At 71.8% G+C, this 55,606-nt stretch carries 58 protein-coding genes and 1 pseudogene (1 of these 59 only partly in view); 42 read left to right on the top strand and 17 right to left on the bottom strand.

What is annotated here, in order from left to right; all coding sequences use genetic code 11:
• The 10 genes from AB3M83_RS01350 to AB3M83_RS01305 form a co-directional block, all read left to right on the top strand.
• On the top strand, positions 1-612 hold the 3' portion of the coding sequence (locus AB3M83_RS01350) for an ROK family protein (protein ID WP_412944573.1). Its footprint begins 360 nt before the window's first position; only the last 612 of its 972 coding nucleotides appear in the window; the start codon falls outside the window, past its left edge; its stop codon occupies positions 610-612.
• A gap of 41 nt (positions 613-653) precedes the next feature.
• Entirely contained in the window at positions 654-1,913 is a 1,260-nt protein-coding gene (locus AB3M83_RS01345) for a D-arabinono-1,4-lactone oxidase (protein ID WP_412944572.1), read from the top strand.
• Between the two features lies 1 nt (position 1,914).
• Positions 1,915-2,280 carry a bleomycin resistance protein gene (locus AB3M83_RS01340; protein ID WP_412944570.1) on the top strand — a complete coding sequence of 122 codons (366 nt, stop codon included), beginning with the start codon at positions 1,915-1,917 and terminating at the stop codon, positions 2,278-2,280.
• Between the two features lie 40 nt (positions 2,281-2,320).
• Positions 2,321-3,103: a thioesterase family protein gene (locus AB3M83_RS01335; protein ID WP_412944569.1), complete on the top strand. Its 783-nt coding sequence runs from the start codon at positions 2,321-2,323 to the stop codon at positions 3,101-3,103.
• A 402-nt stretch (positions 3,104-3,505) separates the two neighbouring features.
• Complete coding sequence (locus AB3M83_RS01330) at positions 3,506-5,158, top strand: FAD-binding dehydrogenase (RefSeq protein WP_412944567.1); 1,653 nt, start codon at positions 3,506-3,508, stop codon at positions 5,156-5,158.
• A 303-nt stretch (positions 5,159-5,461) separates the two neighbouring features.
• Complete coding sequence (locus AB3M83_RS01325) at positions 5,462-5,797, top strand: PadR family transcriptional regulator (protein WP_412944565.1); 336 nt, start codon at positions 5,462-5,464, stop codon at positions 5,795-5,797.
• On the top strand, positions 5,794-6,165 hold the full coding sequence (locus AB3M83_RS01320; RefSeq protein ID WP_412944564.1) for a DUF1048 domain-containing protein: 372 nt from the start codon (positions 5,794-5,796) through the stop codon (positions 6,163-6,165). The genes AB3M83_RS01325 and AB3M83_RS01320 overlap by 4 nt, the downstream gene beginning before the upstream one ends.
• The gene (locus AB3M83_RS01315) at positions 6,162-6,962 is read left to right on the top strand and encodes an ABC transporter ATP-binding protein (protein ID WP_412944563.1); all 801 of its coding nucleotides are present in this window, start codon (positions 6,162-6,164) and stop codon (positions 6,960-6,962) included. The genes AB3M83_RS01320 and AB3M83_RS01315 overlap by 4 nt, the downstream gene beginning before the upstream one ends.
• Complete coding sequence (locus AB3M83_RS01310; RefSeq protein ID WP_412944562.1) at positions 6,959-7,717, top strand: ABC transporter permease; 759 nt, start codon at positions 6,959-6,961, stop codon at positions 7,715-7,717. Before AB3M83_RS01315 ends, AB3M83_RS01310 begins: the two co-directional genes overlap by 4 nt.
• Positions 7,718-7,791: 74 nt before the next feature.
• A complete protein-coding gene (locus tag AB3M83_RS01305) occupies positions 7,792-8,622 on the top strand; it encodes an aldo/keto reductase (RefSeq protein ID WP_412944560.1) in 831 nt (276 codons plus the stop codon).
• 83 nt (positions 8,623-8,705) lie between these two features.
• Here the strand turns inward: AB3M83_RS01305 and AB3M83_RS01300 are convergent, their stop codons facing one another.
• Complete coding sequence (locus tag AB3M83_RS01300) at positions 8,706-9,371, bottom strand: hypothetical protein (protein WP_412944558.1); 666 nt, start codon at positions 9,369-9,371, stop codon at positions 8,706-8,708.
• A gap of 14 nt (positions 9,372-9,385) precedes the next feature.
• Between AB3M83_RS01300 and AB3M83_RS01295 the strand changes: the two genes are divergently transcribed.
• From AB3M83_RS01295 to AB3M83_RS01275, 5 genes are all read left to right on the top strand, one after another.
• Entirely contained in the window at positions 9,386-9,685 is a 300-nt protein-coding gene (locus AB3M83_RS01295) for a TetR family transcriptional regulator C-terminal domain-containing protein (RefSeq protein WP_412944556.1), read from the top strand.
• A gap of 95 nt (positions 9,686-9,780) precedes the next feature.
• Complete coding sequence (locus AB3M83_RS01290) at positions 9,781-11,292, top strand: MATE family efflux transporter (protein WP_412944555.1); 1,512 nt, start codon at positions 9,781-9,783, stop codon at positions 11,290-11,292.
• A gap of 95 nt (positions 11,293-11,387) precedes the next feature.
• A complete protein-coding gene (locus tag AB3M83_RS01285; RefSeq protein WP_412944554.1) occupies positions 11,388-12,185 on the top strand; it encodes an alpha/beta fold hydrolase in 798 nt (265 codons plus the stop codon).
• 58 nt (positions 12,186-12,243) lie between these two features.
• A complete protein-coding gene (locus tag AB3M83_RS01280; RefSeq protein ID WP_412944553.1) occupies positions 12,244-13,236 on the top strand; it encodes a DUF2332 domain-containing protein in 993 nt (330 codons plus the stop codon).
• A gap of 155 nt (positions 13,237-13,391) precedes the next feature.
• Complete coding sequence (locus AB3M83_RS01275) at positions 13,392-13,844, top strand: iron chaperone (RefSeq protein ID WP_412944551.1); 453 nt, start codon at positions 13,392-13,394, stop codon at positions 13,842-13,844.
• Here AB3M83_RS01275 and AB3M83_RS01270 read toward each other — a convergent pair.
• Positions 13,819-15,015: a PQQ-dependent sugar dehydrogenase gene (locus tag AB3M83_RS01270; RefSeq protein WP_412944550.1), complete on the bottom strand. Its 1,197-nt coding sequence runs from the start codon at positions 15,013-15,015 to the stop codon at positions 13,819-13,821. The two genes, AB3M83_RS01275 and AB3M83_RS01270, sit on opposite strands and share 26 nt — an antisense overlap.
• Before the next feature lie 97 nt (positions 15,016-15,112).
• Between AB3M83_RS01270 and AB3M83_RS01265 the strand changes: the two genes are divergently transcribed.
• Both AB3M83_RS01265 and AB3M83_RS01260 read left to right on the top strand, forming a co-directional pair.
• The gene (locus tag AB3M83_RS01265; RefSeq protein ID WP_412944549.1) at positions 15,113-15,748 is read left to right on the top strand and encodes an acyl-CoA synthetase; all 636 of its coding nucleotides are present in this window, start codon (positions 15,113-15,115) and stop codon (positions 15,746-15,748) included.
• A complete protein-coding gene (locus AB3M83_RS01260; protein ID WP_412944548.1) occupies positions 15,745-16,143 on the top strand; it encodes a hypothetical protein in 399 nt (132 codons plus the stop codon). The genes AB3M83_RS01265 and AB3M83_RS01260 overlap by 4 nt, the downstream gene beginning before the upstream one ends.
• 21 nt (positions 16,144-16,164) lie before the next feature.
• Here the strand turns inward: AB3M83_RS01260 and purB are convergent, their stop codons facing one another.
• Both purB and AB3M83_RS01250 read right to left on the bottom strand, forming a co-directional pair.
• The gene (gene purB / locus AB3M83_RS01255; RefSeq protein ID WP_412944547.1) at positions 16,165-17,547 is read right to left on the bottom strand and encodes an adenylosuccinate lyase; all 1,383 of its coding nucleotides are present in this window, start codon (positions 17,545-17,547) and stop codon (positions 16,165-16,167) included.
• 54 nt (positions 17,548-17,601) lie between these two features.
• A complete protein-coding gene (locus tag AB3M83_RS01250) occupies positions 17,602-18,111 on the bottom strand; it encodes a low molecular weight protein-tyrosine-phosphatase (RefSeq protein ID WP_489672217.1) in 510 nt (169 codons plus the stop codon).
• 109 nt (positions 18,112-18,220) lie between these two features.
• Between AB3M83_RS01250 and AB3M83_RS01245 the strand changes: the two genes are divergently transcribed.
• Positions 18,221-18,478 carry a hypothetical protein gene (locus AB3M83_RS01245; protein ID WP_412944546.1) on the top strand — a complete coding sequence of 86 codons (258 nt, stop codon included), beginning with the start codon at positions 18,221-18,223 and terminating at the stop codon, positions 18,476-18,478.
• The gene (locus tag AB3M83_RS01240; RefSeq protein WP_412944545.1) at positions 18,478-19,821 is read left to right on the top strand and encodes a hypothetical protein; all 1,344 of its coding nucleotides are present in this window, start codon (positions 18,478-18,480) and stop codon (positions 19,819-19,821) included. The genes AB3M83_RS01245 and AB3M83_RS01240 overlap by 1 nt, the downstream gene beginning before the upstream one ends.
• Positions 19,822-19,876: 55 nt before the next feature.
• Here the strand turns inward: AB3M83_RS01240 and AB3M83_RS01235 are convergent, their stop codons facing one another.
• A complete protein-coding gene (locus AB3M83_RS01235) occupies positions 19,877-20,266 on the bottom strand; it encodes a phage holin family protein (RefSeq protein WP_412944544.1) in 390 nt (129 codons plus the stop codon).
• A 54-nt stretch (positions 20,267-20,320) separates the two neighbouring features.
• Here AB3M83_RS01235 and AB3M83_RS01230 point away from each other — a divergent pair, with 54 nt between their 5' ends.
• Positions 20,321-21,385, top strand: coding sequence for a histidinol-phosphate transaminase (locus AB3M83_RS01230; protein ID WP_412944543.1), 1,065 nt, complete (start codon positions 20,321-20,323; stop codon positions 21,383-21,385).
• A 689-nt stretch (positions 21,386-22,074) separates the two neighbouring features.
• On the opposite strand, the gene AB3M83_RS01225 is transcribed toward AB3M83_RS01230, so the two are convergent.
• The 8 genes from AB3M83_RS01225 to AB3M83_RS01190 form a co-directional block, all read right to left on the bottom strand.
• A complete protein-coding gene (locus AB3M83_RS01225) occupies positions 22,075-23,535 on the bottom strand; it encodes a sugar porter family MFS transporter (RefSeq protein WP_412944542.1) in 1,461 nt (486 codons plus the stop codon).
• 111 nt (positions 23,536-23,646) lie between these two features.
• Complete coding sequence (locus AB3M83_RS01220; protein ID WP_412944541.1) at positions 23,647-24,918, bottom strand: glucoamylase family protein; 1,272 nt, start codon at positions 24,916-24,918, stop codon at positions 23,647-23,649.
• Complete coding sequence (locus tag AB3M83_RS01215) at positions 24,915-26,621, bottom strand: ABC transporter ATP-binding protein (protein ID WP_412944539.1); 1,707 nt, start codon at positions 26,619-26,621, stop codon at positions 24,915-24,917. Before AB3M83_RS01215 ends, AB3M83_RS01220 begins: the two co-directional genes overlap by 4 nt.
• A complete protein-coding gene (locus AB3M83_RS01210) occupies positions 26,618-27,619 on the bottom strand; it encodes an ABC transporter permease (protein ID WP_412944538.1) in 1,002 nt (333 codons plus the stop codon). Before AB3M83_RS01210 ends, AB3M83_RS01215 begins: the two co-directional genes overlap by 4 nt.
• Positions 27,620-27,635: 16 nt before the next feature.
• Entirely contained in the window at positions 27,636-28,622 is a 987-nt protein-coding gene (locus tag AB3M83_RS01205; protein WP_412944537.1) for an ABC transporter permease, read from the bottom strand.
• Between the two features lie 3 nt (positions 28,623-28,625).
• Positions 28,626-30,329, bottom strand: coding sequence for an ABC transporter substrate-binding protein (locus AB3M83_RS01200; RefSeq protein ID WP_412944536.1), 1,704 nt, complete (start codon positions 30,327-30,329; stop codon positions 28,626-28,628).
• Between the two features lie 49 nt (positions 30,330-30,378).
• The gene (locus AB3M83_RS01195; protein ID WP_412944535.1) at positions 30,379-31,446 is read right to left on the bottom strand and encodes a LacI family DNA-binding transcriptional regulator; all 1,068 of its coding nucleotides are present in this window, start codon (positions 31,444-31,446) and stop codon (positions 30,379-30,381) included.
• Positions 31,447-31,533: 87 nt separating this feature from the next.
• Entirely contained in the window at positions 31,534-31,980 is a 447-nt protein-coding gene (locus AB3M83_RS01190) for a GIY-YIG nuclease family protein (RefSeq protein ID WP_412944533.1), read from the bottom strand.
• Positions 31,981-32,268: 288 nt separating this feature from the next.
• On the opposite strand from AB3M83_RS01190, the gene AB3M83_RS01185 reads away from it, so the two are divergent.
• From AB3M83_RS01185 to AB3M83_RS01175, 3 genes are all read left to right on the top strand, one after another.
• Positions 32,269-33,918: an alpha-amylase family glycosyl hydrolase gene (locus AB3M83_RS01185; protein WP_412944532.1), complete on the top strand. Its 1,650-nt coding sequence runs from the start codon at positions 32,269-32,271 to the stop codon at positions 33,916-33,918.
• Positions 33,915-35,102: a glycoside hydrolase family 1 protein gene (locus tag AB3M83_RS01180; protein WP_412944531.1), complete on the top strand. Its 1,188-nt coding sequence runs from the start codon at positions 33,915-33,917 to the stop codon at positions 35,100-35,102. Before AB3M83_RS01185 ends, AB3M83_RS01180 begins: the two co-directional genes overlap by 4 nt.
• Before the next feature lie 73 nt (positions 35,103-35,175).
• Positions 35,176-36,192, top strand: coding sequence for a serine hydrolase domain-containing protein (locus AB3M83_RS01175; protein ID WP_412944530.1), 1,017 nt, complete (start codon positions 35,176-35,178; stop codon positions 36,190-36,192).
• Between the two features lie 57 nt (positions 36,193-36,249).
• Here the strand turns inward: AB3M83_RS01175 and AB3M83_RS01170 are convergent, their stop codons facing one another.
• The gene (locus AB3M83_RS01170) at positions 36,250-37,128 is read right to left on the bottom strand and encodes a hypothetical protein (RefSeq protein ID WP_412944529.1); all 879 of its coding nucleotides are present in this window, start codon (positions 37,126-37,128) and stop codon (positions 36,250-36,252) included.
• A gap of 101 nt (positions 37,129-37,229) precedes the next feature.
• On the opposite strand from AB3M83_RS01170, the pseudogene AB3M83_RS01165 reads away from it, so the two are divergent.
• A pseudogene (locus tag AB3M83_RS01165) lies at positions 37,230-37,738 on the top strand (ASCH domain-containing protein).
• 17 nt (positions 37,739-37,755) lie between these two features.
• On the opposite strand, the gene AB3M83_RS01160 reads toward AB3M83_RS01165, so the two are convergent.
• Together AB3M83_RS01160 and AB3M83_RS01155 are read right to left on the bottom strand one after the other, a co-directional pair.
• A complete protein-coding gene (locus AB3M83_RS01160; protein ID WP_412944528.1) occupies positions 37,756-39,138 on the bottom strand; it encodes a sensor histidine kinase in 1,383 nt (460 codons plus the stop codon).
• Positions 39,139-39,178: 40 nt separating this feature from the next.
• Positions 39,179-39,856, bottom strand: coding sequence for a response regulator transcription factor (locus AB3M83_RS01155; protein ID WP_412944527.1), 678 nt, complete (start codon positions 39,854-39,856; stop codon positions 39,179-39,181).
• 181 nt (positions 39,857-40,037) lie between these two features.
• Between AB3M83_RS01155 and AB3M83_RS01150 the strand changes: the two genes are divergently transcribed.
• The 3 genes from AB3M83_RS01150 to AB3M83_RS01140 are packed head-to-tail and all read left to right on the top strand — an operon-like array spanning position 40,038 to position 43,566.
• A complete protein-coding gene (locus AB3M83_RS01150; protein WP_412944526.1) occupies positions 40,038-41,177 on the top strand; it encodes a thiamine pyrophosphate-dependent enzyme in 1,140 nt (379 codons plus the stop codon).
• Complete coding sequence (locus AB3M83_RS01145; protein ID WP_412944525.1) at positions 41,174-42,157, top strand: alpha-ketoacid dehydrogenase subunit beta; 984 nt, start codon at positions 41,174-41,176, stop codon at positions 42,155-42,157. The genes AB3M83_RS01150 and AB3M83_RS01145 overlap by 4 nt, the downstream gene beginning before the upstream one ends.
• A 26-nt stretch (positions 42,158-42,183) precedes the next feature.
• On the top strand, positions 42,184-43,566 hold the full coding sequence (locus AB3M83_RS01140) for a dihydrolipoamide acetyltransferase family protein (RefSeq protein ID WP_412944523.1): 1,383 nt from the start codon (positions 42,184-42,186) through the stop codon (positions 43,564-43,566).
• A gap of 20 nt (positions 43,567-43,586) precedes the next feature.
• Here the strand turns inward: AB3M83_RS01140 and AB3M83_RS01135 are convergent, their stop codons facing one another.
• Positions 43,587-43,976 carry a DUF4406 domain-containing protein gene (locus tag AB3M83_RS01135; protein WP_412944522.1) on the bottom strand — a complete coding sequence of 130 codons (390 nt, stop codon included), beginning with the start codon at positions 43,974-43,976 and terminating at the stop codon, positions 43,587-43,589.
• Positions 43,977-44,035: 59 nt separating this feature from the next.
• Between AB3M83_RS01135 and AB3M83_RS01130 the strand changes: the two genes are divergently transcribed.
• The 15 genes from AB3M83_RS01130 to AB3M83_RS01060 all read left to right on the top strand — a co-directional run bounded on the left by AB3M83_RS01130 (position 44,036) and on the right by AB3M83_RS01060 (position 55,485).
• The gene (locus AB3M83_RS01130; RefSeq protein ID WP_412944520.1) at positions 44,036-44,788 is read left to right on the top strand and encodes a DeoR/GlpR family DNA-binding transcription regulator; all 753 of its coding nucleotides are present in this window, start codon (positions 44,036-44,038) and stop codon (positions 44,786-44,788) included.
• Between the two features lie 262 nt (positions 44,789-45,050).
• On the top strand, positions 45,051-45,722 hold the full coding sequence (locus tag AB3M83_RS01125) for an esterase/lipase family protein (protein WP_412944519.1): 672 nt from the start codon (positions 45,051-45,053) through the stop codon (positions 45,720-45,722).
• A gap of 74 nt (positions 45,723-45,796) precedes the next feature.
• Positions 45,797-46,132 (top strand): DUF3140 domain-containing protein, encoded by a 336-nt coding sequence (locus AB3M83_RS01120; protein ID WP_412944518.1) that lies wholly within the window; start codon positions 45,797-45,799, stop codon positions 46,130-46,132.
• Positions 46,133-46,195: 63 nt separating this feature from the next.
• Positions 46,196-47,239 carry a metal ABC transporter solute-binding protein, Zn/Mn family gene (locus AB3M83_RS01115; RefSeq protein ID WP_412944517.1) on the top strand — a complete coding sequence of 348 codons (1,044 nt, stop codon included), beginning with the start codon at positions 46,196-46,198 and terminating at the stop codon, positions 47,237-47,239.
• Positions 47,236-48,078, top strand: a complete 843-nt coding sequence (locus AB3M83_RS01110) for a metal ABC transporter ATP-binding protein (protein WP_412944516.1) — start codon at positions 47,236-47,238, stop codon at positions 48,076-48,078. The genes AB3M83_RS01115 and AB3M83_RS01110 overlap by 4 nt, the downstream gene beginning before the upstream one ends.
• On the top strand, positions 48,075-48,944 hold the full coding sequence (locus AB3M83_RS01105) for a metal ABC transporter permease (RefSeq protein WP_412944515.1): 870 nt from the start codon (positions 48,075-48,077) through the stop codon (positions 48,942-48,944). Before AB3M83_RS01110 ends, AB3M83_RS01105 begins: the two co-directional genes overlap by 4 nt.
• A 41-nt stretch (positions 48,945-48,985) precedes the next feature.
• Complete coding sequence (locus tag AB3M83_RS01100) at positions 48,986-49,390, top strand: Fur family transcriptional regulator (RefSeq protein WP_412944514.1); 405 nt, start codon at positions 48,986-48,988, stop codon at positions 49,388-49,390.
• A gap of 4 nt (positions 49,391-49,394) precedes the next feature.
• A complete protein-coding gene (locus tag AB3M83_RS01095; protein ID WP_412944513.1) occupies positions 49,395-50,423 on the top strand; it encodes a permease in 1,029 nt (342 codons plus the stop codon).
• 4 nt (positions 50,424-50,427) lie between these two features.
• Entirely contained in the window at positions 50,428-51,207 is a 780-nt protein-coding gene (locus AB3M83_RS01090; RefSeq protein ID WP_412945953.1) for a TIGR03943 family putative permease subunit, read from the top strand.
• Positions 51,197-52,594 carry a hypothetical protein gene (locus AB3M83_RS01085; protein WP_412944512.1) on the top strand — a complete coding sequence of 466 codons (1,398 nt, stop codon included), beginning with the start codon at positions 51,197-51,199 and terminating at the stop codon, positions 52,592-52,594. Before AB3M83_RS01090 ends, AB3M83_RS01085 begins: the two co-directional genes overlap by 11 nt.
• Positions 52,591-53,259, top strand: coding sequence for a DNA-3-methyladenine glycosylase (locus tag AB3M83_RS01080; protein WP_412944511.1), 669 nt, complete (start codon positions 52,591-52,593; stop codon positions 53,257-53,259). The genes AB3M83_RS01085 and AB3M83_RS01080 overlap by 4 nt, the downstream gene beginning before the upstream one ends.
• 202 nt (positions 53,260-53,461) lie before the next feature.
• Positions 53,462-53,698, top strand: a complete 237-nt coding sequence (gene rpmB / locus AB3M83_RS01075; RefSeq protein WP_412944510.1) for a 50S ribosomal protein L28 — start codon at positions 53,462-53,464, stop codon at positions 53,696-53,698.
• Positions 53,698-53,868, top strand: a complete 171-nt coding sequence (gene rpmG / locus AB3M83_RS01070) for a 50S ribosomal protein L33 (RefSeq protein WP_005051772.1) — start codon at positions 53,698-53,700, stop codon at positions 53,866-53,868. The genes rpmB and rpmG overlap by 1 nt, the downstream gene beginning before the upstream one ends.
• A gap of 4 nt (positions 53,869-53,872) precedes the next feature.
• Entirely contained in the window at positions 53,873-54,178 is a 306-nt protein-coding gene (gene rpsN, locus AB3M83_RS01065; RefSeq protein WP_412944509.1) for a 30S ribosomal protein S14, read from the top strand.
• 161 nt (positions 54,179-54,339) lie between these two features.
• Positions 54,340-55,485: an alpha/beta hydrolase gene (locus tag AB3M83_RS01060; RefSeq protein WP_412944508.1), complete on the top strand. Its 1,146-nt coding sequence runs from the start codon at positions 54,340-54,342 to the stop codon at positions 55,483-55,485.
• Positions 55,486-55,606 lie beyond the last annotated feature (121 nt).

Genomic DNA, 55,606 nt, shown 5'->3' with positions numbered 1-55,606 from the left:
GAGCACCGCTTCGGGGCCGCCCGGGGCGCGCGCACCGCCCTCGCGCTCGTCGTCTCCACCGGTGTGGGCGGCGGTCTCATCGTCGACGGCCGGCCGGTCAGCGGCCGGAGCGGCAACGCCGGGCACGTCGGCCAGCTGCGGATCGAGGCGCGCCGCGACGACGACGCTGCCGACGTGGGGACGGTCGAACAGATCGCCTCGGGACCGAACGTCGTCGCGTGGGCGCGCGCGCAGGGCTGGCCGGGGAGCACCGGACAGGATCTCGCCCGCGACTACGCGGCTTCCGTCCCCGTCGCCCGCGCCGCGGTCGAACGCTCGGCGGCAGCGATCGGGACCGCCATAGCGTCGATCTCCACTCTGCTCGATCTCGACGTCGCGGTCATCGCCGGCGGGTTCGCGGGCGTCAGTCGCGACTACATCCCCCTGGTGCGGGCGTCCGTGGAGCGCCAGGCCCTGCTCGCCTACGCGCGCCGCGTCGAGGTGCGCCCGAGCGGGCTCGACGGCGCCGGTCCCCTCGTCGGCGCGGCGGTGCTCGCGTTCGATGCCGCCGCCGGAACGGCCGACCCCGCTGACGTGTCCGCGACCGCCCGACCTGCCGCCGACCGCCCGTAGAGTGAAAGGAGGCCGGTCGTCCCCGGCCGGGATGGACGAGGATGACCGCCGACGCCGCGACCAACTGGTCCCGCAACATCCGCTACCAGGCCGAACGCATCGTCGCGCCGCGCAGCATGGACGAACTCCGGGCCCTCGTCACCGAGGCGGAGTCGATCAAGGCCCTCGGCTCGCGGCATTCGTTCAACCGGATCGCCGACACGACGGGAACGCTCGTCACCACCGCCGACCTCGACATCCCCCTCGAGATCGACGCCGACCGCCGCCGCGTGCGCGTGAACGGGGGCATCCGCTACGGGGAGCTCGCCGGGGTCCTCGAATCGTCCGGGTGGGCGCTCGCCAACCTCGCGTCGCTGCCGCACATCTCGATCGCGGGCGCCATCAGCACGGGCACCCACGGCTCAGGCGACGCGAACCGGTCACTGGCCGCCGCCGTCACCGGTCTCGAGATCCTCACCTCGACCGGCGACATCGTGTCGTTCGCCGAGGGTGATGCCGACCTCGCCGGCGCCGTCGTCGGGCTGGGCGCCCTCGGCATCGTCACGACCGTCGAGCTCGCCATCGAGCCGACCTTCACGGTCGCGCAGACCGTCTACGACGCGATCCCGTTCGACGAGGTCGTCGGGTCCTTCGACGAGATGACGTCGTCCGCCTACAGCGTCTCGCTGTTCACGACGTTCCGCGACCGGGATGTCGTCGATCAGGTGTGGCGCAAGGCGCGAACGGATGCCGCGTCCGCCGCACTCCCCGCCGCACTGTCGCACCGCGAAGCGCCCGAGCCGCGGCATCCGCTTCCCGGCGTCGCCGCCGACGCGTGCACGACGCAGGGCGGGCATGCCGGGCCCTGGCTGGACCGGCTGCCGCACTTCAAGCTCGAGTTCACGCCGTCGAACGGCGACGAGCTGCAGTCGGAGTTCCTCGTCCCGCGCGCCCACGCCGTCTCGGCACTCAGCGCGGTCCGGGACCTCGCCGAGACGCTTGCACCCGTGCTGCAGGTGTGCGAGGTGCGCACGATCGCCGCCGACGACCTCTGGCTCTCTCCGGCGCAGGGCCGTGATTCGGTGGGGCTCCACTTCACCTGGACGGCCGACGAGGCGGGGGTGGCCGGCGTCCTGCCCGCCCTGGAGTCGGCGCTCGCGCCGTTCGACGCGCGACCGCACTGGGGCAAGGTCTTCAGCCCTCGCGACCCCGCGGAGTTCGCCGCGCTGTACCCCGGCTGGACGCGCTTCGGCGAGCTGCGGGAGCGGCTCGACCCGCGACGGGCCTTCGCGAACGACCTCACCCGGTCGCTCGGACTCTGACATGGTCGACCGCGCCGTCCCCAACCTGCCGTCGCGGGACTTCGACGCGACGGTCGGGTTCTACGGCGCCTTCGGGTTCACGGTCGGCTACCGCGACGATCGCTGGCTGATCCTCCGCCGCGGCGGGGTCCAGCTCGAGTTCTTCCCGGCGCCCGAGGTCGATCCCCGGTCGAGCTCGTTCATGTGCAGCGTGCGCGTCGCGGACCTCGACGGGCTGCACGCGGCGATCGCCGCGACGGGCATCCCGCGGAACGACACCGGCATCCCGCGCCTCACGCCGATCGAACGCCAGTACTTCGGGATGCGGGTGGGCTACCTCGTCGACCTCGACGGGACGCAGCTGCACCTCATCGAGGACGCGGGCTGAGCCGGGCCGGACGGATGCCGTCGCGATAGCATTCCCGATCGTGCCGTCCTATTTCGTCCGTGCCGATGCGACCCGGTTCGTCCCCACATCGCTGACCGGCGGAGCCTGGAACGTCGCCGAGCAGCACGTCGCCCCGCCGATCGGGCTCGTCGCCCATGCCATCGAGCGCGACCACATCGCCCGGAGCCCCCAGCCCATGCAGCTCTCGAGGCTGTCGGTCGACATCCTCGGCACGATCCCGATCGACGAGGTGGAGGTGACGTGCCGCGTGCTCCGGCCGGGACGCAGCATCGAACTCGTCGAGGGCACCCTCAGCTCGAACGGTCGTCCCGCCCTGGTCGCGCGGGCCTGGCTGATGCACACGCGTGACACGGCCGCGCTCGCCGGTACGGGGCACGCCCCGATGCCGGCCCCCGAGGAGCTGCGGCCGTGGGATCCGACCACCGCCTGGCCGGGCGAGTTCATCGCGACGGTGGGCGAGATCCGCCGCCGCGAGCTCGGCAGCGGCCGTGCGCAGTCGTGGATCGACCCGGTGGTCCCTCTCCTCGCGGACGAGGAGGTGTCGACGACGTCGCGCCTGGCGTCGCTCGTCGACATCGCGAACGGCGTGGCCGCCCGCGTCGACCCGCGGGAGGTCGCCTTCCCGAACCTCGATCTGACCCTGCATCTGCTGCGCGCCCCGGCAACCGGCTGGATCGGGTTCGATACGACCGTGACCTTCGGCGGGTCGGGTCTCGGCCTCACGCACACGGTGCTGCACGATGCGGACGGCCCGGTGGGCACCGTCGTGCAATCCCTGACCGTCAGGCCGCACGGCCGCTGACCCGCGGCGCCGACTCGGCCGCCCGGGGCCGCGGCCCGACCCGCCGACCGGCGCCGCGGCGGACCGGCGACGGCCGATGCCGTTGCATCTGCACGACCGGCGGTGCGGGAGGCGGCGGGTGGGGCGGGTGAGTCCCCGACGGGCCGGGCCGTCGTGCAGGCGTCCGCGCCGCGCCGAGCGGCGGTCCGGCGGCGCGGCGGCAGGCGCGAGCGGCCGACGGGGTCCGGCTGCCGCCGCTACTCCCGCACGACCGGTGGTGCGGGAGGGGGCGGGTGGGGCGGGTGGGTCCCCGATGGGCCGGGTCGTCGTGCAGACGTTGGCGCCTCGGCATCCGCCCGGCCCTAGAGTGTCGTCAGCCCTCCGCCATCGTCGGCGGAGGCGTACGTCGAAGGAGACGCCCGCATGACAACGGATGCCGCGGACGCGATCGTCGTGGGGGCCGGGCTCGCCGGCCTCGTCGCCGCCTGTGAGCTGCTCGACGCCGGAAAGCGCGTCCTCGTGGTCGAGCAGGAGCCGGAGGCGAGCTTCGGCGGCCAGGCGTGGTGGTCGTTCGGGGGGCTCTTCCTGGTGGACTCGCCCGAGCAGCGGCGCATGGGGGTGACCGACTCGCTCGAGCTCGCCCGGCAGGACTGGCTGGGTTCGGCCGGCTTCGACCGCGACGAAGACCACTGGCCCCGGCAGTGGGCGGAGGCGTACCTGGACTTCGCGGCCGGCGAGAAGCGGCCGTGGCTGCGGCAGCGCGGCATCCGCTTCTTCCCCGTCGTCGGCTGGGCGGAGCGAGGCGGCGACCGCGCGACGAGTCACGGCAACTCCGTGCCGCGATTCCACATCGTCTGGGGGACCGGGCCGGGGGTGCTCGACCCGTTCATCCGCCGCGTGCTCGAGGGCGTGGCGGCGGGCCGGGCGCAGATCGCCTTCCGTCATCGGGTCGACCGCCTGGAGGTGACGGACGGGGCCGTCGTCGGCGTCTCCGGCACCGTGCTGGCACCGGATGCCGCCGAGCGCGGCGCTCCGAGCAATCGCGAGCCTGCCGGCGACTTCACGTTCCGGGCGGCGGCCGTGCTCGTGGCGAGCGGCGGCATCGGCGGAAACCACGACCTGGTCCGCGCACAGTGGCCGGCGCGGATGGGCCGCGTGCCCGAGTCGATGCTCTCCGGGGTGCCGGCGCACGTCGACGGACGGATGCTGGGCGTCGCCGATGCGGCGGGTGCCCGGCTCATCAACGGCGACCGGATGTGGCACTACGTGGAGGGCATCCAGAATCACAGTCCGGTCTGGCCGCGCCACGGCATCCGCATCCTGCCCGGTCCGTCGTCGCTGTGGCTGGACGCCACCGGACGACGACTGCCCACCCCGCTGTTCCCGGGGTTCGACACCATCGGGACGCTGGAGCACATCGTGTCCACCGGCTACGACCACAGCTGGTTCGTGCTGAACCAGGCGATCCTCCAGAAGGAGTTCGCGCTGTCGGGCAGCGAGCAGAACCCCGACCTGACCGGCAAGGATCTGAAGCTGCTCGCTCAGCGGCTCAAGCGGGGGCGGGCGACCGGGCCGGTCGAGGCGTTCAAGGAACGCGGGGCCGACTTCATCGTCGCGCCGACGGTGGACGAGCTCCTGCGGCGGATGCGCGCGGCATCCGACCTGCTCGACGTCGACCGGGTGCGCGCCGAGATCACCGCGCGCGATCGCGAGATGGTGAACCCGTTCACGAAGGACGCGCAGATCACCGCGGTGCGGCAGGCCCGGAACTACCGCGGCGACAAGCTGTTGCGGGTCGCGACGCCCGCACCGATCGCCGACCCGAAGAACGGCCCGCTCCTCGCCGTGAAACTGCACATCATCACCCGGAAGAGCCTCGGCGGCATCGAGACCGACCTGTCGGCGCGTGCTCTCGGCCCGGACGGCGAGCCGGTGCCGGGTCTCTACGCCGCCGGTGAGGCGAGCGGCTTCGGCGGCGGCGGCGTGCACGGGTATCGCGCGCTGGAGGGGACCTTCCTCGGCGGCTGCATCTTCTCGGGCCGCGCGGCCGGTCGCGCGATGGCCGCAGCGGTCTGACGCGCGCGGCGCGGCGTGCGGGCGCGGATGCCGGCGCACCGTCCCCCGCCCGCCCGCCCGCTCCTCGCCCGCTCGCTCCTCGCCCGCCCAGCCCGCCCCCGAGAGCGCCGGATAGTGCCGAGAGCGCCGGCTGCTGCCGCGCACTGACCGGCGCGCTCGGCGACAACCGGCGCGCTCGGCGATAACGGCGGAGGCGGAGGCGGAGGCGGAGGCGGGAGCGGGAGCGAACTCAGGCTTGCGCCGTGCGCTATTCAGTGTCACTATGTAGCGGTACTCAGTGACATGGAGTACCGGGAGGATCACATGGGCAAGCAGGCGACCGAGATGCTGAAAGGCGTTCTCGAGGGGATCGTTCTCGCGATCCTCGCGATGCGCCCCGCGTACGGCTACGAGATCACGGCGGGCCTGCGCGACCGGGGCTTCGCCGACATCGCGGAGGGGACGGTCTACGCCCTCCTCGTCCGCATCGAGCAGCGCGGCCTCGTCGACGTCGAGAAGGTCCCGTCAGAGAAGGGGCCGCCGCGCAAGGTCTACTCGCTGAACGCGAGCGGTCACGACGCCCTCGCCGAGTTCTGGAAGACGTGGAGCTTCCTCTCAGAGCGACTCGAACAGCTCCACCGCATCGGAGAAGGAACATGAGCCGCTGGTTCGAGAAGATCGTCGGAGATCTCGGCGACAAGAAGAAGTACCTCGCCTACAAGGCCCGCGTGAAGGCCCTGCCGCCCGACTTCCGTCGCGCCGCCGGGGCCCTCGAGCGCTACCTGCTGCACCTGGGGCCGAGCGACAACGGGTCGAGCCTCATCGCGATGCTGACCGACCTCGCCGATCTGCTCGAGCAGAGCGTCGCGGCGGGGACGCCGCTGCGCGAGGTGGTGGGAACCGACCCCGTCGAGTTCGCGGAGCTGTTCATGGCGAACTACGACGGCGGCAGCTGGATCCGCAAGGAGCAGACCCGCCTCGAGCGGGAGATCGACGCCGCCGAGGCGGAGGGAGGGGCGTCATCGTGAGCACCGTCACCTCGACCCCCGAGGCCATCGCCGTGCGCGGGCTCGTCAAGTCGTTCGGCGACGTGGCGGTGCTGCGCGGGGTGGACCTCGACATCCGCGCCGGGAGCATCTTCGCCCTGCTCGGCTCGAACGGCGCGGGGAAGACCACGCTCGTCCGCATCCTGTCCACTCTCCTGAAGGCGGATGCCGGATCGGCGCGGGTCGCCGGTGCCGACGTCGCAGCCGATCCGGGCCGGGTCCGCGAGGCGATCAGCCTGACGGGCCAGTTCACCGCGGTGGACGACGTGCTCACCGGACGCGAGAACCTCGTCCTCGTGGCCCGGCTTCGCCACCAGCCCGATCCCGGTCGGATCGCCGACCGCCTGCTCGCGCGGTTCTCCCTGACGGATGCCGGTTCCCGCCGCGCCGGGACGTACTCCGGCGGCATGCGACGTCGTCTGGACATCGCGATGAGCCTCATCGGCGACCCCGCCGTGGTCTTCCTCGACGAGCCCACGACAGGTCTCGATCCGCAGGCGCGCCTCGAGGTGTGGGATGCCGTGCGGGAGCTCGCCGCCTCGGGCACGACCGTGCTCCTGACGACGCAGTACCTCGACGAGGCGGAGCAGCTCGCGGACCGCATCGCGATCCTGCACGAGGGTCGCATCTTCGCCAGCGGCACGCTGGCCGATCTCAAGCGGCTGCTGCCGGCGACGACCGTCGAGTACGTCGAGAAGCAGCCCACCCTCGAGGAGATCTTCCTCGCCGTCGTCGGCGGATCGGCGGACGCCGGGCCCTCATCGGAGGAACCATCATGAACTCAGCAGTTCGAGACACGACCACTCTGCTCGGCCGGTCGCTCCGTCACATCCTCCGCAGTCCCGACACCATCGTCACGACCGCGGTCACCCCGATCGCCCTGATGCTGCTGTTCGTCTTCGTGTTCGGCGGGGCGATCGACACCGGGGCCGACGCCTCGGTGGACTACATGCTCCCGGGCATCCTTCTCATCACCATCGCATCGGGCGTCGCCTACACCGCCTACCGGCTCTTCCTCGACATGCAGGGGGGAGTCTTCGAGCGCTTCCAGTCGATGCCCATCGCCCGATCCAGCGTGCTGTGGGCACACGTCCTCACCTCGCTCGTGGCGAACCTGGTGTCCCTCGCCCTCGTGGTCGGCGTGGCGTTCCTCATCGGGTTCCGGCCGTCGGGCGACGCGCTCGCGTGGCTCGCGGTGACCGGCATCCTCGTCGTGTTCATCCTGGCCCTCACCTGGATCGCCGTCATCGCCGGGCTGTCGGCGAAGACGGTCGACGGCGCGAGCGCCTTCTCGTACCCGCTCATCTTCCTGCCGTTCATCAGCTCGGCCTTCGTCCCGACCGAGACGATGCCGGGGCCGGTGCGCGCGTTCGCCGAGAACCAGCCCGCGACCTCGATCGTCAACGCCGTCCGCGACCTGTTCACCGGACGTCCGGTCGGGGGAGACATCTGGATCGCGCTGGCCTGGTGCGTCGGCATCCTGCTCGTCGCCTACCTGGCCGCCCTGCTGGTCTACCGGCGGCGGCTGCGCTGACTCCCCGCCGTAGCCGGTACGGGCGTTTCGTCAAGGGGCGCCCGGCATCGGCTGAGCGATGGAAGGGTGAAGGCATGACCGTTCCCACTCTCACCCTCAACGACGGACACGCCATCCCCCAGCTCGGGTTCGGAGTGTTCCAGGTCGACCCCGCCGAGACCGAGCGCATCGTCTCGGCCGCCCTCGAAGCGGGGTACCGACACATCGACACCGCCGCCGTCTACGGCAACGAGGAGGGCGTCGGCCGCGCGATCGCGGCGTCCGGCATCCCCCGCGACGAGATCTTCGTGACCACCAAGCTGTGGAACGGGGATCAGGGCCGTGACACCGCGCGCGGCGCGATCGAGACGAGTCTCGAGAAGCTCGGCCTGGACCACGTGAACCTGTACCTGATCCACTGGCCGCGGCCGGACCTCGACCGCTATGTCGAGACGTTCCAGCAGATGGAGGCGTTCAAGGCCGAGGGTCTGACGCACTCGATCGGCGTCTCGAACTTCCACCAGCCGCACCTGCAGCGCCTGCTCGACGAGACCGGCACCGTGCCGGCCATCAACCAGATCGAGCTGCACCCCGCCTTCGCGCAGCGCGCGCTGCGCGAGTTCCAGGAGCCGCTCGGCATCCACACCGAGTCGTGGGGCCCGCTCGGCCAGGGCAAGTACGACCTCTTCGGCGAGAAGGCGGTGACGGATGCCGCGGAGGCCCACGGCGTCACGCCGGCTCAGGTCGTCATCCGCTGGCACCTGCAGAACGGCGTCATCGTCTTCCCCAAGTCGTCGACGCCGGAGCGCATCGTGCAGAACTTCGACGTCTTCGGGTTCGAGCTGACGGGCGATGAGATCGCCGCCATCGACGCGCTGGACCGCGGTCAGCGCGTCGGCGCGGATCCGGACACCGCCACCTTCTGACGAGCGGTGACGAGGGGGTGCTGCTGCGGCGGCACCCCCTCGTCACGCCGCGGGGCGTGCGGGGCGTGCGCGGCTGCCGGGCGTCACGGCATGTGCCGCCGGACGGCGGCGAGGAACGCCTCCGGATCGTCCACCGAGATCCGGACCTCGCGCACCACGACGTCTCCCTGGGGCAGGCGGAGACCGGTGAGACCCTCGAGAGCGATGTCGATGTCGGTGAAATCCTGCATCAGGTGATTCAGCACCTGGTCCTCGTCCGCTCCGGTCAGCGACAGCGTCGGCGCCCCCGTCAGTGACCGGCGGCGCCGCGACACCGAGGCCACGAGCTCCCACGGGAGATCGATGTCGACCTCGCCACCGCTGCGCACACGGATGCCGGCGGGCCCGACGGCGTGCGGCCGCGTCCGATATCCGAGGAGCATGCCGAGCATCGTCGCGACGCCCCAGAGACCCAGGGCCAGGAGCGGGTAGCGGACGGCCGGCCACGGGCGGGTCAGCAGATCGATCACCGGCACCTCGACCGCCGAGAGCACGACGAAGACGACGAGCACGGTTCGGATGGGGCCGTCGTAGCTGAACCCCTCCGAGCCGGTGGGAACGCGGGGCCGGCGCGCGAGGTATCGGCCGATGCTCCGCCAACCCGCCGCTTCCGCCGCGATGCCCCGACGCACGAGGTAGGCGCGTCTCGCGGCGCCGGTCAGTGCGGGGCCGACCTTGCGTGGCGGTGCGGCGAGAGAGGGGCTGGTCATGGGGGTCCTTTCGCATGGTCCCGAGCGGCGAGGACGAACTCGCGGACGCGCGCGTGGGACTCGCCTTCCAGGCGCATGCGGCGACCGATCGCGAGTCCGCGGCGGGTCTCGCCCGGCAGAACGCCGCCCTCCGCGGCCACCTCGCGGAGCTGCTGCGCGCGGCGGGAACGGCCGGAGACGTGGAATCGTCCGCGACGGCCCTGCTCGCCACCGCAGAGGGCCTCGGGATCCACGTCCTGGCAGCGGACCTGGACGGCGAGGCGGCCCGCGCCGCCCTGGCAGCGCACGTCGACCTCGTGCTGGCCTCCCGCTGACCTCCGCGTCGCACTCGGGATTCTCTTCGCTTCGGGGCGATCCGACCACGTACAATGGTTCCTCGAATCGATTCGAAACATCTCCGGAAGAACGAATGGCCACTTCCCTCACGACGGGCCGCCCCTGGCGCGTCATCCTCATGTTCACCGTGCCGCTCATGATCGGCAACGTGGTGCAGCAGATGTACCAGTTCGCCGACACGGTGGTCGTCGGGCGACTCCTCGGCGTGGAGGCGCTGGCGTCGGTCGGTGCCACGGGAAGCCTGCTGTTCCTCCTGCTGGGCTTCGCGTGGGGTCTGACATCGGGCTTCGCGATCCCGACCGCCCAGGCCTACGGCGCGCGGGACTATGACGCGGTGCGCCGATCGGTCGCCAGCGGCGCGATCCTCAGCGCGATCACGACCGTCATCCTCACCATCGGCGCGCCGCTGCTCGCAGAGCCGGCGCTGGTGCTGCTGCAGACACCGCCCGAACTGCTCGCCGAGGCGACGGTGTTCGCGCAGATCAGCTTCCTCGGCGCGGGTGCGCTGATGTTCTTCAACTTCCTGTCCGCGATCATCCGGGCCATCGGCGACTCGCGCACGCCGCTCGTCTTCCTCGTCGTCTCGTGCGCCCTCAACGTCGTGCTGGTGATCGTCGCGATCGCATGGCTCGGCCTCGGCGTGGCGGGCGCCGCCCTCGCGACGGTGGTCGCCCAGGCCACGTCCGTGATCCTCTGCCTCACGTTCGTCCGCCGCCGGATCCCCGAGCTGCACCTGCATCGCGCGGACTGGCGCGTCACGCGCGCGGACATCGTCGAGCACCTGCGTCTCGGGCTCCCCATGGGGTTCCAGGCGTCGATCATCGCGATCGGCGCGCTCATCGTGCAAGTGCGCCTGAACTCCCTGGGCGCGGACGCGGTCGCCGCGTACACGGCGGCATCCCGTGTCGACGGACTCGCCGTCGCGCTGCTGCAGTCGATGTCGCTCGCGGTGTCGATGTACGTCGCGCAGAACTACGGCGCGGGCCGGCCTGACCGCATCCGTCGCGGCGTCGTCCAGGCGACGTGGATGGCCCTCACCGGAGCCGTCGTCCTCGGCGTGGTGATGATCACGTTCGGCGCCCCGCTGGTGCGCGTGTTCATCGGTGACGGCGCGGACGGTGTCGTCGACGCCGCCCACGCGATGCTCGTGATCAACGGCGTCAGCTACACCGCGCTCGGCGTGCTGTTCGTGACGCGCGGTGCGCTGCAGGGACTCGGCAGCACCGTCATCCCGACGGTCACCGGACTCATCGAGCTCGTCATGCGCGGCGCCGCGGCGATCGTGCTCGGGGCGGTCATGGGCTTCGTCGGGGTCGCCTGGTCGAACCCGCTCGCGTGGGTCGGGGCCGCCGTCATCCTCATTCCCGCCTACCTGCGCGCGCACCGCGCTCTCGCATCGATGCCGAGCGCGCCGATGGAGGTCACCCCCACCACGCCGATCCCCGTCGTCGGTCCGGTCGAGGGGTCGATGAACGTCGAGGCGATCGTCACGCAGCCGGTGACCCTGCCGCAGGTCACCTCGCGGATGCGGCGCGCGCTGCGGCCGCGTCGCCGTGCGCGCCAGCGCGTCGACCGCAAGCGCTGACCACGGGCTCTCGGCGGCCCTCGACGACGGCCGCCGACGGCCCCGTCGCCGGCTGCAGGCGGCCCCTCACCGGCTGCAGGGTGCACAATCGGGGGATGGCTGCCGCGTTCCCCGCCCTCACCGACGTCCCCGACCCGCGCTTCGTCATGGTGGGCGACGGGTACCGCATCGCGACGTACGAATGGGGTCCCGACGACGCGACGACGGTGCTGCTCGTGCACGGCTTCGCGTCGAGCGCGCGCGACAACTGGGTGAACACCGGATGGGTGCGCGACCTGCTCCGCGCCGGGTACCGGGTGCTCGCGATCGACCAGCGAGGGCACGGTCTCAGCGACAAGCCGCACGAGCCCGCCGCCTATGCGCTGCGGACGCTCGTGACGGATGTCGAGGCGGTGCTCGACACATACCTCGCGGACCGCGTCTACTACGTCGGGTACTCGCTCGGCGCGCGTGTGGGGTGGGAGGTCGCGCAGGACCTGGCGGTCCGCGTCGAGCGGGTGGTGCTCGGCGGCGTGCCCGACGGGGTGCCCCTCGGCCGGCTCGATCTGGATCAGGCGCAGGCCTACGCGGAGCACGGCACCCCGGTCGCGGATGCCGCGACCCAGAACTACGTCACCCTCGCGGAACGCGTCGAGGGCAACGATCTGCGCGCCCTGCTGGCGATCGCGGGCGGGATGAGGATCTCGGGCACGGTGGATCCCGACCCGGAGCACGCGCCCGCGCAGCCGGTGCTGCTGGCGACGGGCACGGAGGACGCGATCCTCGAAGGGTCGCGGTCCCTCGCCGCGGCGGCCCCGAACGGACGCTTCGTCGAGATCCCGGGCCGCCACCACTTCAACGCCCCGGGCTCCCGGGTCTTCCGCGAGTCCGCGCTGGCCTTCCTCGCCGAGTAGGCGCGCGCCCGGGGCCGGCGCTCGTCCCGGCGGGATGCGGGTTCTCTACACTCGCCCCATGACCGATCTGCCCTCGTGGGGCGTGGCATCCGATTCGCCGACCGCCCAGCACTACCGCACGTTCGGCGCGACCGAGGCGCGGGGATCGTCCGCGACGTACGAGGACTGGGCCCTCGGGATCGCGGCGGACGACGAGGTGCTCGCGCTGATCGACGAGCTGCCGCGCACCAAGCGACAGGCCAATCTCGTGTTCGCCGCCGCACGGGTCGCGGGCGTGCCGATCGCGCCGTGGCCGCAGGCGCGCGGGACCTTCGTCGAGCGCTGGCCGCAGATCCGCGTGACCGCCTCGACGCACGCGACGCAGACGAACGAAGCCGCGCGGTGCGCGGTGCTCCTCCCCGTGCTCGCGCGCATCCCCGGCCCGCTCGCGCTGCTCGAAGTGGGCGCCTCGGCCGGGCTGTGCCTCCACCCGGACCGGTACGGCTACCGCTACGCCATGCCGGGCGGGGCCGTGCATGCCCTGGACCCGCACCCGGCGAGCGGTGTCGTCATCGACTGCGAGATCGAGGATGCGGTCCCCCCGGATCGGCTCCCCGAGGTCGTCTGGCGCGCGGGGATCGACCTGAACCCGCTCGATCCCGGAGACCCGGCGACGGTCGACTGGCTCGAGGCGCTGATCTGGCCCGAGCACGAGGACCGGCGGCGACGGCTGCGCGCCGCCGCGGCGATCGCAGCGGGGGATCCGGTCCGTATCCGAGCCGGTGACCTGAACGAGCTGGTCGCGGATGCCGCGGCCGCCGCTCCCGCCGAGGCGACCCTCGTGGTGTTCCACACCGCGGTCCTCGCCTACGCCGCTCCCGAGGAGCGGGAACGGTTCGCGGCGACCATGGCGGGCCTCGACGCCGTATGGATCTCGAACGAGGGCGTCGGCGTGTTCCCCGAGATCGAAGGTCGCCTGCCGGCGGACGTGCGGCACCGCTTCGTCCTCGCCGTCGACGGGCGACCCGTCGCCCTCACGCACCCGCACGGGCGCAGCTACACCGGCCTCTGAGGACCGGCCGCCGGGTCAGGGAGACCCCTCGCGGGACGCGGGAAGCGGTGGGATCATCGACGGCATGGGCGGTGCCGCGACCTGCGCGCTGCCGCGGCCACGACGGGCGGATGCCGCGCACCGGCATCCGGGACGCACGGACGAAGGGACACACCATGGCCGAGAAGACGAGCACGGGCGCCGGCTTCAGCGACATCGAGAAGGCCGCGATGAAGCAGCGCGCCGAGGAGCTCGCGTCGATGAAGGGGCTCAAGGGCGCGGCGAAGCTCGCGAAGGAGAACGAGGCCTGCCTCGACGCGATCTCAAAACTCGAGGGGGACGACCGCGCCATCGCGGAGCGCGTCCACGTGATCGTGCACGAGGAGGCGCCGCACCTCATGCCGAAGACGTTCTACGGGTTCCCGGCGTACGCGAAGGACGGCAAGGTCGTGATCTTCTTCCAGCCGGCGTCGAAGTTCAAGACCCGGTACGGGACGGTCACCTTCGACGAGCCCGCGCAGCTCGACGACGGACCCATGTGGCCGGTGTCGTTCGCGGTGCTCGAGGTGACGGATGCCGTCGAGCAGCGCCTCCGCCGGCTCGTCAGAACCGCGGCACCGGCAGACTGACGATCCGGTCGTCGCCGTCCTGCGGCGATCCCCGACCGTCGGTGTTGTTCGTCAGCACCCACAGCGTCCCGTCCGGACCGGCCGTGACGTCACGCAGGCGACCGTACTCGTCGGCGTACAGCTCGGTGGACGTGCCGGGATCGGCGACGGGGACCGTCCGCAGCACCCGGCCCCGCAGATTCGCGATCACGATGATGTCGTCGACGATCGCGATCCCGCTCGGGCTCGCGGCGGCCGGAGGCCAGGTCTGCAGCGGATCGATGAACCCGTCCGGCTCACCCCCGGTGCCCTCGACGTACGGCCAGCCGTAATTGCCGCCGGGCTCGATGCGGTTGAGCTCGTCACGATGGTCGAGCCCGAACTCGCTGGCGAACATCGTGCCGTCCGCGGCCCATGCGAAGCCCTGCACGTTCCGGTGGCCGAGGCTGTAGACGGGGGAGCCCGGGTCGGGGTTGTCCGGCGGGATCCCGCCCTCCGGCGTGAGGCGCAGGATCTTGCCCGCGAGCGAGTCCGGGTCCTGCGACGCCGGCTCGTCGCTCGTGTCGCCGTTGGCGATGTAGAGCATGCCGTCGGGTCCGAACGCGATGCGCCCGCCGTTGTGATGCGTGCCCGACGGCATCCCGTCGATGACCGTCGTGGGCTCGCCGAGCGTGTACGCGCCGGGCCGGCCGCCGAGGTCGTAGCGCTCGACGCGGTTCCCGTCCGAGCCGGTCGAGTAGACGAAGAGGGCGGCGCCGTCGGGATCCGCCGCGACGGCGAGGCCGAGCAGGCCCCCCTCGTCGCTGTGCACGACACCCGCGACCGTGCCGACCTCCCGCACGCGATCGGCCCCGGTCACCTCGAGGATGCGGGCCGAGTCCCGCTCGCTCACGAGGACCGACCTCCCGGCGACGGCCATCGACCAGGGTGCGTCGAGCCCGGCCACGACCGTGCGCGGAATCTCGGGCAGCGGCGTCGAGGTCGGAGTGGGCGCGGCGGTCGCGGCAGGCGGGACGGATGCGGGCGGCGGCGGATCAGACGAGGACGGCGACGCCTCGGGCGCCGTGGGCGCGCAGGCCGCCAGCACCAGCACCGCGGCGGCGGCTCCCGCCGCGCACGCGGAGGCGAGACGGCCGGCCCGGGATGCCGAGGCGGCGATCCCGGGAGTCCGACGCGGTCCGAACCGGTGCATCCGCCCAGTCAACCCGGCATCCGCCGTCAGGGGAAGCGTCCCAGGCAGGCCGACTAAACTGGGGGAGTCCCTTTCCCCTCGTGTGAGAAGCTCCGCCGTGCCTGACGCCTCCCCGCGCACCTTCGAGGTGCGTCACCTGCAGATGGCCCGCGCCCTCTTCGCTGCGATCGCCGCCGTGATGATCACCTTCTCGATCGACCACTCCGCCGGAGTCGGCGTCGCGGTCTTCAGCGGCTTCACCGTCGCGACGGGTCTCGTGCTGCTGCTGGCCGTGTGGCTGGTCTTCCGGGCCGGAGCGCGCTGGCCCTCGATGATCCTCGGCCTCATCATGCTGGCCGCCGGCATGATCGGCAGCATCCCGACCCTCCGCACGACCGAGGGCTTCTTCATCCTCGTCATGGTGTGGGCGTTCATCGCGGGCGCCGCCGAGCTGACCCTGGGCCTGGTCGGCCGTCGCCAGGACACCCCCGCCGCGCGGGAGGCGGTGTTCGTCGGCGCGCTGACCCTCGTCCTCGCCGTCGCGCTGATCTTCATCGACCGCGGCTACAACCTCGAGTACTACATCGACGACGCGCAGCGATCGTTCTCGCTCACCGGCATCACGATCGGCGTCGGCGTGTTCGGCGGCTACGCCGCGATCGTCGCCGTCTACCTCGGGATCGCGGCGTTCTCGCCGCGTCCCGCCCCCGCGGTCACCGCCGACCCGGCCCACACCACCGGAGGCACCGCATGACCGAGAAGAACACCACCCGCCGCCAGCTCATGCGCCCGGCGCAGCTGATCACGCTGGCGTTCATCGCGGCCGCGTTCGCGGGAATCGTCACGCTCATGTCGATGGGCATCCTGCAGAACCCGCGCCCGGTGCCCGAGGGCGAGCTGCACCCGCACGTGAAGGCGTGGCTCGTCAGCGCCATCGTGGCGGGCGTCACCTTCATCGCCACGCTCGTGATCATCTCGCTGTCGCTGCTGGCCGTCGATCCCGCCCAGGTGAACCGGACGGTCGACCGCGGCCTGCTCCTCGACCCCGAGACGGACGCCGTCTCCGACGGCCGTCCCTCGGATGACCGGCCGACCGGCGGCGACCGCCCGTCCGGTGAGGACGGCGCCGCACCCCCGCGCGGTCACTGACCGCGCCGCGGGCGGCGACTCTCAGCCGAGCTCGTCCACCAGCCGGTCGGCGAGACCGGCGTACCCGGCAGGGGTGAGGGCCAGCAGACGCTGCTTGGCGGCGTCGCCGATGTCGAGACCCTGCACGAACTCGGCGAGCTCGGGCGCACCGACCCGGCGGCCCCGGGTCAGGTCCTTCAGCAGGGCGTAGGGGTCGGTGATCCGCGACCGGCCGGCGACGATCTCGGCGCGGACGACCGTCTGGATCGCCTCGGCGAGGACTTCCCAGTTGGCGTCGAGGTCCGCCAGCAGCACGTCACGCGAGAGCGAGATCTCGGTGAGTCCCCGCTGCAGGTTGTCGAGCGCCAGCAGCGAGTGCCCGAACGCGACGCCGATGTTGCGCTGCGTGGTCGAGTCGGTGAGGTCGCGCTGCTGCCGCGACGTGACGAGGGTCGAGGCCAGCGTCGAGAACAGGCCGCCCGAGATCTCGAGGTTCGCCTCGGCGTTCTCGAACCGGATCGGGTTGATCTTGTGGGGCATCGTCGACGAGCCGGTGGCGCCGGCGACGGGGATCTGCGCGAAGAATCCCATCGAGATGTAGGTCCAGACGTCGGTGGCGAGATTGTGCAGGATGCCGCCGGCGTGACGGGCACGGTCGTACAGCTCGACCTGCCAGTCGTGGGACTCGATCTGGGTCGTCAGGACGTTGAAGCCGATGCCGAGTGCGTCGATGAACTCGCGCGACAGCGCGGGCCAGTCGACATCGGGCTCGGCGGCGAGGTGCGCCGACCACGTCCCCGTGGCACCCGAGAACTTCGCGAGGTAGTCGCCGCCGGCGATCTGGTCGGCCACGCGCTGCAGGCGCCACGCGAAGACGGCGAGCTCCTTGCCCATCGTCGAGGGGGTCGCCGGCTGACCGTGGGTGCGCGAGAGCATGACGGCATCGCGGTGCTCGTGGGCGAGCTCCGAGAGGGCGCCGATGACGCCCCGCAGCTTCGGCAGCCACACGTTCTCGACGGCGCGCTTGACGGTGAGCGCGTACGAGGCGGAGTTGATGTCCTCGCTCGTGCACGCGAAGTGGGTGAGCTCGGCGACCGCGTCGAGCCCCAGCGACGACAGCCGGTCGCGGACGAGGTACTCGACGGCCTTCACATCGTGACGCGTGACCGCTTCCTTCTCGGCCAGCCATTCGATCTCGTCGGGGCCGAAGTCCTCGTAGAGCGCCCGCAGCGACGTCTTCGCGGCATCCGTGAGGGCGGTCGAGCCGAACAGCCCGCGATCGGTCAGCGCGATGATCCACTCGACCTCCACCTCGACCCGGGCGCGGTTCAGGCCGGCCTCGGAGAGGTACTCGGCGAGAGGCGCGACGGCGGGTGCGTACCGGCCGTCGAGGGGGCTCAGGGACTGGGAGGGCAGGGAGGTCACGCGGCTCCGATCGTTGGGGGCGCTCCGCCGATCCGGCCCCCGATCGGACGGCGATCAGGAAGAGCGGCGAATGGCGGGTTCGAGCTGCCGGAAGAGCGCCCGGCTCGCGCTCTCGATCATACCGAGCACGTCATCGAACATCTCGGGGCCGCCGTAGTAGGGGTCCGGCACGTCGACGACGCCGTCGTGGCGGGCGTCGAACGACAGCAGCAGCGCGAGCTTGTCGACGTCGGCGGGCGTCCGCGCCCACTCCGACAGCGCACGCTCGTGGGAGCGGTCGAGGGCGACGACGAGGTCGTTGCGGTCGAAGTCATCGAGGGCGAACTGCTTCGCCCGATGCCGGGAGCCGTCGTAGCCGCTGCGCTCCAGGGCGGCCAGCGTCCGGGTGTCGGCGCGCTCGCCCACGTGCCACTCGCCGGTGCCCGCGCTCGTGGACACGATGCGTTCGCCGAGGCCCGCCTGGTCGGCGAACCAGCGGAACACGACCTCCGCCATCGGCGACCGGCAGATGTTCCCGGTGCAGACGAAGACGACGCGGAAGGCGGCATCGGGTGAGAGCACCAGACCATTCTGGTGATCTCGGCGCGTTCTGCACAGACGGAGTTTCGGCGGGCACGTCCACCGGCCGCCTCCCCGCACCCTGCCGGCCGGCCGCCGGCACCACCATCACGGCATGACGCCCGCTGTCCTGGCCCTCGAATCCGCCCTGGCCCGCCTCACCCGGGCGGACGGAGAGGCGATGCGGCTGCTGCACGCGGGGCGCCTGCTCGCCGCCGCGACGGACTGGCAGTCCCGAGCCGCCGACGCGTACCGGTTCGCCGTCGACGAGTGGATCGCCGATCTGAGCGCCTTCACCGCCGAGCTCGACACCGCGCTGCGGGAGGTCCGCAGCGAGCGCGCCCGGCTGATCGACCTCGTGCCGGCGGGATGATGGGGCACGAACCCCTCGACCTGCGCAGCGGCAGGATCATCGCCGTCGACACGGCGACCCTGCGGCACGCCGCGGCATCCTTCGACGACATCGTGGACGAATGCGGCCGTCTGCGCGCGTCGATCGCGGACGCCGCGGCCGACCTGTACGGATCGGCGTCGGCCGTCACGGTGCAGGACCTCATCCGCCGCGCCGAGCGGATCGGCGCCCGCGCGGCCGACCTGGCGGGAGGGCTCCGCGAGACGGCGATCATCTACGAGATCATCGAACTCGACGCGCAACGGGCCGCGGCCGTCTCGGCGGGGGATGCGCGGGCGGCGGCGGACCTCACGGGGCGCCTGGACCGGCTCGCCGGGACCGCACCCGACCAGGCCGCGCTCGCCGAGATGCTCGTGGCGCGCGCGCCCGACCCGCACGGCGCGCTGGTGGGCCAGCTGATCCTCGGCACCCTCCCGCTCAGCGGGCTCGGCGCGCTCCCCGGCATCGTCGCCCCGCTGATCCTCGGGGCCGGGATCGGGACCCTCACCGCGGTGAAGGACGCCGGACTCGGGGTCGTCGGCCACGACAGCCGGCTTCGCAGCCGCGTCCCGCCGCCGCGGCTGACGCTCCTCGCCGCGACGCCGGGGTCCGCGCCTCGGTCGGTGGCGGAGATCGCGCGCCGCATCCCCTCGGGCGGGGCCGGCAGCATCCGCGTCGAGAGGTACGCCATGGCGGACGGCGGGAAGCGGTTCGCGCTGTACCTGACCGGGACGCGGTCGATCGGCGGGCCGGGCGCCTTCGACATGGAGTCGAACGCGCAGCTGTACCTGCGCCGCGGATCGGAGTCGTACGAGGCCGCCCGGATCGCCCTGCAGCGGGCCGGCGCGAGACCGGGTGATGCGGTCCTGGTGAGCGGGCACTCCCAGGGCGCGATGGTCGGCAGCCGGCTGGCGCTCGAGGGGGAGTTCGACGTGCCGGCCCTCGTCGGGTTCGGCAATCCGATCCAGGCCGATCTCGGAGCGCAGACCCTCCAGGTGGATCTGCGGCACTCCGACGACCCGGTCGCCGCGCTCGCGGCCGGCGGGCACGCCACGACGATCGGCGCACCCGGCAGCGTCGTCGCGGAGCGGACGGTCGATCCGCTGCCGAGCCTCGGCGACCTCAGCGCGACCGTGCATCACCTCGACGCCTACATCGCGTCCGCGGAGATGCTGGACGCGTCGGCGGATCCGCGCATGGACGCCGTTCGCGAGCGGATCGGCGAGCTGGCGGATGCGGCATCCGTCGACGTCTTCGTGTTCGACGCCGAATCCGCGGGCGCGGTCCGAGACGACCTCGCGCAGCGGCACGGTCCGGCCGGGTGAGGACCACCGGCATCCGGTGCCTGTCGTATGCGCGCTGCGCGGCGGCGGTCGGCGGTCAGCGCTTCGAGGGGCGCAGGATGATGCCGAAGATCCAGTTGATGATCGAGATGACGAGCGCCGCGAGCACGCCCAGCCAGAACGATTCGACCGTCAGCCCCCAGCCCCACCACTCGGTGAACCAGCCGGTCAGCCAGAACAGGAACCCGTTGATGACGAGCGAGATGAGGCCCAGCGTGAGGATGTAGAGCGGGAACGCGAGGATCTTCAGCACCGTGCCGATGACGGTGTTGACGATCGCGAAGACCGCGGCGACCGCCAGCAGCGACAGGACGAACTGCAGGGTCTCGCCGGGTGCGAACGGGGTGACCTCGACCTGCAGCGGATCGATGAGGGTCACGACCCAGATCGCGAACGCGTTGATCACGACTCGGATGAGGAAGCGCATGCGGGCAGTCTCCCACGACGGATGCCGGGGAGTCACGCCTCGTAGACTCGGACGGTGACCGACATCCCCGTACGCGTTCGCCCCGAGATCGCCGCGCTCCCCTCGTACACGCAGGGCAAGCAGGCCGGCGCGACGGCCTACAAGCTCTCCAGCAACGAGAACCCGTTCGACCCCCTTCCGGGGGTGGTGTCGGCGGTCCAGGCGGCGACCGCGTTCAACCGCTACCCCGACGCGCTCGCCGGGCGGCTGCGCGACCGCCTGGCCGAGCGGTACGGCGTGACCAGCGACCGGATCCACGTGGCCGCCGGGTCGGTGTCGATCCTGTACCAGCTGGCTCAGGCCGCGGCGACCGTCGGCGACGAGATCGTGCTGCCGTGGCGGTCGTTCGAGGCGTACCCGGGCATCATCACCGTGACCGGGGCGACCCCGGTCGCCGTCCCGCTGACGGATGCCGCCGAGAACGACCTCGTCGCTATGGCCGCGGCCGTGACGGAGCGGACCCGCGCCGTCTTCGTCTGCACGCCGAACAACCCGACCGGCGCGGTGGTCACCCAGTCGGCGTTCGAGGAGTTCCTCGCCGCCGTCCCCCGTGACGTGCTGGTGGTGCTGGACGAGGCCTACGCCGAGTTCGTGACCGCAGCGGATGCCGTCGACGGCGCGAAGATCCTCGCGGCCGGCCACGACAACGTCGTGGTGCTCCGCACCTTCTCGAAGGCGTACGGCCTCGCCGGCCTGCGCATCGGCTACGCCGTCGGGCACCCCCGCATCCTCGACGTGGCCCGGAGCGCCGGCATCCCGCTGTCCGTCACCGCCCAGGCCGAGGCGGCCGCGCTCGCGAGCCTCGACGCGGAGGCCGAGCTGCAGGAGCGGGTCGCCGCTGTCGCCGAGCGTCGCGACCGCCTGGTCGTCCGGTTGCGCGACGCCGGCTGGGACGTCCCCGACGCCCAGGGCAACTTCGTCTGGCTTCCGGCGGGGGACCGTGCCCTCGAGGTCGCGGCCGCCTTCGAAGCCGCCGACCTGGTCGTGCGTCCGTTCGCGGGCGACGGCGTTCGGGTGTCGGTCGGCGAGGCGGAGTCGGTCGACCTGGTCGTCGCCGTCGCGGCATCCGTCCGCGCCTGACCTCCCCGTCGCTGCCGCCCTCGCGGGCGATGCGGCGGGCTCGGGGGACGCGAGGTGCGGTGCGCGCGTCGGCTCTGCGACGTCTCGCGTCCCCGGAGGGCGGCGCGGGGCGGATGCCGCGGCTCGGGGGACGCGAGGTGCGGTGTGCGCGTCGTTACTGCGACGTTTCGCGTCCCCGCAGCGGCAGCGTGGGGCGATGCCGCGGCTCGGGGGTCGCGAGGTGCGGTGCGCGCGTCGGCTCTGCGACGTTTCGTGTCTCCGGAGGGGCTGCGCGGGGCGGACGCCGCGGCTCGGGGACGCGACGTACGGTGCGTGCGTCGGCTCTGCGACGTTTCGCGTCCCCGGAGGAGCGGTGCGGGGCGGCTGCCGCGGCTTGGGGACGGGAGGTGCGGCGGCGCGTCGTGACCGCGGCGTTTCGCGTCCCCGGAGGAGCGGCGCGGGGCGGATGCGGCGGTTCGGGGGACGCGAGGTGCGGTGTGCGCGTCGTGACCGTGACGTTTCGCGTCCCCGGAGGGGCGGCGCGGCGCGGATGCCGTGGCTCGGGGGACGCGACGTGTGGTGCGCGCGTCGTGACCGCGACATCTCGCGTCCCCGGAGGGCGGCGCGGCGCGGATGCTGCGGCTCGGGGGACGCGAGCTGCGGTGCGGGCGCCGGCATCCCGACCGATCGCGTCCCTCGAGCGGGGCGCGTCAGGAGCGGGAGCGCTCCTTGGGCGTGCGGACGAAGAGCGTCTCGGTCTGCTCGAGTGCCATGCCCTTGGTCTCGGGGATGCGCCAGGCGACGTAGACGAAGGACAGCGCCGCGAACAGGGCGTACATGCCGTAGGTCACCGGCAGCGACCAGCCCGACATCGCCGGGAACGACACCGTGATCAGGAAGTTCGCGATCCACTGGGCGGCTGCGGCCACGCCGAGCGCCTTGCCGCGGATGCGGCTCGGGAAGATCTCGCCCAGCAGCACCCAGACCAGCGGGCCCCACGAGGCGCCGAAGCCGACGACGAACAGGTTCGCGGCGATCAGGGCGATCGGACCCCAGGCGCCGGGCAGGCTCGGCGCGCCGTCGACCTCGACGGCGAACGCGAACGCGAGCGCCATCGTGCCGAGCGACACGGTCATGAGCAGCGAGCCGGTGAGCAGGATCGGCTTGCGGCCGACCCGGTCGACGAGCCAGATGGCGATCAGGGTGACGACCACGTTCGTGACCGAGGTGATCACGCTGATCAGGAGCGAGTCGCTCTCGTCGAACCCGACCGCCTTCCAGAGGGTCGTCGAGTAGTAGAAGATCACGTTGATGCCGACGAACTGCTGGAACGTCGACAGGATGATGCCGACCCAGACGATTCCCTGCAGACCCAGCACGGGGCCGCGCAGCGACGCGCTCTTGCTCTTGCGGTCCTCCTCGATGGCGGAGCTGATCTCGTTCACCGACTTGTCGAGGTCGGCCGCGGGGACCAGCCGGGAGAAGATCTCGCGCGCCTCGTCGCGGCGGCCCTGGGCGAGCAGGTACCGCGGCGACTCCGGCATCGTGAACGCCAGGATGCCGTAGACGGCCGCCGGCACGACGCCGACCAGGAACATCCAGCGCCACGCCTCGAGGCCCCACCACAGGTCTTCGGATGCGCCACCGGCGGAGTTGGCGAGCACCGCGTCGGACAGCAGGGCCGTGAAGATGCCGAGCGTGATCGCCAGCTGCTGCAGCGACGCCAGTCCGCCGCGGATCTGGCGGGGCGCGATCTCGGCGATGTAGGCGGGCGCCACGACCGAGGCGATCCCGATGCCGATGCCGCCGATCACACGCCAGACGATGAGGTCCGGAACACTGAAGGTGAGCGCGGACCCGACCGAGGACACCAGGAACATCACCGACCCGAGCATCATGGTCTTGAGTCGACCCCAGCGATCGGACAGGTTCCCGGCGGTGATCGCGCCGACTGCGCACCCGAGCAGCGCGACGGCGACGACGAACCCGGTGAGCACGTCGTTCAGCTCGAAGTTGCCCGAGATCGCGTCGACGGCGCCGTTGATGACCGACGAGTCGAACCCGAAGAGGAAGCCGCCCACGGCGGCGGCGACGGAGAGGGCGATCGCCCGCCGGCCGAACGGACTGCGGAGCGAGAACGCGTCCGACGGAATGGTCCCGGTTGTGCTCATTCCTTCAACGGTACTCGCGCCCGCAGGAGCCAGCGCCCCGCTTGCGCGGGCGCCCGGTTTCGGCAAGACGCCGCCGGAGCGCGTCGACGGCGGCCGCTCGCCGGGCAGGCTTCAGACGTCGGTGAAGCCGATCTTCGCGGCGCCCCGAGCGATCCACGGATGCCGCGAGAAGGCATCCCAGACCAGGGTCGACCCCAGGGCGGCGGCGCCGAGCAGGGCGGTCGCCCCCTTGTTCAGTCCGTAGCGCGGGCCGGCGTACCACGGCTCGTCGCCCTCCAGGTTGATGCCGTCGGCGGCCCCCCATTCGTTCCACGCGCCGGGATGCTCGTCCCGCAGCACCCGGAGCGCCGGGGCGACGTCCGCCGGTGCGAGCGGAAGCGCGCCGAACAGCGACACGGGTGGGATCGTGCCGTCCCACCGGGGCTCGTGATGGGCGGGGCGGGCGCCGTTGACGACGTAGCCGCTCGGCCCCTCGCCGGCTGCGGGCCCCCACAGTCCGGCGGCGAATGTCTTCGACCGGTGAGCCTGGTCGGCGCACCACGCCTTGCTGGCCAGCGAGGCCTCGCGCGCGTTGGCCCACCAGTCGCGGCCGTCCCGGTCCCGTACCCGGTGGAACGGGTAGAACGCGAGGGGGAAGTGGTAGGTGAACAGGGTCCCGGCGCGCTCGAAGACGCACTCGTGCCCGCCGTAGGATCCGACCGGCTTGTCGAAGCCGTCCCACAGCGCCTGGGCGCGCTCGCCGCTGACATCGGGATGACCCGCGGCGAGCAGGTACATCGGCAGCTGCTCGGCCGTCATCTCCCACAGGCTGACGAACCCGTCGACATCCGCCCCGTCGGCGTAGTCGTCGCTCCGCGAGCCGACCCACGCCATGTGCAGCAGCACCCGCCCGTCGGGCTGCACGGTGGTGATCCAGTCCCAGTCGATGCGGTTCAGCATCCGGTCCACGCGCGCGCCGATCTCCTCGTCGTCGGCGAAGACGGATGCCGCGACGACGGCGCCGCACAGGGCGAGCGTCGTATCGATCGTCGAGTACTCCGACGTGCTGACCCGGTCGCCCGAGCGGGCGTCGACGAAGTGGGCGAGGAAACCGTTCTTCTCGGGGACCGCCTCCTCGAGCACCCGCAGCGTGCCCCGCACCCGCTCGCGCACCTCGTCGCGGCCGAGCACGCCGCGCTCGACGCCGACGCACCAGGCGGCGAGGGCGAAGCCGGTCGCGGCGACCGTCGCGACCGCCGCGACGTCGTCCTTGTCCAGGACGAGGCCGCACCCCGGTCCCGACGGCGTCGAGAACCGCCAGAGCCAGCGGATCGAGGCATCCACCTCGCGCTCGGCGAGTTCGCGGATGTCCTCGGGCAGGGAGTCGGGCAGGGTGGTCGTCATGCGGCGGACCTCTTCTCGAACGGGTTGGGGATGGCATCGAGCAGCTGGCGGGTGTACTCGGCCTGCGGGTTCTCGATGACCTCCTCGGCCGGGCCCGCCTCGATCAGCACGCCGTCCTTCAGGACGAGCGCGTGGTTGGCGAGGCTCTTGGCCGACAGCAGGTCGTGGGTGATGTAGAGCATCCCGACGCCGTGATCGGAGACGAGAGACTGCAGCACCTCGAGGATCTCGGCCCGGATCGATACGTCCAGGCTCGCGATCGGCTCGTCGGCGATCACGAGCCGCGGCTCGGCGGCGAGGGCCCGCGCGATGACGACGCGCTGCCGCTGCCCGCCGGACAGTTCGTGCGGCAGTCGCCCGATGAACCGGCCGGCGGGTGTGAGGCCGACGGTCTCGAGCAGGCTGGCCGCACGTTCCACCGCCTCGCGACGACCGACGTGCAGGAAGTTCACGAGCGGACGGGCCAGCGAGTACCCCACCGTCAGCGTCGGGTTCAGCGCGGCGTACGGATCCTGGAAGACGTACTGCACGTTCCGCCGGTACTCGCGCGCCAGCTTCCCGCTCAGCTTCGAGATGTCGTGCAGCGCGCCGTCCTGCTTGGCCGCGTACCGGACGCTGCCGGAGGTCGGCTCGTCGATCCGGGTGAGGATGCGGGCGATGGTCGACTTGCCCGAGCCGGACTGGCCGACCAGGGCGGTGACCTCGCCCTCGCGCAGGGTGAAGGACACGTCCTTCACGGCGTCGACGTGCTCGGTCCGCATCCCCTGGCGCTTCGCGAAGCGCCGCCCGAGATCCGCGATCTCGAGCACCGTCCGGTGCTCGACCGGCGCCTCCTGAGCCACCTCCGCCGGCTCCTCCAGTTCGGCGCCCTCGTACCCCTGCACGTCCTCGCCGAGCAGCTCGGCGTACGAGCCGACCAGATGGATCGAGTACGGATGCCGCGGGCCCGAGCTGACGGCATCCGCGCTCGCGATGTCCTCGACGATCTCACCCTCGTACATGACGGCGACGCGGTCCGAGAAGTCGAGCAGGGTGCCCATGTCGTGCGTGATGAGGACGGCGCCGAAGCGCTCGCGCTCCTGCAGTTCGCGGATCTTGTCGAGGATCGATTTCTGGACGACGACGTCGAGACCCGTCGTGGGCTCGTCGAAGAGCACGAGCTGCGGCTGCAGCGCGAGGGCCAGCGCGAGGTTCACCCGTTGGCGCATCCCGCCCGACAGCTCGTGCGGGAACATGGCGAGGAACCGCGCGTCGACGCTGACGAGGTCGAACAGCTCCTCGCACCGCTCGCGGATCTGCGCGTCGGTCAGGTCGGTGTGCTCGTGCATGACGTCGTGGAACGCCCGCCGCACCCGCACGACCGGGTTCAGCGAGTTCATGCTCGACTGGAACACGGTGGAGACGTACGACCACCGCAGCGGCCGGAGCTGCTCGCCCTCGAGATCGGTGACATCCTGGTCGCCCCAGCGGATCATGCCGCCGGTGATCCGACCGGGAGTCCGCAGCAGCTTGAGCACGGCCTGCGCGAACGTGGTCTTGCCCGACCCGGACTCGCCGGCGAGCCCGACGAACTCGCCTGGACCCACGCGCAGCGAGGCGTTCTTCACGGCGTCGACGACGGGACCGACCTTCGGCCGGTACTGCACCGACAGGCCGTCGACGTTCAGGACGGATGCCGCACCGCCCGGATTCGCAGCGTTCATGACTTCTCCTCCTCGCGCAGGTGCGGGTTGCTGAGCATGTCGACGCCGAAGTTCACGAACGTCAGCGACGTCATGAGCAAGGCGAGCATGAGGCCGGGCGCCACCAGCCAGACCCACAGTCCCTGGACGAGCGCGCCGTTCGCATTCGCCTGGGCGAGCATCTGGCCCCAGCTGACGGTGTTCGGGTCGCCGAACCCCATGAACGACAGGCCCGCCTCGGCGGCGATCGCGGCCGTCGCGGCGCCGATGAAGCCCGACACGATCAGGGACGACATGTTCGGCATGATCTCCCGGAACACGATCCGCAGCATCCCGTCGCCCCCGAACCGCGCGGCGGTGACGTAGTCGCGGTTGCGCATCGAGATGATCAGCGACCTCATCTCGCGCGCCGCGCCCGCCCAGCTCGTGATCGCGACGACGAAGACGAGCAGCCCGAGGCCGCGCGTCTCGCTGTAGGCGACGATCACCATCATGAGCGGGAGGACGGGAATCACGAGGGCGAGGTTGGTGAGGAACGACAGCACGTCGTCGAGCACGCTCCCCTCTCGGTATCCGGCGAGCAGCCCCACGATGATGGCGATGACGATCGTCGCCAGGCCGCCGAAGACGCCGATCGCGAAGGAGAGCCGCGTGCCGTGCACGAGCTGCGTCCATAGGTCGTAGCCCAGGGTGTTGGTGCCCATCCAATGGGCGGCGCTCGGATCCTGTGCGGGCGCGAAGCCGGCATCCGTCGGGCTGTACGGCGACAGGAAGTCGGCGAACACCGCGACGAGCAGGAAGACCGCGAGCATGATGAGGCCGACCCGCGCCTTCCGGCTCGACCAGATGATCTGGTACCACCGCGGCGGACGGACGATCGCGACGACCTCCTTCGTCGACGCGTCCTCGGCGGTGACCCGGCGGCGGAAGGTGCGCACCGGCTCGGTGCGGTCGGGGGTCGTCGTCGATGCCGGCTGGGGCATCGAGGCGGGCTGGGGGATCGGAATCTCTTCGGACATGGCTGTCACCTGGCTTTCACGCCGCGGCCCGGCGGGCCCGAGGATCGATGAGCGGATACAGCAGGTCGACGATGAAGTTCGCCGTGAGGACGATGATGATCGTCGCGAGCAGGATGGCCTGCATGAGCGGGAAGTCGCGGTTGCTGGTCGCCTCGCCCATGAGCCGGCCCATGCCCGGGTAGTCGAAGACGGTCTCGATGAGGATCGACCCGCCCATCAGCACGCCGAGCGACAGCGCGAAGCCGGTGACGACCGGCAGCAGCGCGTTCCGCGCCGCGTAGCCGAGGGCGAGGGTGCGCTCGCGGAGGCCGGCCGCGGCCGCCAGCCGGATGTAGTCCTCGCCCAGCACCTGCACCATCGTGTTGCGCATCGACAGGATGAAGCCGATCGGCGCGGTCACCATGAGGGTGAGCGCGGGCAGGAAGCCGTGGGCGACGACGTCCGCGATGTGCTCGGGGCTGAAGTCCTCGTCGGTGTAGCCGTACCCGCCCGCGGCGGGGAACCAGCCGAGCGTGTACGCGAAGAGGAAGAGGATGATCAGACCGATCCACACCGACTGGAGGTTCCCGACGAACGTCGAGCCGATCGAGATGGTGGCGTCGAACCGGCTGTTGCGCCGCCACGCGGCCAGCGCTCCGAGCAGGGTGCCGATGACGAACGACAGCACCTGGGTGAGGCCGACCAGCACGAGCGTCCACGGCAGCGCCTTGCCGATCACCTCGACCACCGAGATGGGGAAGTAGGTGAACGAGATCCCGAGGTCGCCCGAGAACAGCTGCTGCAGGTACTGCCAGTACGCGACGAACACGTTGTCGTCGCCGTAGCCGAGCATCGTCTTGATGGCGGCGACCTGCGCCGGGTCGACCTCGCCACGACCGGTGAGCTGCGTCACCATGATCTCGGCGGGATCGCCCGGCTGCAGACGCGGGATGATGAAGTTCAGCGTGATCGCCGCCCACAGGGTGAGCAGGAAATAGCCCGACTTGCGGAGGTAGTAGACCACGGCTCAGCCCTCCCCGGGGGCCGCGCCGGCGGCATCCGTCTCGCCGGGCGGACGCAGCAGCGGCGCGAGGCGGATCAGCTGGTCGACCGGGTACGGGTTCTCATCGCTCGGCCAGCCGACCGCGTTCTCGGTGCGGTAGATCAGCCGGCTCGGGGCGTACTGGAGGGCGATGTAGGGGAACTCCGTCATGAAGACGTCGATGATCCGCTCCTCGATGCGGGTCGCACGGGCCTCGTCGGTCGTGTTCGCCCACTCCTCGACGAGGGCGTCGACGTCGGGGTTCGAGTACCGGGCGCGGTTGAGGAGGAGCTCCTCGTCGTGGGAGATCTGCGAGGTCTGCAGCCGGGCGCCGAGGTCGCGAGCGCGCTGGCATCCGCCGCCGACGAAGTCGACGACCATGTCGAAGTCGCCCGAGCGCTGCATGCCGTCGACCGCGTTCGGGTCGGTGGTCACCATCCGGACCTGCACGCCGACATCCTTCGCGTTGCGGACGACGACGTCGGCCATCGCGATGATGTCCATCCAGCCGGCCTGCACGCTGAACACGAACGACAGCGGGTCGCCGTTCTCGTCGACCCGCCAGCCGTCGGCGTTCCTGTTGTAGCCGGCGGCGTCGAGCAGCTCGTTGGCGCGGTCCGGGTCGTACGGGATGTACTCCTTGCCCCGCCACTTCTCCGGGATGTCCTGCTCCTGGTAGGGCATGAGCAGCATCGTCTGGCTGGCCGGTTCCATGATGCCGAAGCTGGCGCGCTCGGTCAGGGCCTCGCGGTCGAGGGCGTAGGCGAAGCCCTCGCGGAACTTCGGGTCGCTCAGCACGGGGCGCTCGTTGTTGAGCGCGAGGACGGTGGTCGCGTCCGGCGGGTAGAAGAAGTGCGCATTCTCGGGGTCGGGGGCGACGACGGAGCGGTTCGGGTTCGGGATGTCCCCCTGGTAGAGGTCGAGCGCACCGCCGCGGAGCTTGAGGGCGCCGCTGTTGGCGTCGTACTGGCCCTCCATCGAGATCTGCTGGACCTTGACCTCGTCGGCGTTCCAGTAGTTCTCGTTGCGCTCGAGCACGAGTCGCCGTCCGTTGTAGGAGGACGGCGTGAAAGGCCCGGTGGCCACGCCGACCTCGTCGACGAAGAGCGTCGGGTCGCCCTGCTCGGCGTAGATGTGCTCGGGCAGGATCTTCGTCGTGGTGAGGATGCCGTCGGTCTTCGGGACGGCGGGTCCGGTGAAGCGGAACTCGACGGTGTGGTCGTCGAGGGCCGTGACGGATTCGGCGGGGGCGCCGAAGAACTCGCCCCACAGTCCGGCGCGGTCGGCGGCGGGGAACTCCTTGCCGGCGGTGAACGTGTACACGACGTCGTCGGCGTCGAATGGTTCTCCGTCGCTCCACTCCACGCCCTCGCGCAGCGTGAGCACGAACCGGTCGGGGGAGGGCCACTCGTAGCCGGTGGCGAGCCAGGGGATGGCCTCGCAGGTGAACCGGTCACGGATCATGAGCGGCTCGAACAGCCAGGTCTGGACACTCGCGTTGGGGGACAGCCAGTTGTAGTTCAGCAGCCCCTGGACGGACCCCGCGGCTTCGGACGGCATCCGGATCTCGGCGATCATGCCCTCTTCGGCCGGCGGCGGCGGCTCGAGGCCGATGTTCGCGCAGGCGGATGTCGTCAGCAGCGCGGCCAGGGCGACAGTGCTCGCCGCCAGTCTCAAGCGCGTGTTCATCGGAACCTCCTCGTTCCTGGGATGCCGGACCTCCTCCGGCGGGGACGTGTCAGGCCTCGGGCGCCTCCGGGGTGGCGGGAGCAGAGGACACGGCGGCTGCGTCGGTGCAGCCGCAGGATTCGCGGATCACGAGCCGCGTCTCGAGCACCGTGCTCGGGCCGAGCTCCTCGCCGAGGGCGCCGGCGGCGGCGCGGGCGCCCAGCTCGGTGACGGGCTGATGAACGGTGGTGAGTCGGGGCGAGGCGATCGCCGCGAGCGACTGGTCGTCGAACCCGGTGATGGCGACGTCTGCGGGGATCCGGTGGCCGAGGCCGGGCAGCGTGGCCAGGAGTCCGATCGCGAGTTCGTCGTTGGCGCAGACCAGCGCGTCGGGGAGCACGCTCTCATGCACCTCGCGGGCGGCGAGGGCGCCGCTTCGCACGTCGAGGCCGTAATGGAGCGGCGCACCGGCCTCGCGGAGGCCGGCGGCGGCAAGGGCGTCGCGGAAGCCCTCGTACCGGCGCGTCGTGTCCGGGGATCCGTCGGGCTCGCCGACGAACCGCATCCGTCGGTGTCCGTGCACCTCGATGAGATGGCGGGTCAGCTCTGCCGCTGCGCCGCGGCCGTCGGTGAGGACGGACGGCGCATCCGCGCTGGAGCCGGCCACGAGGACGACGCGACCGGTCCGGGAGAGGCGGGCGACCTCGTCGTCGGGCAGCGTCCCCCCGGCGATTAAAAGCCCGTCGGTGCGCTCGGCGAGCTGGCGGACCGACCCCACGGCATCCGGCCGCAGATGGGTGCCGAGGACGTTGATCGCGACGCCGCGCTCGAGCGCGACGGACTCGGCGCCTTCGATCAGCGCGGCGAAATACGGCCCGCCGAGGCCGGGCAGGACGATCCCGAGGGTGTTGGTGCGCTGGTACGACAGCGCGCGGCCGAGCGACGACGGTGTGTAGCCGAGGCGGTCGATCGCCTCCTGCACCCGCTTCTTGGTCTCGCCGGTGACGCGGGGGTCGTCGTGCGTGACGCGGGAGACGGTGGCGACCGAGACACCGGCCTCGCGGGCGATGTCGCGGATCGTCGGCCGGGCGGGCGTGCTGCTCCGTCGGCGCGTCGTCGGGCCGCTTCCGGTGCTCATTCCGCCTCCTCGAACCCGGCATCCGGGGATGTAACCGGATACATCGAGCGACTGTAGCGGATGGTAACCGGTTACATCAAGGCCTCGTCAGGAGGACAGGCGGCGGAAGGCGTCGCCCAGCCAACGGTCGTAGGCCGCCCATGGGTCGCGCTGTACGGCTTGGAGCGCGGCGATGTGATCGGTGAGCGGGGCGGCCGAGGTGAACCACTCGCCGCCCTCCCGCAGGGAGGCGAACTCACGGTGCCGCTGCTGCTCGAGCGTCCGCCCGCCGGGCTCGAACGCGAGCAGTTCGTCGTGCCGGATCGCGGCGAGGCGCGAGCGCGGAGTGGAGGAGGTGCCGATCTTCACCCGCGCGGCGTAGCGCAGGTAGTAGACCACCTCGACCCGAGGGGGTCGCAGGTCGGCATCCGGCGCGTCACCGAGCCGCCACCCGCAGCGGTCGCAGTGCCACGCCGAGCGCCCGATGCCGACCGGAAGGCGCTCGCCGAGCTCGCCGCCGCACACGCGGCACGGGGAGGGCATCGGCTCGGGCACAGGGCCATTGTGCGACCGGCTTGCGACATCCTCCGCCCCGGTGCCGCGGCAACCAGGACGGAGTTTCTGCGTCGCGATGCGCGGCGGCCCCGGAATCCCGCGGCCGGGCGAGCCGCGGGCGCGCGAAACTCCGTCCCGGTGGCCGCCAGCGCAGCCGGACGGGCGGAACCGGGCCTGGATGTAACCGGATACATCGGGTATGGTCGCGCCGGTAACCGGTTACATGTCAGGTCCCGGTCGCGCCGACGCGACCGGCCGGGGCTGCAGCGACGCAGAACAGGAGGCCGGATGACCATCCCCACCCTCGCCGAGCGGCTCGACCGGGTCGTGCTGTACCAGGCCTATCCGCAGAGCTTCGCCGACGGCAACGGCGACGGCATGGGCGACCTCGACGGCCTCGCCGCGCGGCTCGACTACCTGCAGTGGCTCGGCGTGGACGCGGTCTGGGTGAACCCCTGCTTCGTCTCGCCGATGCGGGATGCCGGCTACGACGTCGCCGACTTCGACCACATCGACCCCCGCTACGGCGGGGATGCCGCGCTCGATCGCCTCGTCGCCGAGGCGGACCGCCGGGGGATCGCCATCGTGCTCGACCTCGTCGCCGGGCACACGTCCGACCGGCACCCGTGGTTCCTCGCCGCCGCGGATGATCCGACGGATCACCGCTACGTGTTCTCGGACCGCCCCGCCGAGGGCTTCGAACCCGTCCCCGGTTCCCGCGGCGGCTGGTACAAGCCGAACTTCTTCGCCTTCCAGCCGGCGCTGAACTTCGGCTACGCGCGCCCGCACCCCGACGAGCCGTGGCGCCAGGCCGTCGACGCGCCGGGCCCCCTCGCCAACCGGGACGCCCTCGTCGACATCATCCGCCGCTGGTACGACCGCGGCGTGCAGGGCTTCCGCGTCGACATGGCCGCGTCCCTCGTCAAGGACGATCCCGGCCACGTCGAGACGGCGCGGCTGTGGAACGACATCCGGCGCCGACTCGACGAGAGCCACCCCGGTCGGATCCTCATCGCGGAGTGGGGCGATCCGGCACGCTCGATCCCGGCGGGCTTCTCGAGCGACTTCTTCCTGCAGTTCGGCGGCGACACCGACGGCCGCCCGTTCAAGTCGCTGTTCTCCAACGGCAGCGGCACGGTCCACGAGGCCTGGGAGCCGGCCACGGCGTGGGCGGATGCCGCGGGCGCCGGCGACGCGGCGGATTTCGTGTCCGCGTGGCGCGACGCGGCCGCAGCGATCGAGGCGGACGGCCGTGGCGGCATCGTGGGCCTGCCTACCGCGAACCACGACTTCACGCGGCTGGTGAGCGGGACCCGGGACGCCGAGCAGGCTCGCGCGGCGCTGCTCCTGGTCCTCACCTGGCCGGCGATGCCGTCCGTCTACTACGGCGACGAGATCGGCATGCGCTACCTGCCCGGGATCGGCCCGCTCGAGGGCTCGTCCCTCGGACCGAGCTACGAGCGCGCCGGATCGCGCACGCCGATGCAGTGGGGGGATCTCGGCGCCACCGGCCGGTTCGCGCCGACCGACGGCTTCGGTCCGTCGCGGTACCTCCCCGAGGATCCCGACCCGCATCGCCCGACCGTCGCGGCGCAGCTGGACGATCCCGCATCCCTGCTCCACTTCGTCCGCGACGCGATCGCCCTCCGCCGCAGCGACGCCCGGCTCTCGGCGCACAGCGGAGTCGATGTCCGCGGGACGGCCTACCCCTTCACGTACGTGCGGGGCGGGTCGCTGCTGGTCGCGCTGAACCCGTCCGCGTCGTCCCGGTCGGTGCCGCTCGGCGACGGGCCGGCGACGGTCCTGCTGGCGCACCGGGCGCGCCGCGACGGCGACGGCCTCACGCTCGAGGCGTTCGGCTGTGCCGTCGTCGACCTCGATCCGACCTCGCACCCGGCCGCGCGGGGCGCGGCATCCGATGAAAGGAACACCGCATGACGACCTACACCGGTCCCACGATCGCGACGCCGGAGGGCTTCCTGTGGGGAGCGGCGACGGCCGCGCACCAGATCGAGGGCGGCAACGTCAACACGGCCCACTGGGAGTTCGAGCACGCGCCGGACACCACCGTCGAGGAGCCGAGCGGCGACGCGTGCGACTCGTACCACCGGTATCCCGAGGACATCCGGCTGCTGGCGGATGCCGGGTTGACGACCTACCGGTTCTCGATCGAGTGGGCGCGGATCGAGCCTGAGAAGGGCATCGTCTCGCGGGCCCAGCTCGACCACTACCGCCGCATGATCGACACGTGCCGGGATGCCGGCGTCGAGCCGTTCGTGACGTTGCACCACTTCACGGTGCCGCGCTGGCAGGGCCGTGACGGCGGCTGGTACGCGGACGACGTCGTCGACCGGTTCCGGCGGTACACCGAAACGGCGACGCGGATCCTCGACGACGTGGAGTGGGTCGTCACGATCAATGAGCCGAACATGATGGTCAACCAGACCGAGGCGAAGATCGACACCGAGCAGGGCGTCAACTTCCCCGGGCCCTCCCCGCACGTCGCGCAGGTGATCGCCGAGGCGCACCATGCGTCGGTCGACGTCCTGCGGGGGCTCGGTCACGTGAAGTCCGGTTGGTCGGTCGCGAACCAGGTGTACCAGGCGGTGCCGGGGCACGAGAAGGAGCGCGACGACTGGGGGTACTGGCGGGAGGACTACTACCTCGAGCAGGCGCGGGAGGACGACTTCATCGGCGTGCAGTCGTACCTACGGACGATCATCGGTCCCGACGGACCGGTCCCGTTCCCGGACGACGTGGAACGGACGCTGACCGGCTGGGAGTACTATCCCGAAGCCCTCGGCCACGCGCTCCGGCACACGCACGAGGTGACCGGCGGCGTGCCCATGGTCGTCACCGAGAACGGCATGGCGACCGCTGACGACAGCCGCCGGATCGACTACACGACCGGGGCGCTGCAGGGGGTGGCATCCGCTCTGCAGGACGGGCTCGACGTCCGCGGGTACCTGCACTGGTCGCTGCTGGACAACTACGAGTGGGGGTCGTTCCGGCCGACGTTCGGCCTGATCGGCGTGGACCACCGGACCTTCGAGCGGACGCCGAGGCCGAGTCTCGCGTGGCTGGGGGACCTGGCGCAGCGGGGCGAGCTTCCCGCGGGGTGAACGGAGCCCGGATGCGCGGGGCCGTGCGGGCGGTCCGCTGGCTAGGGTGGAGGTCCCGCACGAAGGAGCACGCATGAGCATCGCCGCGCCCGACCTCGACCGCGCGATCGGCGAGGCCGCGTTCTCCGGCATCGTCACTATCGACGTCGGCGGGGAGCGCCGCCTCGAGCGCGTCGTGGGTTTCGCCCATCGCGGGCATCGCGTGCCGATCACGCCGGACACCCGGCTCGCCATCGCCAGCGGCAGCAAGATCTTCACGGCGCTGGCGGTCCTCCGCCTGGTCGAGCAGGGGCTCCTGCGACTGGATCAGCCGGTGCGGACCGTCCTCGGCGAGGACCTCCCGCTCATCGACCCGGGCGTCACGATCGAGCATCTGCTGAGCCACACCTCGGGCATCGGCGACTACATCGACGAGTCCGCCGGCGGCGACATCGACGACTACGTCCTCACCGCGCCGGTGCACACCTTCGAAACGGCGGAGAGCTTCCTGGCGGTGCTGGACGGCTTCGAGCAGGCGTTCCCGCCGGGCACCGAGTTCGGGTACTGCAACGGCGGCTACGTCGTCCTCGCGATCGTCCTCGAGCGGATCACCGGCGAGGCGTTCCACGCGGCGATCCGCCGGCTCGTGCTCGAGCCGGCGCGTCTCGGGCGCACCGACTACCTGCGCAGCGACACCCTCCCGGGCGACGCGGCCCTCGGCTACCTCGACGACGAGGGCGATCGCACGAACATCCTGCATCTGCCGGTGCTCGGCAACGGGGACGGCGGCGCCTTCACCACGGCCGCGGATCTGCACCGCTTCTGGCGCGCGCTCCGCCGTGGCGAGATCATCGCCCCGGAGACGTACGCCGAGCTCGTGCGCCCGAGGTACGACGTCGAGGACGAGGGCAAGCGGTTCGGCCTCGGGATCTGGCTGCACGAGACCACGGACGCCCTCATCCTCGAGGGGTACGACGCCGGGGTGTCGTTCTGGTCGGCGCACGACCCCGCGGCCGACGCCACGTACACGGTGATCGCGAACAGCTCGGAGGGCGCCTGGCCGGTCGCCCTGGTCCTGCGGAGCGCGTTGGAATCCGCTGCCGCGGACTGACGCGGACGCACGGATGCCGCGGGCCGGGTCTCCCGGTCCCGCGGCAGCCGTGGCGGGTCAGTCGTCCAGCTCGGTGCCGATCACGGCGCCGGACGCGTCGAGGGTGACCTCGACGATGCGGTCGTCGCCGGTGAGGACGGAGACGTCGAACGGCGAGCGGTTGTCGTCGTCGGCGTCGATGTCGATGATGCGGCCGTCCGCCTCGGCCAGGGCCGCGGAGACCATCTTCTCGAGGGTCGCCGCGTCGAGGACGTGGGTCGCGGCGCGGTCGTCGCCGTCGGCCGGCTCGGTCTCCTGGACGGTCGCCGTGCCGTCGGCGGCGACCAGGACCTCGGTCTCGGAGCCGTCCGCGCCGCGCAGCGTCACGTCCCAGCTGCCGTCGCGGTTCGCGTCGATCGAGACCGGGTCGCCGTCGGCGACGGATGCCGCGGCCCGCCCGATCTCGTCGAGCTCGGCCGCGGTCGCCGCGCCGGCCGAGGCCGGGAGGGCGGAGCCGTCGTCGCCCGAGTCGCCCGAGTCATCGACCCCGTCGTCGCCGGAATCCGCGCCGGTGGAGTCGCCCTGATCGGCCGTGCCGTCGTCGTCCGATGCCTCGGTGCGGTCGTCCGACGTCGAACCCGCGTCGCCGCCCTGATCGGCGACGAGCCCGGCGACGCGGTCGTCGTCGTCGTCATCGAGCGCGGACCCGATGGCCACGCCACCGCCGATCAGGAGCGCGGCGCCGACCACGCCGGCGCCGGCGAGAAGGGCGGTGCGGCCGCGCCGACGAGGGCGGGCATCCGACGCGGCGGGAGCAGCGGTTCGGTCTGCGGCCGGTGTCTGCTGCGCAGCCGTCGCCTCGGCCGGCCGGCCGTCGGGGTAGGCCTGCGTCGGCGCGGTCTCGGCGTGCGCATCGGGGGTGGGTGTGGAGTCGGGGGTGCTGTTGTTCTCGCTCATGTCCCCCATGGTTTCCCGCGGGCGCTGAAGCCCACCTGAAGCGACCTGAAGCGGCCTTCAGGATGCTGCGTCGTCCGGCCCGCCGGTGGGAGGATCGGAGGATGACCGACACGCCTCCTGCCGGACTGCCTCTCGATCAGGCCGCGGCCGACCGGATGTGGGCGGAGTACAGGCCGCTCATCCCGAAGCCGTCGCCGCATCGCCGGAGCATACCGTCGAGCATTTCGGCGACTCCCCGCGTCTCGCGGACGAGCTGCTCGGGATCGTCCTCTCGGGCCGCAAGCGCGCCACCTCGGAGCTCGTCGCCGAGTTCCTCGCCCGAGGGGACGCCGTCCCGCGCATCGGCTCGCACTGGATCGCCTGCGACAGCAGCGGAGCGCCGCGCATCGTCATCCGCAGCACGGAGCTCAGGATCGGCTCGTTCGCGAGCGCCGACGCGGGCTTCGCGGCGGACGAGGGCGAGGATGACCTCAGCCTGGCCGGCTGGCAGCGGGAGCACCGCCGGTACTGGACGAGGACCGCCGCTGCGCGGGGCGCGGCATGGTCGGAGGAGGACGAGATCGTCTTCGAGCGCTTCGCCGTCGTCTGGCCGCCCGAGCACGCCGACTGAGCGGCGCCCCGCCCGGATCAGGGAGCGGCGGGCAGCGTCACCGTGAAGCGGGCGCCGCCGAGCGGGGAGTCGCCCGCCGTGACCGTTCCGCCGGACGCGACGACGACGGCGGAGACGATCGCGAGGCCGAGGCCGCTGCCGCCGGCATCCCTCGCCCGTCCCTCGTCGAGTCGCACGAACCGCTCGAACACACGCTCGCGCTCGCCCGCCGGGATGCCGCTGCCGTCGTCGTCCACGGTCAGCACCGCGCGCCCCGCCGTCTCCGAGACGCCGATCGCGACCCGTGATCGCGCGTGGCGCGCCGCGTTGTCGGCGAGATTCCGGACGATCCGGCCCAGCAGCCGCCCGTCGCCCCGCACGCGGACCGGGCCGATGCCCGATCCGTCGACCGTCACGCCGGCCGCCCGCAGGCGCGATGCCTCGGCCAGCGCGAGGTCGTCGAGGTCGACGGCATCGCGGCGCTGCGGGGCGTTCTCGTCGAGGCGGGTCAGCACGAGCAGGCCGTCGACGAGGTCCTGCATCCGCAGGCCCTCGGCGCTCACGACGTCGGCGAGGTCGTCCAGGGACGTCGCGTCGGGGTGAGCGCGCGCGAGCTCCGCGTGCTGCCGCATCGTCGCGAGAGGGGAGCGCAGCTCATGGGATGCGTCCGACACGAAGCGCCGCTGCGCCGTCGCGGACGCGTCGAGGCGGTCGAGCATGCGGTTCATCGTGGCGGCGAGAGCGGCGATCTCGTCTCCGGATGCTGGCTCCGCCACGCGCCGGTCGAGCCTGTCGGCCGTGATGTCGTCGACCTCGTTGCGGATGCGCGACACCGGCCGCAGCGCCCGTCCGACCACCCACCACGTGACCCCGGCGACGACGGCGGTCACCAGCAGGGCGGATGCCGCGAGCAGCAGACCGACGGTCGCGAGGGTCGCGTCGTCGTCCCCGACGGGGACCGCGAGGACCAGGCGGGCGTCGCCCGCGGTGTCGTCGCCGTCGGAATCCTCGTCGTCACCGTCGCGATCCGCGTCGTCGCCCGAGTCCGGTCGGCCCTCGGCGTCGTCGTCGATCCCCTCGCTGACGATCAGGACCGGCTCGCCGCCGTAGGAGACGACCGACCCGTCACGGTCCGCCGGCAGCGGCCCCTCGTCGGCGTCGTCGGATGCCGCGACGACCCGCCCCGTCGCGTCCACGACCTGCGCGATGTCGTCGTCCAGGTCGCCGATCGTGGACGCGCCGAGTTCGCCGGCACGCAGCGCGAGCTCCTGCGCGCGCGTCTCGGCAGCGCGCGCCGCCCCGTCCCGCACCGTGGTGCCGAGCACCGCCGCGAACGCGAGCGACCCCAGGATCATGACGGCGGCGACGATCAGCGTCGCGGCGAGCGTGATCCGCGCGCGCAGGGAGCGGCCCCACGGCATCCGCCCACGTGACCGCCGGACCGGCCCCACGCCGCTCCGCTCAGCCACCGTCGGCAGCCAAACGGTATCCGGCGCCGCGGACCGTCTCGATCGCGGAACGCCCGAAGGGACGGTCGAGCTTGTTCCGCAGGTGGCCGACGTAGACCTCGACGATGTTCGGGTCGCCGTCGAAGTCGTCATCCCACACGCCCGCGATGAGGTCCCGCTTCGACACGACCTGGCCGCGGTGCCGCATGAGGTGCTCGAGCACCGCGAACTCCCGCGCGGTCAGCTCGACCGCCGCGTCGCCGCGGGCCACGCGCCGGCTGCCGGTGTCGAGTCGCAGGTCTCCTGCTTCGAGCACCACGGGTCGTTCCACGCCGCCGCGGCGGATCAGCGCCCGAAGACGCGCGACGAGGACAGGGTAGGAGAACGGCTTGGTCACGTAGTCGTCGGCGCCCGAGTCCAAGGCGTCCACCTGATCCCATTCGCCGTCCTTGGCGGTCAGCATGAGCACGGGTGTCCAGTTCTCCTCGGCGCGGAGGGCCTCGCAGACCTTCCAGCCGCTCATGCCCGGCATCATCAGGTCGAGGACGATCGCGTCGTACCGCGTCTCGCGGGCGCGCCAGAGGCCGTCGATCCCGTTGTGCGCGACGTCCACGGCGAAGCCCTCGGCCTCGAGGCCACGCCGTACGCCGTCGGCGAGGCGCACCTCGTCGTCCACCACCAGTACTCGCATCGCACCCAGTGTGGCGCGTCCACGCTGAAGCGGGGCTGAAGCGGACCGGGATCCGTCGGCGCGGGATGACGCGGATCCGCCCGATCGGATCCGCCGCGTTGTGCCGATTCCACCGCGAATCACGGCATCCGTTGTCGATGTCTTGCAGAAGCGAGGCTCGAGCCCGCGTTACCGTGGGAACGTGACCCCCTCTTTCGAGGCTCCGGCCCCTGATCCCGACATCGTCCGCGTGCTCGCCGACGACGGCACGTTCGCCCCCTCGGCGGCGGCCGAGCGGTACCTGCCGCTGATCGACGCGCTCGCCGACTCCGACCTCGAGACGTTCTACCGCGACATGGTCGTGGTGCGCGCGTTCGACCGGCAGGCGACCAATCTGCAGCGGCAGGGCCAGCTCGCGCTGTGGCCGCCGTCGCTCGGCCAGGAGGCCGCACAGGTCGGCTCGGTCCGCGCCGCCCGCGCCCACGACCACATCTTCCCGTCGTACCGCGAGCACGTGGTCGCGACGACCCGCGGCGTCGACCCGATCGACATCATCCGCCTCATGCGCGGACTGACGCACGGGGGCTGGAACCCGGCGGAGCACCAGAACACGCACCTGTACACCCTCGTGCTCGGCGCGCAGACGCTGCACGCGACCGGTCTCGGCATGGGCCTCGTCTTCGACCGGCGCACCGGCACGGGCGATCCCGACACCGACGAGGCGGTCATGGTCTACTACGGCGACGGCGCCTCCAGCCAGGGCGACGTGCACGAGGCGATGGTGTTCGCGGCGAGCTACCGGACCCCGCAGGTCTTCTTCCTGCAGAACAACCAGTGGGCGATCTCGGTCCCGGTGACGACGCAGTCCCGCGTCCCGCTCGTCCGGCGAGGCGAAGGCTACGGCATCCCGTCGATCCGTCTCGACGGCAACGATGTCCTGGCGAGCTACGCCGTCAGCAAGACCGCGCTCGACGAGGCGCGGGCCGGTGACGGCCCCCGGGCCATCGAGGCGCTCACCTATCGCATGGGCGCGCACACGACGAGCGACGACCCGACGAAGTACCGCACCAGCGAAGAGGAGCAGTCCTGGCTGCGCCGCGACCCCATCGCCCGCATGCGCGCGTACCTCGAGAGCCGCGGCGCATCTGCGGCGTTCTTCGACGACGTGGATGCCGAGGGCGCGGCGTACGCGGACGATGTCCGAGTCCGCACCAACGCGCTCGGCGACATCCCGACGACCATCATGTTCGACCACGTCTACAGCGATGCGCACACGCTGGTGGCGGAGCAGCAGCGCTGGCTCGCCGAGTACGACGCGGCGTTCGAGGGAGGCGCCGAATGAGCGACATCCAGACCATGCCGTTCGCGAAGGCCCTCAATGCGGGAATGCGGGCGGCGATGACCGCCGATGACCACGTCCTGCTCATGGGTGAGGACATCGGTCCGCTCGGCGGCGTCTTCCGCGTCACCGAAGGGCTTCACGCTGAGTTCGGTGCGCAGCGCGTGCTCGACACCCCGCTCGCGGAGTCCGGGATCGTCGGCACCGCCATCGGGTTGACGATGGCCGGGTTCCGCCCGGTCGTCGAGATCCAGTTCGAGGGCTTCGTGTTCCCCGCCTTCGACCAGATCACCGCGCAGCTCGCGAAGCTGACCAACCGGCACGAGGGTGCGGCATCCTTCCCCGTCGTCATCCGCATCCCGTACGGCGGGCACATCGGGGCGGTCGAGCACCACCAGGAGAGCCCGGAGACGTACTTCGCGCACACGCCGGGGCTGCGGGTCGTGTCGCCGTCGACGCCGAACGACGCGTACTGGATGATCCAGGACGCCATCGCCTCCCCGGACCCCGTGATTTTCCTCGAGCCGAAGGCCAAGTACTGGATGAAGGGCGAGGTCGACCTCGCGGAGCGGGCGCTGCCGCTGCACGCGTCTCGCGTGGTGCGCCGGGGGACCGACGTCACCCTGGTCGGTCACGGCGCGATGGTCACCACCCTGCTGCAGGCTGCGGCGCTCGCCGAGAGCGAGGGCACCTCCTGCGAGGTGGTGGACCTGCGCTCGCTGTCGCCCATCGACTATGCGCCCATCATCGAGTCCGTGCGTCGGACCGGCCGCATGGTCTACGCCCAGGAGGCGCCCGGCAACGTGTCGGTGGGCTCGGAGGTGGCCGCGACCGTCATGGAGCGCGCGTTCTTCGCGCTGGAGGCACCCGTGCTGCGGGTCTCCGGCTTCGATGTCCCCTTCCCGCCCGCGAAGCTCGAAGGGCAGTTCCTGCCCGACGCGGACCGCATCCTCGAGGCCGTTGACCGCGCCCTCGCCTACTGAGCACGACTACTGACTGGAGTGCACCGATGAGCACGCAGACCTTCCACCTCCCGGACGTCGGCGAAGGCCTGACCGAGGCCGAGATCGTGCAATGGCACGTCGCTCCCGGCGACACCGTGTCGGTCAACGACGTCCTCGTCGAGATCGAGACGGCGAAGTCGCTCGTCGAGCTGCCGTCGCCGTTCACGGGCACCGTCGGCGACCTCCTCGCCGCCGAGGGCGCCACGGTCGAGGTCGGAGCGCCGATCATCACGATCGCGGGCGGCGAGGGCCAGCCCGACAGCGACATCGGCCAGTCCGAGCACGGTGAGAAGCACGCCGAGCCCGCCGCCGAGTCCGGCGCCGTGCTGGTCGGCTACGGCTCGGTCGGCGAGGTGACCTCGCGCCGCCGGAAGCCGGCCGAGAAGCCCGTCACCCGCGCGGTCGGCGTCGTCGCGAAGCCGCCGATCCGCAAGCTCGCCCGCGACCTCGGCGTCGACCTGAGCGACGTGACGCCGAGCGGCGCGGCCGGTGAGGTCACTCGCGACGACGTGATCCGCCACGCGCAGCAGGCGTCGGTGTTCCGCAACATCGCGACGCCCGATCGTCCGCTCGAGCGCGAGACGTCGATCCCGGTGGACCGCGAGCACGCGGCATCCGCCGTCGCCCCTTCTCCGGCCGCTCCGGCGCAGACCGCCGAGCGCCGCACCGCACCTGGTTTCGACGATTCGCGCGAGGAGGCGATCCCGGTCAAGGGTGTCCGCAAAGTGACGGCCAACGCGATGACGTCGAGCGCGTACACGGCGCCGCACGTCACGGTCTGGACCGACGTCGACGCGACCCGCACGATGGAGCTCGTCAAGCGGATGAAGGCCTCGCCCGACTTCGCCGACATCAAGGTCTCGCCGCTGCTCATCGTCGCGCGGGCCGTCATCTGGGCCGTGCGCCGCACGCCGATGGTCAACGCGGCGTGGGTCGAGACGGAGGACGGCGCCGAGATCCGGGTGCGCCACTACGTCAACCTGGGGATCGCCGCCGCGACGCCGCGCGGTCTGCTCGTGCCGAACATCAAGGACGCGCAGGACCTCAACATGCGCGGTCTCGCGAAGGCGCTCGAGAAGCTCACCCTCACGGCGCGCGACGGAAAGACGTCTCCGGCCGATCAGCAGGGCGGCACCATCACGATCACCAACATCGGCGTCTTCGGGATGGATGCCGGGACCCCGATCATCAATCCGGGGGAGTCGGGCATCGTCGCGATGGGAACGATCCGGCAGAAGCCGTGGGTCGTGGACGGCGAGGTGCGGCCGCGATACGTCACAACGGTGTCGGGGTCGTTCGATCACCGCGTGGTCGACGGCGACGGCATGAGCCGGTTCATCGCCGACGTGGCATCCGTCCTCGAGGAGCCCGCGCTGCTACTCGACTGATGTGAGACGTCCGGACCGCGTCAGCGAGCCGTGACGTCCGCCGCCGACGATGCGGTCTCACGCACGGGCACCTCACTGAGGGAGCGATACACCGGGATGCCTCGCCGCTCGGCGATCGCGACGTCCTGATCCGCACCCCGTGACTCGCCGGGGAGTCGCAGGACCGCGTCGCAGTGCTCGAGCAGACGCTCGGCGGTGGGATACATCACGTCGGCCGCCAGCGGATCGGTGGGTCCGGTGGCGCCGGCGCTCGACAGCACCGGAAGCGCGACCCATTCGCCGATCATCGGGATGTGCCCGGCCCGGAAGATGGGCCACGCCGCCTCCTCGAGGCGGGCGAGGTTGGCGGCCATGGCGGCGGGGTCGCCGCCCGTGCCCGAGGCGTACGGTCCGGCGATCAGAATCAACATAGGCTTGGTCATACTCGGCACAATACGGCAAAAACGTGAACAAACGGGGAGGAATGTGCATGCTGGCGGCAGCGCGGAAAGATGTGCTCCTCGAACGGCTGCGCCGCGACGGGCGGATCGTGGCCAAGGAGGTGGCGGCGGAACTCGGCATCTCCGAAGACAGCATCCGCCGAGACCTGCGGGAACTCGACGCCGCCGGCCTCGCCGTCCGCGTCTACGGCGGCGCGCTGCCGGCGTCGCCTGCGGTGGCGGACTACGCGACCCGCACGGCGGTCGCGCCCGACAGCAAGAGGCGCGTCGCGGCCGCAGCCGTCGCGCTCATTCCGGCGGGCGCGACCGTGATCCTCGACGGCGGCACGACCACTCTCGCCGTCGTCGATTCCCTCCCGCTGACGTTCTCCGGCACGATCATCACGCACAGTCCCACGATCGCCACCGCACTGCTCCACCATGAGGCGGAGGTCTTCCTCATCGGCGGGCAGCTGTTCAAGCATTCCGCCGTGGCGAGCGGGGCCGCGGCCGCAGAGGCGGCGAGTCGCGTCCGCGCCGACCTGTTCTTCCTCGGGGTCACGGGCGTGCACCCCGACGCAGGATTGACGACCGGGGATGCTGACGAGGCGGCGATGAAGCGCACCCTCGCCTCCCGCGCCGCGGAGACCTACGTCCTCGCCAGCGAGGAGAAGATCGGCGCCGCCTCCCGCTACGACGTCCTCCCGTTCGACGCGACCGCCGGCATCGTCACCGATGTCCGCGCGGACACCGGGATCGCGCTGGACCTGCAGGCCGCGGGGGCGGTGCTGCTCTCGGCGTGAGCGTCGGCCACAGAGCGGGGCCGTCGCATCCCCTTCGCGAGTGTCTTGTCGGCGCAGAGCTCGCCGTCAAGCCCGTTCCACCTCGAATCGGGATGCCTACCATCGAGGTGACGGACCGCCCTCCTGGCGGACTGCCGGACAGCCGAAGCGGGAGTGTGGGAGTGCGCAGCAGACGGCCGATCCTGGACGCGCTGACCGTGACCGGTCCGGCCGCCCGCATCGCGCACTCGTCGGATCCGTCCGCGGCGATTCCGGGCGACGCGTGACCTCGCCGCTGCGTCTCGGCTCCTGGTGGGTGCGGGACTACGTCTACGCGCTCGTGTGGCAGGCCCGCGCGCTCCTGAATCGCACCGATCCCCGGTCCTTCCTCGACGGCGACCGGGCGCCGATCGTGATCCTGCCCGGTGTGTACGAGACCTGGAAGTTCATGCAGCCGCTCATCGCCGCTGTGCACGGAAGGGGGCACCCGGTGCACGTTCTGCCGGTGCTGCGGCACAACCGCCTTCCCGTCGAGGACGCCGCCGACCGGGTGTGCGAGTACCTCGAGGAGCACGACCTGCGCGGCTGCGTGCTGCTCGCGCACAGCAAGGGCGGGCTCGTGGGCAAGCGGGCGATGGCGCTCGACCCCGGCCGGGAGCGCATCGACAGCATGCTCGCCGTCGCCACCCCGTTCGGCGGATCGAGTTACGGGCGGCTCATGGTCGTGCCCTCGCTGCGCGTCTTCTCTCCGCGCAGCCGCACCATCCTCACCCTGGCGCGGGAGACCGCGATCAACGCGTGCATCGTCTCGATCTACCCGTGCTTCGATCCGCACATCCCGGAGGGCAGCGAACTGGCCGGGGCCAAGAAGAACGTGTCGCTCGACACCGGCGGGCACTTCCGGGTCCTGGCCGATCCCCGCGTCATCGCAGAGCTCACCGCGCTCGCCGAGTGAGGCGTTCGCGAACCGCGCACGGGCCTCTGCGCAACCCCGTCGCGCAGGTCCGCGTGGCGACGCATGATCTCGGCATGGACGACGACGTGAAGAAGCAGATCGCAGACGACTTCCACGAGGCCGTGAACATGACGGCGAGCGAGATCGAGGCCTGGCTCGACACCGACGAGTCGAAATCTGTGGGTCAGAAGGACGACGACGGCGGCGAGTCGGTGGGGCACGGATCGGGACGCCGGATCGTGACGATCCTGCGCACGAAGAAGGCGGACCTGACGGATGCCGACTACGCGCACATGAAGAAGGTGCACGGCTACGTCGCCCGTCATTCTGCGCAGCGCCCCGACGGCGATGTCACCGACACCGACTGGCGCTACTCGCTCATGAACTGGGGCAACGATCCGCAGAAGTGACAGGGATTCGGCAGAAGTGACGGCGATTTGAGAACGATTATCAACACCGAGTAGAGTGGGGGCATGACTTCCCGCGTGCCCGCCTCCCTCGCCCTCCTGGGCGGATCCGCCCTCGTCCTCGCCGGCTGCGCGACGGCGACACCTGCGGCAGAGCAGAGCGATACGCTGACCGTCGTCGCCTCGACGAACGTCTACGGCTCTCTCGCCGCCGCCGTCGGCGGGGACGACATCGAGGTCACCTCGATCATCGACTCGCTGTCGCAGGACCCGCACTCCTACGAGGCGTCGGCCCGTGACCAGCTGACCATCGCCGACGCGGACCTCATCATCGAGAACGGCGGCGGCTACGACTCCTTCATCGACGGCCTGATCGAGGCGAGCGGATCGGATGCCGCCGTTCTCACCGCCGTCGAGTTCTCACACGACTACCCCGAGAACGCGGGGCACGCCGAGGAGGAGCACGCCGACGAGGACGCCCACGCCGACGAGGATGCGCACGCCGACGAGGAAGCCCACGCCGACGAGGACGCCCACGCCGGCGAGGACGCCCACGAGCACGAGCACGGCCACGACCACATCGAGGGATTCAACGAGCACGTCTGGTACGACCCGCACACGATCGTCCACCTCGTCGAGGACATCGCGCACGAGCTCGGCGAGCTGGACGCCGCGAACGCCGACGCCTTCGAGGCGAACGCGACCGACCTCGTCGCGAGCATCGAGGGGCTTGAGGCCTCGCTCGGCGAGATCGCCGCAGCGCACGAGGGCGAGCAGATCTTCGTGACCGAGCCGGTGCCGGTCTACCTCGCGGCGGCCGCGGGGCTGACGGACGCGACGCCTGCGGAGTTCAGCGAAGCCGTCGAAGAGGGCCAGGACGTCCCGCCCGCCACCCTGCTTGAAGCGCGCGACATCCTCGAAGCGGGCGACGTGCGTGCCGTCGTCACGAACGCGCAGACGGGAGGAGCGGAGACCACCGAGATCGTCTCCCTCGCCGACGGCCTGGGCATCCCCGTCATCGAATTCACCGAGCTGCTGCCCGACGGACTCGACTACGTGGGATGGATGCAGGAGAACGTCGACGCACTGGCCGGTACGCTGACTCGGTGAGCGACCCCGCAGCATCCGGTGAGACGAGGACCCCGCCTCCCGTCCTCGAGATCCGCGGCGCCGCACTCCGCCGCCAGGGACGGGAGCTCTGGAGCGGCCTCGACCTGACCGTCGAGCCGGGCGAGCTCATCGCGGTCCTCGGCCCCAGCGGGTCGGGCAAGACGACGCTGCTCCGCGCGATCCTCGGTCTCGAGTCGCTGAGCGAGGGCACGATCGCCGTCGAGGGCAGGCCCGTCCGTCGCCCCGGGAACCGCGCCATCGGCTACCTCCCGCAGACCCGACCGCTGCCCCGCGACACCGCCCTGCGCGGGCGTGACCTCGTTGCCCTCGGCGTCAGTGGCCACCGGTTCGGGCTGCCGCTGTCGCGCCGGAGCGACCGCCGCCGCGTCGACGAGCTGGTCGCCGCCGTGGACGCCGCCGGGTTCGCCGACCGGCCGGTCGGTGTGCTCTCGGGCGGTGAGCAGCAGCGCCTCCGCGTCGGGCAGGCACTCGCCGACGAACCGCGGCTGCTGCTGTGCGACGAGCCGCTGACGAGTCTCGACCTCGCCAACCAGCAGGCCGTCGTCAAGCTGATCGACGGGCACCGCCGGAGCGGTGCGGCCGTGCTGCTCGTCACCCACGACATCAACCCCGTCCTCGGCAAGGTCGATCGGATCCTCTACATCGCGAACGGCCGCTTCACCCTCGGCAAGCCGAAGGACGTGCTCACGTCGCCCGTTCTCACCGACCTGTACGGCGCCCCCGTGTTCGTGCTGCGCGCCGGTGACCGCCTCGTCGTCGTCGGCGCGCCGGATGCCGAAGCCTCCCACCACCACCACGACCACGAGGACCACCCATGAACGTGGACGACATCGTCGACGCCATGTTCGGCGGCCTTCCCGTCTACGGCGAGATCCTCGCGCTCGTCTCCAACTCCGTGTGGGCCGGTGCGATCCTCGGCCTCGTCGGCGGCCTCATCGGCGTCTTCGTGCTGCAGCGCGACATGGCCTTCGCCGTGCACGGCATCAGCGAGCTCTCGTTCGCGGGGGCGGCGGCCGCCCTCCTGATCGGCGCCGATGTCGTCACCGGATCGATCGTGGGCTCGGTGGTCGCGGCGCTCCTGATCGGCTGGCTCGGTTCGCGGGCGCGGGACCGCAACTCGATCATCGGCGTCCTCATGCCCTTCGGCCTGGGCCTCGGCATCCTCTTCCTCGCGCTCTACGACGGCCGGAGCGCGAACCGCTTCAGCCTGCTCACCGGGCAGATCGTCTCCGTCCAGTCCGGTCAGCTCGGCTGGCTCATCGCCCTCTCGGCCGCCGTGCTCGCCGCTCTCCTGCTGATCTGGCGCCCCCTGCGGTTCGACTCGCTCGACCCGCAGTCCGCGGCCGCCCGCGGCGTGCCCACGGTCGGGATCTCGCTCGCCTTCATGCTCCTGCTCGGCATCACCGTCGCCGTCGCGGTCCACATCATCGGGGCGCTGCTGGTGATGGCGCTGCTCGTGACGCCCGCGGCGGCAGCCGTCCGCGTCGCGACCGGCCCGCTGGCCGTGCCGCTCCTGGCGGCCGCGTTCGGCGTCGTCTCCGCGGTCGGCGGCATCCTGCTCGCCGTCGCCGGCACCCTCCCCGTCAGCCCGTACATCACGACGATCTCCTTCGCGATCTACCTCGTCTGCCGCATCGTCGGCTCACGTCGGGGCCGGGTGGTGCGTGCCGTCCGCCCGGCGTGACACCCAGCCCTGCCTCAGAACCCCCCGGTAGACTCCGAACCATGGTCCAGCGCAACACGTGGCAGCGCGAGCGCGTCCGCTCGGCGCTCTCCGACGCTCCCGGATTCGTCAGCGCTCAGGACCTGCATGCGGCCCTCCGCGGGGAGAACACCGGGATCGGCCTGGCCACGGTGTACCGGGCTCTGGCGAACCTCGCCGCGACGGGCGAAGCCGACCAGCTGCAGTCGCCCGAGGGCGAGGCGATCTACCGCGCGTGCGCGAGCACGGGGCACCATCACCATCTGATCTGCCGGAACTGCGGCAAGGCCGTCGAGATCCAGGCCGACGAGGTCGAGACCTGGGCGAAGCGCACCGCCGCGGCCCACGGGTTCACCGAGGCCGAGCACGTCGTCGACATCTTCGGCACCTGCGCCGCGTGCACGGCGGCGTCGGCGACCGCCGACTGACACCGTGTCGGCAGACACCCGCGCCGCGCCGCGCCGCTCCGCAGCCGGGCGCCCACCCGGGCGCAGGGGGGCTCCGGTGGCCCTCGGTGTCGGGCTGCTCCTCGTCGTCGCGCTGATCGGCATCGCCCTGTGGAGCCCCTCGCCCGAGCTGCCCACGCGCGCTCAGGACGGCCTCACCCTTGCGCTCAGCGTCCTCATCGAGTCGCTGCCGTTCGTCGTGCTCGGCGTGCTGCTGTCGATCGTCGTGCAGGTGTGGGTGCCTGCCGGCGTCATCGAGAAGCGGATGCCGCGCAACCCGTGGGCCCGCCGGGCCGTGCTGTCGCTCCTCGGCATGCTCGTCCCGGTCTGCGAATGCGGCAACGTCCCCTTCGCCCGCGGTCTCATGATGCGCGGGTTCGCCGTGTCCGAGACGCTGACGTTCCTCATCGCGGCGCCGATCGTGAATCCGATCGTCATCCTCACCACCCACCAGGCGTTCGGCTTCGACGACGGCGTCCTCGTCGCGCGTCTGCTCGGCGGCTACCTCATCGCCAATGTCATCGGCTGGCTCTACAGCCGGCATCCCGATCCCGACGCGCTCCTCACCGATCGCTTCCGCGACGCGTGCGTGGTGGAGCAGGCGGCATCCGGGAACCGCGGCCGACGCAGCCTCGCGCAGTTCGTTGTCGAGCTCCGCGCCGTGATGCCCGCCCTCATCATCGGGTCGGCGATCGCGGGGCTCGTGCAGGTCGTCATCCCGCGCGACGTCCTGCTCGCGATCGGATCGAACCCCGCCCTGTCCATCGCGGCGATGATCCTCCTGGCGATGGTGGTGGCGATCTGCTCCAACGTCGACTCGTTCTTCGCGCTGTCGTTCGCGTCGACGTTCACCCCGGGCGCCATCGTCGCGTTCCTGCTCGTCGGTCCGCTCGTCGACGTGAAGATGCTGGCACTGCTGCGCACGACCTTCCGCACCCGCGTCCTCGGCGTCCTCGTCGTCTCGGTCATCCTGGCGGCCGCCGCGATCGGCGGGGTGGTGAACCTCCTTGCGTGACACGATCTGGTTCCGGATGCTGGGCGTCGGCCTCGCCGCGCTGATCGCCGCGCTCACCGTCGCCCTCGCTGTCACGGGGCGCCTGGGTCTCTACATCAACCCGGATTCGACGTGGTTCGCCGTGTCGATGGCGGTGCTCGCCCTCGTCGGGACGGTGGTCAGCTGCGCGCTCCCGCTGGGCGCCGCCGCGGACCACGGGCACGATCACGGCGACGCGTCCGATGCACCCGCGCACGAGCGCCGCGCGGCGGTCCCGCATGACGAGCGGGAGCACCCGCGCCCCCGTCGCGCGCTCATCGGGTCCGCGGCGACCGCCGCGGGCGGGGTGCTCGCCGTCGGCGTCGCCGCGGCGATGCTCGTCGTCCCGCCGGCCACGCTGTCACCCGAGCTGGCGATGTCGCGCAACACCGGCACGCCGCCGCTGTTCCAGGGGGCCGACAGCGTCGCGCTCGCCGTCACCGGCGACACCGCCTCGTTCGGCGTCGGCGAGTGGGCGAGCGTCTTCGCGACGGCGACCGACCCGCAGGCGTTCGACGGCACCGAGATCTCGCTGACCGGGTTCGTCGCGCCGGGCGGCGGGGGCTTCGACCTGACGCGGCTGGTCGTCACCCACTGCGTCATCGACGCGCAGCCCGCGAGCGTCCCGATCGCCGCGGCCGAGGTCCCGGACGGCGGCGACTGGGTCACGGTCACCGGCACCATCCGCGACGTCGGCGGCGACCTGCGCGTCGAAGCGGCCAGTGTCGAGCGGATCGAGGAGCCCGAGGACCCGTATGAGTTCTGAGGGTCGCGGACGGAGGTCCCTCCGCCGTGCGCGGCTCGCCCGTGGATTCGCGGTCCGGCTCGGAGCGGTGGTCGCCGCGTTCGCCGGTGTCGCCCTGATCGCCGGCATCCTCACGACGGTGCAGGGGCCGCGGGTGACCCGGGTCGAGGCCGACCCGGCCGCGGCCGTCGCCTCGGCGGGGTCGCGGCTGATCTTCACCACGACGCAGTCGCTCGTCGAGGTCGATCAGACGCAGGTCACGGTGACGCCGGCCGTCGATTTCACGGTCGACACGTCGGGCCGCAGCGTCGGCGTGCGCTTCACGCGGCCGCTCTGGGACGAGACGACGTACACGGTCCGGATCGACGGCGTCCGGGGGATCGGCGGTGGCCCGGCCGCGGATCTCGAGGAGACCCTCACGACGCCCGCCCTGCAGAGCTTCGTCCTGCAGCGCGGCGACGGCGACGACACCGTCTTCCGGGTCGATCTCGGGGGGAACGCGGAGCCCGTCTTCACGCATCCGCACATCGAGGACTTCCGTGCGACGGCGGCCCACCTGGTCGTCTCGACGATCGAGGACGGTCTGTCGCACGTCGTCGTCACGGCGCTCGACGGCACGCGGGCGCGCGAGCTCACGCTGCCGGGCGAGGGCGTCGTCACGAATCTGCAGAGCGCGGAGCGGGGCAACACCATCGGCTACACGTTCACGGATGCCGACATCTCCGCTGCCGGCGGGCGCGAGAGCCTGCTGTTCACCGCGTCGACCGCCGACCCCGATGCGGCGCCCGTCGTCATCGAGCGGCGGGGCGGTGATGCCCGCGTCGAGGACTGGCGCTTCGTGCCCGGGACCGACAGCATCCTCATGCTGACCTTCGACGGGGCGCTGAGCCTCGTGACGGCCGACGGCGCCGACGCCGTCGCGCTCGGGTCGGCGGTCGGCATCGACGACATCGCGGGGACGACCGCCTACGTGCAGCGCGCAGACGGGCCCGCGGTCGTGGACCTCGCCACGGCCGAGGAGTCCGAGCTCGCGGCGACGGATGCCGATCTCGGTCAGACGGGCACGGTCGGCGCCCTGCCCGGCACCGGCACGCTCCGGTCACTCACCCGCTTCGACGGCTTCGATGCGCGCGGCACGTCGGTCGCCCGCGTCGACGAGGGCGGTGCGGCGACCGTGATCGCCGAGATCGAGGAGACCGATGCGCTGCTGCAGACCTGCGTCTCGCCGAGCGGACGGTACGCCGCCCTCGTCGTCGCTCCCGACGTCGTCTCGAACGCGTACGACGGCTATCTGCTGCCGTTGCCCGAGCGACTTCAGACGCGGGTGATCTCGCTCGAGGACGGCGCGGACGTCGTCGCGATCGAGGGGTTCGACCTGTCGTGGTGCCGGAAGGCGCCGGACCAGTGACCGGGCTCGTCCCCGCCGATCGCGCCGCACTGTCGGACCTGCCCGTCGAGGTGGCGCCGCGGCTGCTCGGCGGCGTGCTCCGCGTGAGCGTGGGGGGAGAAGCGGTCGCCGTCCGGATCACCGAGGTCGAGGCGTATCACGGTCAGGGCACGGGCCCCGCGGCGGACCCAGGCTCACACGCCCGGATGGGCCGCACCGCGCGCAACGCGACGATGTGGGGAGAGCCCGGGCACCTGTACGTGTACCTCAGCCACGGCATCCATTCCTGCGTCAACGTCGTCAGCGGTCCCGAGGGCGTCGCGGGCGGGATCCTGCTGCGCGCGGGCGAGGTCATCGAAGGGGCGGATGCCGCGCACGCCCGCCGCCCGGCCGCTCGGACCGCCCGGGACCTCGCGCGCGGACCGGGACGTCTCGGCGACGCGGTGGGGCTGCGGCATCCGATCCACGACGGCATCGACGCCGTCACCGGCGTCGAACGGGCCGGTGCCGTCGCCCGCCTGCACCTGCCGGCGACGCCGCTCCGGCGCATCGCGACCGGTCCCCGCGTCGGTGTGGCGGGCGTGGCCGGCACGGCCGCGTTCCCCTGGCGGTTCTGGATCCCCGACGACCCGACGGTCTCCGTGTTCCGGTGGGGGCGCGGCGCGCAGGAGGCCGCCGGCTCCTGACCCGGCGAGGACGTCGGCCGAGGCCGCCGGAGTCAAGGCGCCACGCCCGGCCGTGCTAGACTGGCTCTTCGTCTGCGCGCACTCCAGCACGCAGTTCGCATCCCACCTTCAGAAGACGACCATCCGTCGTGTCTGGGAGCGGGGTGCAGACAAGGGATCTTGGGTGGCACCGTCCGGTGTCACGGTACTAAGGAGAATCACTATGGCAGCAGTGTGCCAGGTGACTGGAGCTGTTCCCGGCTTCGGTCACAACATCTCGCACTCGCACCGCCGGACGAAGCGCCGCTTCGACCCGAACGTGCAGAAGAAGACCTACTTCGTTCCTTCGCTCGGTCGCAAGATCACGCTGAACGTGTCGGCTAAGGGCATCAAGGTCATCGACGCCCGCGGCATCGAGTCGGTCGTCAAGGACCTCGTTGCGAAGGGTGTGAAGCTCTAATGGCGAAGAAGGCTCAGGACGTCCGTCCGATCATCAAGCTGCGGTCGACCGCCGGCACGGGGTACACCTACGTGACGCGCAAGAACCGTCGCAACAACCCCGACCGCATCGTGCTCAAGAAGTACGACCCGGTGATCCGCAAGCACGTCGAATTCCGAGAGGAGCGCTGATCGCATGGCCAAGAAGAGCAAGATCGCGCGCAACAACCAGCGCGAGGTCATCGTCGCCCGCTACGCCGAGAAGCGTGCCGAGCTGAAGAAGACCCTCGTCGACCCGAACGCGACCGACGAGGCCCGCGAGGCCGCCCGCGTCGGCCTGCAGAAGCTCCCCCGCAACGCATCGCCGGTCCGCCTGCGCAACCGCGACGCCATCGACGGACGCCCCCGCGGCCACCTGTCGAAGTTCGGCATCTCGCGTGTCCGCTTCCGCGACATGGCGCACCGTGGCGAGCTGCCCGGCGTGACCAAGTCCAGCTGGTAAGCACCCGCTTCACGACGACGGCCCGTTCCTCTCCGGAGGGGCGGGCCGTCGTCGTCGGCGGGACGGATGCCGCACGCATTATGCCCCGCCGGGACCGTTCGCGCGACGGGGCCTGAGGGCCTCACCGGCGCGACTACCCTCGGACCGTCGGGAGGAGCCGCATGCCACTGGATCCGTTCTTCCGCGAGCGTCTGCGCGCCCACCGCATCTACCTGCTCACGCAGGCGTGGAAGGGCATCACCGCGCGCTGGTCGGCGCCGCGCGGCGCCGCGACTCCCCCCGCCGAGATGACCCCGGCGGGGTCTCCCGCCGCCGAAGGCGTGCCACCGGGATCCATGCCCGCGACGCCCTCGCCGTCACCGGGTCCGGCGCCCGTTCCGGTCGGAGCGAGCACCGAGGCGAAGACCAGGAGGCCTCCGCTCACCCCGCGACAGCGCCACCGCCGCGCCGCTCTGAACTGGGACCGCACCGAGCTGCGGACCGTCGGGCTCCCGGGGCCCGACCTCGAGACCGCGGAGCACCGGATCCCGGTCCCCGGGCATCCCGAGGTCCGCGTCCGGCTGTACCGGCCGACCCACGGCACCGCCCCGGCGCCCGCCTGCCTCGTCATGGGCGGCGGCGCGTTCCGCATCGGCGGCATCGACTATCCGACCGCGGATGCCGCATGCCGTCGCCGCGCCGAGGCGTCCGGCGTCGTGCTGGTCGCGGTCGACTATTCGCTGGCGCCCGAGCGCCGGTACCCCGTGCAGACGGAGCAGGTCTACGCGGCCTGGGACTGGCTGCACGCGCACGCCGGCGAGCTCGGGATCGATCCGGGGCGGATCGGCGTCAACGGCACGTCGGCGGGCGGCTGTCTCGCCGCCGCCCTCGCCCTCATGAACCGCGATCGCGCGCGGCACCCGGTGGCCCTCCAGATCCTCGAGGTGCCCGTCACCGACCTCACCGGCCGCTGGATCGACTTCCGGCCGACGTGGGCGCTCGGCATCCCGGCCGTCCTCGCGCTTCGCGAGATGCTCTCGGTCGTCCGCACCTACCTGGGCGACCGGCGCCTCGCCCAGGAGCCGTACGCGTCGCCGATGCGCGCCGGCGACCTGTCGGGCCTGCCGCCGACCCTCGTCCTGACCGCCGAGTACGATCCGCTCCGCCGCGACGGCGCGATGTACGCGGCGAAGCTGCGCGCGGCGGGGGTGGACGCGAGCGCCACGCGCTACCTCGGCGTCACCCATGACACCCCGATCTTCGTCGGCGCGCTCCCCGCCGCCCGGCGCTGGGAGGACGAGGTCGTCGGAGCCCTGCGCCGCCTCTGACCGCGGGACGAGCATCCGCGGGCTCGACGGGCTCCCTGCGGCGGGTGTCACATCCGTCGCATCCGTCACAATCCGACGGCGACACGCCGGGTGAATCGGCGTCGGACGCGTCGAAATCCGC

This window comes from Microbacterium pasadenense (assembly GCF_047246565.1).
Taxonomy (GTDB): Bacteria; Actinomycetota; Actinomycetes; order Actinomycetales; family Microbacteriaceae; genus Microbacterium.
The sequence above is the reverse complement of the archived record's forward strand: the minus strand, read 5'-3'. Positions and strand labels throughout refer to the sequence as shown.

Coding starts and splice junctions, on each gene's coding strand:
- AB3M83_RS01345 (WP_412944572.1), top strand. CDS start 654: ATGACCGCCGACGCCGCGACCAACTGGTCCCGCAACATCCGCTACCAG.
- AB3M83_RS01340 (WP_412944570.1), top strand. CDS start 1,915: ATGGTCGACCGCGCCGTCCCCAACCTGCCGTCGCGGGACTTCGACGCG.
- AB3M83_RS01330 (WP_412944567.1), top strand. CDS start 3,506: ATGACAACGGATGCCGCGGACGCGATCGTCGTGGGGGCCGGGCTCGCC.
- AB3M83_RS01325 (WP_412944565.1), top strand. CDS start 5,462: ATGGGCAAGCAGGCGACCGAGATGCTGAAAGGCGTTCTCGAGGGGATC.
- AB3M83_RS01320 (WP_412944564.1), top strand. CDS start 5,794: ATGAGCCGCTGGTTCGAGAAGATCGTCGGAGATCTCGGCGACAAGAAG.
- AB3M83_RS01310 (WP_412944562.1), top strand. CDS start 6,959: ATGAACTCAGCAGTTCGAGACACGACCACTCTGCTCGGCCGGTCGCTC.
- AB3M83_RS01305 (WP_412944560.1), top strand. CDS start 7,792: ATGACCGTTCCCACTCTCACCCTCAACGACGGACACGCCATCCCCCAG.
- AB3M83_RS01300 (WP_412944558.1), bottom strand. CDS start 9,371: ATGACCAGCCCCTCTCTCGCCGCACCGCCACGCAAGGTCGGCCCCGCA.
- AB3M83_RS01295 (WP_412944556.1), top strand. CDS start 9,386: ATGGTCCCGAGCGGCGAGGACGAACTCGCGGACGCGCGCGTGGGACTC.
- AB3M83_RS01290 (WP_412944555.1), top strand. CDS start 9,781: ATGGCCACTTCCCTCACGACGGGCCGCCCCTGGCGCGTCATCCTCATG.
- AB3M83_RS01285 (WP_412944554.1), top strand. CDS start 11,388: ATGGCTGCCGCGTTCCCCGCCCTCACCGACGTCCCCGACCCGCGCTTC.
- AB3M83_RS01280 (WP_412944553.1), top strand. CDS start 12,244: ATGACCGATCTGCCCTCGTGGGGCGTGGCATCCGATTCGCCGACCGCC.
- AB3M83_RS01275 (WP_412944551.1), top strand. CDS start 13,392: ATGGCCGAGAAGACGAGCACGGGCGCCGGCTTCAGCGACATCGAGAAG.
- AB3M83_RS01270 (WP_412944550.1), bottom strand. CDS start 15,015: ATGCACCGGTTCGGACCGCGTCGGACTCCCGGGATCGCCGCCTCGGCA.
- AB3M83_RS01260 (WP_412944548.1), top strand. CDS start 15,745: ATGACCGAGAAGAACACCACCCGCCGCCAGCTCATGCGCCCGGCGCAG.
- AB3M83_RS01245 (WP_412944546.1), top strand. CDS start 18,221: ATGACGCCCGCTGTCCTGGCCCTCGAATCCGCCCTGGCCCGCCTCACC.
- AB3M83_RS01240 (WP_412944545.1), top strand. CDS start 18,478: ATGGGGCACGAACCCCTCGACCTGCGCAGCGGCAGGATCATCGCCGTC.
- AB3M83_RS01235 (WP_412944544.1), bottom strand. CDS start 20,266: ATGCGCTTCCTCATCCGAGTCGTGATCAACGCGTTCGCGATCTGGGTC.
- AB3M83_RS01225 (WP_412944542.1), bottom strand. CDS start 23,535: ATGAGCACAACCGGGACCATTCCGTCGGACGCGTTCTCGCTCCGCAGT.
- AB3M83_RS01220 (WP_412944541.1), bottom strand. CDS start 24,918: ATGACGACCACCCTGCCCGACTCCCTGCCCGAGGACATCCGCGAACTC.
- AB3M83_RS01215 (WP_412944539.1), bottom strand. CDS start 26,621: ATGAACGCTGCGAATCCGGGCGGTGCGGCATCCGTCCTGAACGTCGAC.
- AB3M83_RS01210 (WP_412944538.1), bottom strand. CDS start 27,619: ATGTCCGAAGAGATTCCGATCCCCCAGCCCGCCTCGATGCCCCAGCCG.
- AB3M83_RS01200 (WP_412944536.1), bottom strand. CDS start 30,329: ATGAACACGCGCTTGAGACTGGCGGCGAGCACTGTCGCCCTGGCCGCG.
- AB3M83_RS01195 (WP_412944535.1), bottom strand. CDS start 31,446: ATGAGCACCGGAAGCGGCCCGACGACGCGCCGACGGAGCAGCACGCCC.
- AB3M83_RS01185 (WP_412944532.1), top strand. CDS start 32,269: ATGACCATCCCCACCCTCGCCGAGCGGCTCGACCGGGTCGTGCTGTAC.
- AB3M83_RS01180 (WP_412944531.1), top strand. CDS start 33,915: ATGACGACCTACACCGGTCCCACGATCGCGACGCCGGAGGGCTTCCTG.
- AB3M83_RS01175 (WP_412944530.1), top strand. CDS start 35,176: ATGAGCATCGCCGCGCCCGACCTCGACCGCGCGATCGGCGAGGCCGCG.
- AB3M83_RS01170 (WP_412944529.1), bottom strand. CDS start 37,128: ATGAGCGAGAACAACAGCACCCCCGACTCCACACCCACCCCCGATGCG.
- AB3M83_RS01160 (WP_412944528.1), bottom strand. CDS start 39,138: ATGCCGTGGGGCCGCTCCCTGCGCGCGCGGATCACGCTCGCCGCGACG.
- AB3M83_RS01155 (WP_412944527.1), bottom strand. CDS start 39,856: ATGCGAGTACTGGTGGTGGACGACGAGGTGCGCCTCGCCGACGGCGTA.
- AB3M83_RS01145 (WP_412944525.1), top strand. CDS start 41,174: ATGAGCGACATCCAGACCATGCCGTTCGCGAAGGCCCTCAATGCGGGA.
- AB3M83_RS01140 (WP_412944523.1), top strand. CDS start 42,184: ATGAGCACGCAGACCTTCCACCTCCCGGACGTCGGCGAAGGCCTGACC.
- AB3M83_RS01135 (WP_412944522.1), bottom strand. CDS start 43,976: ATGTTGATTCTGATCGCCGGACCGTACGCCTCGGGCACGGGCGGCGAC.
- AB3M83_RS01130 (WP_412944520.1), top strand. CDS start 44,036: ATGCTGGCGGCAGCGCGGAAAGATGTGCTCCTCGAACGGCTGCGCCGC.
- AB3M83_RS01120 (WP_412944518.1), top strand. CDS start 45,797: ATGGACGACGACGTGAAGAAGCAGATCGCAGACGACTTCCACGAGGCC.
- AB3M83_RS01115 (WP_412944517.1), top strand. CDS start 46,196: ATGACTTCCCGCGTGCCCGCCTCCCTCGCCCTCCTGGGCGGATCCGCC.
- AB3M83_RS01105 (WP_412944515.1), top strand. CDS start 48,075: ATGAACGTGGACGACATCGTCGACGCCATGTTCGGCGGCCTTCCCGTC.
- AB3M83_RS01100 (WP_412944514.1), top strand. CDS start 48,986: ATGGTCCAGCGCAACACGTGGCAGCGCGAGCGCGTCCGCTCGGCGCTC.
- AB3M83_RS01085 (WP_412944512.1), top strand. CDS start 51,197: ATGAGTTCTGAGGGTCGCGGACGGAGGTCCCTCCGCCGTGCGCGGCTC.
- rpmB (WP_412944510.1), top strand. CDS start 53,462: ATGGCAGCAGTGTGCCAGGTGACTGGAGCTGTTCCCGGCTTCGGTCAC.
- rpmG (WP_005051772.1), top strand. CDS start 53,698: ATGGCGAAGAAGGCTCAGGACGTCCGTCCGATCATCAAGCTGCGGTCG.
- rpsN (WP_412944509.1), top strand. CDS start 53,873: ATGGCCAAGAAGAGCAAGATCGCGCGCAACAACCAGCGCGAGGTCATC.
- AB3M83_RS01060 (WP_412944508.1), top strand. CDS start 54,340: ATGCCACTGGATCCGTTCTTCCGCGAGCGTCTGCGCGCCCACCGCATC.